We start from the raw sequence: 57,671 nt of genomic DNA on the forward strand, positions 1-57,671 counted from the left end.
CGGCGCCGGCTATGGGCTGGGTAACCGACTGGAGTGCGCAGGCAGCCTGTCGCACTACCGATCCGGATGAACTGTTCGTGCAGGGTGCGGCACAGAACCGCGCCAAGGCCGTATGTACGGGGTGCCCCGTGCGCACCGAGTGTCTGGCCGACGCGCTGGACAACCGAGTTGAGTTCGGTGTCTGGGGCGGGATGACCGAGCGGGAGCGGAGGGCGTTGCTGCGCCGCCGGCCCACGGTCACCTCCTGGCGCCGGCTGCTCGAGACGGCGCGCATGGAGTACGAGCGTGACACGGGCGGAGTTCTGCCCCTGGACCTCGAGGGGGCGAAGGACTACGCCGTCAATGCGGTGAAGGACTACGCGGCGGCGGGGTGAGCCCCGTCTCCCGGTGATCCGGGGCGTGGAGGGCATGACGTGCACTGCCGCTCGGTCGTGAGGCGATTGCGCCGTACGGCAGTTGAGCGGTAGCGACGTCGCGCCATGCCATGCGCGTGCCAAGGGGTCGCCCGCACCTCACGCTTCCCGCGGGCTCGCACCCCCGTTTCGATGTGCCGCGACGCACCGCTCGTACCGCTCGGTCGAGGAAACCGGGCGGGAGGTGCTCGCGCGGCACTCGTGTGTGGCGCGCTGCGCTCGTGCGCGACGACGGCACGGTCCTGCGACGAGGGCGCGGTCCTGCAACGAGAGGACAGGGTCCTGCGGCGAGGGCTGGACAGGTCACGAGGTGCTTCGCCCCGCATGCCCTGCGTCTCGCTGCTGAACGCGAGTGCAGGGCACCGGCATCGGGGCCGGCCGCGCGTGCGGGTCGTGAGCGGTGTGACCGGCGGGACAGAAGTGCACTCCTGCCCCGGGGGCCCCGTGCCGTTGAACGCGTCGCCTCACGTGGACGCATTGCCTCACGACCCGCGCCGCTGTCACGACCGCGTGGCCGGTGTCGGCGAGCGGACCGGGAAGAGAGCGGAGCGCGGGGTCAGGCCGCAGGCGGGCGCCCCGGCGCCTTCCGGTGCTGCGGCCCGTGGGCGAGCAGTTCGCCGATCGTGCGCAGCCCGGCCAAGTCGTGCACGTCGCCGGCCAGCGCCTCCACTTCGGCCACCGGTACTTCGGGATGGAGCGCCGCGAAGCGGTCGCGCGTGCGCCGTTCGCGGCTCAGGAGCCGCATGCGTTCGGCATGCAAACGCAGCAGAGCAGCGGCCAGTTGCTCGGTATGGCCGAAATGCCCGTTCCGCCCCGTCGGCTCGTCTGCGGATTCGGGCCGCAGGGCGGAGTCCGGGTCGGCGTTCTGTCCGGTTTCCCGTTGCTCGTCCGCGACCGTGCCGTCCGACGAGCCGCGCCCGGGGGAGTGGGCGCTGTGTCCCTTTCCCTTCCCGCGCCCTCGATCCACAATGCCGCCCTCTTCAAGATTTTCCGCGAGGGCCAGTGCCCGCTCCGCACCGATCGCCGAGGCGCCGCTGCCGTGCACGCGGTTGAGTACGAGCCCGGCGAGCGGCATCTGCTCCTCCGCGAGCCGTTCCACGAAGTACGCCGCCTCGCGCAGCGCGTCGCTTTCCGGCGCCGCCACCACGAGGAACGCCGTTCCGGGCGCCTGGAGCAGCTTGTACGTGGCGTCCGCGCGCGTACGGAAACCCCCGAACATCGTGTCCATCGCGGCCACGAAGGTCTGCACATCACGCAACAGGCCCGTCCCGAGCAGCTTGTTGAGCGCCCCGGTGAACATCGAGAGCCCGGCCATGCCGAGGTTGACGAACTTCATCCCGGCGCGGCCGCCCGCCTTCGCCGGCGCCATGAGCATCCGGATGAACCGGCCGTCCAGGAACGAGCCCAGCCGTTTCGGCGCGTCCAGGAAGTCCAGCGCGGAGCGGGACGGCGGAGTGTCCACGACGATCAGGTCCCATTCCCCTCGGCCCTCCGCGTCCGGGGAGGCCCCGACGGAGCGCAGCTGGCCCAGCTTCTCCATCGCCATGTACTCCTGCGTCCCCGCAAAGCCCGCCGAGAGCGACTCGTAGAAGGGGTTGGCCATGATGGCGCGTGCGCGCTCGGGCTCCGCGTGGGCCTCGACGATCTCGTCGAAGGTCCGCTTCATGTCCAGCATCATGGCGTGCAGCTCGCCGCCGGCCTCCCCGTCGACGCCCGGAACGGGCCGCGGGGTGTTGTCCAGTTCGGTGAGCCCCATGGACTGCGCGAGCCGCCGCGCGGGGTCGATCGTCAGGACGACGGTCTTCCGTCCCCGCTCCGCCGCCCGGACACCGAGTGCGGCCGCGGTCGTCGTCTTGCCGACGCCGCCGGAGCCGCAGCAGACGATGATCCGCGTCTCCGGGTCGTCGATCAACGGGTCGACGCGCAGAGCCACTTCGGAGGCCAGGGGGCTTCCGGCGCGTGCCGCGTGCTCGGCGCCGCCGGCCTTGTGCGTCCGGGTGTCCGTCCTGCCCTCTGTCATGACCTCTCCTGGCGTGGTGGCAACTGATCGCGCAGATCCGCGGCGAGCTGGTAGAGCCCGGCGAGTTCGACGCCCTCGGACAGCAGCCCCAGTTCGTACAGCGGCATGTCCAGCTTCGCCAGCGCGGAGCGCTGCTCCTGTTCCAGTGCGACGCGTTGCGCGTGTTCGTGTGCCTGCTCGATGAGCGGTCCGACGAGCCGGTCCGCGCGGGAGAGGCCCGCGCGCTGCAGCGCCTCGACCAGGTCACCGTCGGGACCCCGGTCGGCGTTGTGCAGCAGTTCCTCGTCCAGCAGGTGCGGCCGCACCATGTTCACCAGCGCCGCCCCGACGGGCAGCCCCGCCTCGCGGAGCTCCGCGACGCCGTCCACGGTCTCCTGGACAGGCATCTCCTCCAGCAGCGTCACCAAGTGCACCGCCGTCTCGGGCGACTTGAGCACCCGCATCACGGCCTGGGCCTGGTTGTGCACGGGGCCGACCTTGGCCAGTCCGGCGACCTCCTCGTTGACGCCGAGGAAGCGGGTGATGCGGCCGGTGGGCGGCGCGTCCATCACCACCGCGTCGTACACACGCCGTTCGCGGGAGTCCCGGCGGCGTACGGCCTCGCACGCCTTGCCCGTCAGCAGCACGTCCCGCAGGCCCGGCGCGATGGTGGTCGCGAAGTCGATCGCGCCCAGCTTCTTCAGCGCGCGCCCGGCGCTGCCCAGCTTGTAGAACATCTGGAGGTAGTCCAGCAGCGCCCGTTCGGGGTCGATGGCGAGCGCATGGACCTCGCCGCCGTCGTGCGCGACGGCGATCTTGCGTTCCTCGTACGGAAGCGGCTCAGTCTCGAAGAGCTGAGCGATGCCCTGCCGTCCCTCGACTTCTACGAGGAGTGTGCGCCTCCCTCCGGCGGCCAGGGCCAACGCGAGTGCCGCGGCGACCGTCGTCTTGCCGGTGCCGCCCTTGCCTGTGACAACATGCAGCCTGCTCACTCCCGGGAGCCTAACCAGCTTGCGACGGGCTACGCTCGGCCCCATGACGAAGTGGGAATACGCGACAGTGCCGCTGCTCGTGCACGCGACCAAGCAGATCCTCGACACCTGGGGAGAGGACGGCTGGGAACTCGTCCAGGTCGTTCCGGGGCCGACGGGTTCCGACCAACTGGTGGCATACCTCAAGCGGGAAAAGCAGTGAGCGGCGTCGACTCCCGGCTCGCCGAGCTCGGCATCACGCTGCCCGAAGTCGCCACCCCTGCGGGCGCGTACGTGCCGGCCGTGCGCAGCGGACGGTACGTGTACACCGCGGGCCAGGTCCCGCTCGTCGAGGGCAAGCTGCCGGTGACGGGGAAGGTCGGCGCGGAGGTCACGCAGGAGGAGGCAAAGGACCTGGCGCGCACGTGCGCGTTGAACGCCCTGGCCGCCGTCGCCTCCGTGGCGGGCGGACTCGAGCGGGTCGCACGGGTCGTGAAGGTCACCGGATTCGTCGCCTCCGCACCGGACTTCACCGCTCAGCCGGCCGTCATCAACGGTGCGAGCGAACTGCTCGGCGAGGTCTTCGGAGACAAGGGCATCCACGCGCGCAGCGCCGTCGGTGTGGCCGTGCTGCCGATGGACGCACCCGTCGAGGTCGAGGTCCAGGTCGAGCTGGCCGACTGGGCGGAGTGAACGAAGCGTCGCGGTGACGGAGTTCACGAAGCCGTTACCTGTGCCTTCACGGGCCGCTCCGTCACCACCCGGCGACGTGGTGCCGGAGTGACCCGTAGCATCCGACCATGTCCTCATCCACGAACGGTCAGTGGTACCCACGGGAGTGGCCGGAGCGCATCCGCGCCCTGGCGGCGGGTGAGATCACGCCCGTGGCTCCGCGCCCGGCCGCCACGGTCATGCTGCTGCGTGACGGCGGCGGGGCGGCGGAGGGCCCCGAGGTGCACATGCTCCGCAGGCGCACGTCCATGGCCTTCGCCGGGGGCGCGTACGCCTACCCCGGCGGCGGCGTCGACCCGCGCGACGAGCACTGGGGCGGCGACGACCGCAGGCCCGGCCGTGGCTGGGCCGGGCCCTCACGCAAGGAGTGGGCGATGCGGTTCGGTACGGACGAGGCCACCGCGCAGGCCATCGTCTGCGCCGCGGTGCGCGAGACCTTCGAGGAAGCGGGCGTGCTGCTCGCGGGCCCGGACGCCTCCAGCGTCGTCGACGACACGACCGGCGAGGACTGGGAGCGGGACCGCACGGCCCTCGCCGCGCACGAGCTCTCCTTCGCCGACTTCCTGGAACGCCGCGGTCTGGTGCTGCGCAGCGATCTGCTCGGCGCCTGGGCGCGCTGGATCACCCCGGAGTTCGAGAAGCGCCGCTACGACACGTGGTTCTTCGTCGCCGCGCTGCCAGAGGGCCAGCGCACCCGCAACGCCTCGACGGAAGCGGACCGCACCGTGTGGATACGTCCCGGCGAGGCGGCCGCGGGCTACGACGACGGCGAGCTGCTGATGATGCCGCCGACCATCGCCATGCTGCGGCAGCTGGAGCCCTACGGGACGGCGGCCGGTGCACTGGCCGCCAGCGCGCGGCGCGATCTGAACCCGGTGCTGGCGGAGGCACGGCTGGAGGGCGGTCACGTCGTGCTCAGCTGGCCGGGGCACGACGAGTTCACCAAGCGCGTCGAGACGACCGCGGGCGGCAGCGGGGCCACGCCCGACGGCGGTGCCGGGACCGAGGACACCCGCGGAGGCGGAGAGGGCGGCTCCGCATGACCGATGCCGCGTCCCTGCCGGGCCAGCCGCGCGGCGGCGTGCTCAGCGGTCAGGCCACCGCGCGTGCCCACTGCGTCCTCGCGCCGAATCCGTCCGCCATGACGCTGGACGGCACCAACACCTGGATCGTCGCCGAGCCCGGTTCCGGCTCCGCCGTCGTCGTCGACCCCGGGCCGCTGGACGAGGGCCATCTGCGCCATGTGCTCAGCACGGCCGAGCGCCTGGGCAAGCGCGTGGATCTCACGGTTCTCACCCACGGCCACCCCGATCACGCGGAGGGCGCGGCACGCTTCGCTGAGCTGTCCGGCACCTCGGTACGGGCCCTCGACCCCGCGCTGCGCCTGGGCGACGAGGGCCTCGCCGCCGGTGACGTCGTGAGCACGGGGGGTCTGGAGATGCGCGTCGTGCCCACTCCCGGGCACACGGCCGACTCGCTGTGCTTCCACCTGCCGGCCGAGGGGGCGGTGCTGACGGGCGACACGGTGCTGGGCCGCGGCACGACCGTCGTCGCGCACCCCGACGGACGGCTCGGCGACTACCTGGACTCGCTGCGCCGCCTGCGCTCGCTGACCAGGGACGACGGGGTCTCCACGGTGCTGCCGGGGCACGGGCCGGTGCTGGAGGACGCACAGGGCGTCATCGACTTCTACCTGGCGCACCGTGCCGACCGTCTCGCCCAGGTCGAGACCGCGGTCGCAGAGGGGTTCGGCACGGCGTCGGAGGTCGTGGCGCACGTGTACGCGGACGTCGACCGTTCGCTGTGGCCGGCCGCCGAGCTGTCGGTGCGGGCGCAGCTCGCCTACCTGGCGGAACGCGGGGCCGGCGCCGCATAGCGCCCGGGGCCGGTGCTGGGCCCCGGGGCACGGGACACATGCGTGCGGGGCGCCCTCCGGAGAGGACGCCCCGCACGCGTTGCCGTTCCGGCGGCCCGGCGGCTCCGCGGTTCAGCGGCTCCGCTTCGCCAGCCGCTCGATGTCGAGCAGGATCACCGCGCGGGCCTCCAGCCGCAGCCAGCCGCGGCCCGCGAAGTCGGCGAGTGCCTTGTTCACGGTCTCGCGCGAGGCGCCGACGAGCTGCGCCAGTTCCTCCTGCGTGAGGTCGTGCACGACATGGATGCCTTCTTCCGACTGCACGCCGAAGCGGCGCGAAAGATCGAGCAGCTGCTTCGCGACCCGGCCGGGGACGTCGGAGAAGACGAGGTCGGACATCGAGTCGTTGGTGCGGCGCAGCCTTCGGGCGATGGCCCGCAGCAGTGCCGACGCCACCTCGGGACGTACGTTCAGCCAGGGCTGGAGGTCGCCGTGGCCCAGGCCGAGCAGCTTCACCTCGGTCAGGGCCGAGGCCGTCGCGGTACGCGGACCCGGGTCGAACAGGGAGAGCTCGCCGATGAGCTCACCGGGGCCCAGCACGGCCAGCATGTTCTCCCGGCCGTCAGGGGAGGTGCGGTGGAGCTTGACCTTCCCTTCGGTGACTACATAGAGACGGTCGCCCGGGTCGCCCTCGTGAAAGAGGGCCTCACTTCGCGCGAGCGTGGTCTCCGACATGGAGGCGCGCAGCTCAGCGGCTTGCTCCTCATCGAGCGCCGCGAAGAGCGGGGCGCGCCGCAGAACGTCGTCCACGAGTTCTCTCCTTGTCGACCTAGCCCAATGGGGGTCCCAGGGGCCTCACAAGGCTCCCATGGGCCGAGGGGCGGCGTCTCCCCAGGCCCAGGGCAACCTCAGGTCCGTGAGCCCGAGGGATGTGGCCTTCCCTGACCCGAAGGTCCGAGGGCCGGCCGCCCCGGGCCGCCGAGCCCAGGGTTGGGGCCTCCCCAGGCCCCCGGGCCGGGGGACCTCGAACCCCATGATGCCGGACGGTGAAACAGTGCGATCAATCACAAGTTTGACGCACGCTCCCGAGTTCCCGAAGGCAGGGGGCCGATCGGAGCCCGGAATCGTCTTCGTGCGGGGCGGATGTCAGCGGGCCCCTCTACGCTGGCCGGGTGTCAGTGAGCCCGTGATGCCCCGGTGAGCGCACGCAGAGCGGGGCCGTACGGGGGACCGCGATGGGAGATTCCGCTGTGGGCGAACAGGAGCCCCTCGACAGGGCAAGCCGGACAAAGGGGTCCGTTGCTGCCTCCGCCGACGATGTGACGCCGGCAACCGGAAGCACCGGCAAGCCCGCGAAGAAGACCGCGGCCGGGAAGGCGGCGGCCGGGACGGCCGCGCCCGCGAAGGCTGCGTCCGGGAAGGCTGCGTCCGGGAAGGCTGCTCCGAGAAAGAGCCCGGCGAAGGCCGCCCCGGCGAAGAAGGGCGCCCCGGCGAAGAAGGGTGCCCCGAAGAAGGCGCCGGGGAAGCCCGAGTCCCACCTCGCCAAGGTCCGCCGTGCCCGCCGCATCAACCGCGAGCTGGCCGACGTGTACTACTACGCGCACCCCGAGCTCGACTTCGAGAACCCCTACCAGCTGCTGGTCGCCACGGTCCTCTCCGCCCAGACCACCGACCTGCGGGTCAACCAGACGACGCCCGCGCTCTTCGCCGCCTACCCCACTCCCGAGGACATGGCGGCCGCCGACCCGGAGAAGCTGGAGGAGCTGCTGCGCCCCACCGGCTTCTTCCGGGCCAAGGCCAAGTCCGTGCTCGGGCTGTCGGCAGCGATCCGCGACAGGTTCGGCGGTGAAGTGCCGGGCAACATAAAGGACTTGGTGTCGCTGCCGGGCGTCGGGCGCAAGACCGCGTTCGTCGTGCTGGGCAATGCCTTCGGCGTCCCCGGGCTGACGGTCGACACCCACTTCGGCCGCCTCGTGCGCCGGTGGAAGCTCACGGAGCAGACGGACGCGGACAAGGTCGAGGCCGAGATCGCCGAGATCATCCCCAAGAGCGAGTGGACGATGTTCTCGCACCGGACGATCTTCCACGGCCGACGCATCTGCCACTCCCGAAAGCCGGCCTGCGGTGCCTGCCCCATCGCGCAGCTGTGCCCCTCGTACGGCGAGGGCGAGCTCGACCCGGAGAAGGCGAGGAAACTGCTGAAGTACGAGATGGGCGGGCTGCCCGGCCAGCGCCTGAAGCCTCCGGCCGACTACCCGGGCCGCCCGGCGCCGCCGCTCGGCGCAAACGGGAACGGCACCGGCGGAGCCGACGGGAACGGCACCGGCGGAGCCGCCCGGTGACCGGTCCCCCCGCGGGTTCGCGTACGCGTGCCGCCTGCGACGGCTCGTCCGCCGGTCCCCCCGTCCACTTCAGCGACCGCGGTCTGCCGGCCTGGCTCGCGCCCGTCGCCAAGGTGGCGGCCTCGGTCGAGCCGCGTCAGCTGAGCCGGTTCCTGCCGCCCGACGACGGAGCGGGGCGGCCGTCTGCGGTGCTCGTGCTGTTCGGTGAGGGAGCCGACGGGCCCGAACTGCTGCTCATGGAGCGGGCGTCCAGCCTCCGCTCGCACGCCGGCCAGCCGTCCTTCCCCGGCGGCGCGATCGACCCGGAGGACGGTGATCCGGAAGGCGAGGGGCGGCTGCGGGCGGCGCTGCGGGAGGCCGAGGAGGAGACGGGCCTCGACCCGTCAGGCGTGCAGATCTTCGCGACGCTGCCGGCGCTCTACATTCCGGTGAGCGATTTCGTCGTCACGCCCGTCCTCGCGTGGTGGCGGCGCCCCACGCCCGTGGCGCCCGTGGACCCGGCCGAGACGGCGAGGGTCTTCACCGTCCCCGTCTCGGAGCTGACCGACCCGGGAAACCGCGCGATGGCCGTCCACCCCTCCGGCTACACCGGCCCGGCGTTCAACGTGGGGCCGGCCCTGGTGTGGGGTTTCACGGCGGGGGTCATCGACCGGCTGCTGCACTACTCGGGCTGGGAACAGCCCTGGGACCGCGAGCGGCGCGTCCCGATCGACGGCACGTGAGGTAACCGGCACATGATGACGACGCCCGCACATGACGATGCCGGAACATGACGAACCGGCGCCTGACGATGCCCGCACATGACGATGCCGGAACATGACGAAGCCGATGCGCGCGCGCCGGGCCCTTCGGCGCATCACCGGGGCCGCCGCGCGCATCCGATCGGACCGTGGCGGATCGTCTCCTCCGCCCCCATGAGACCCTGCCTCCCGTGAACGCCCTGGACTTTGTGCTCCTGCTTGCCGCCGTCTGGTTCGCCGTCATCGGATACCGGCAGGGCTTTGTCGTCGGAATTCTGTCCGTGGCCGGCTTCCTCGGCGGCGGGCTCGTGGCGATCCTCGTGCTGCCACCGCTGTGGAACGGGCTGACGGACGGCACCCCGCCCGGGGCCTTCGGCGTGATCGCGGCGGTCGTCATCGTCATCGTCTGCGCGTCCGTGGGCCAGGCGTTCACCACCCACCTCGGCAACAAGCTGCGGCAGCACATCACGTGGTCGCCGGCGCGTGCCGTGGACGCCACGGGCGGCGCGCTCGTCAACGTGCTCGCGATGCTGCTCGTGGCCTGGTTCATCGGTTCGGCGCTGGCGGGTTCGGCGCTGCCGACGGTCAGCAAGGAGGTGCGCAACTCCAGCGTGCTGCTGGGGGTTTCGCGGGTGCTGCCGCCGGCGGCCGACAGCTGGTTCAACGAGTTCTCCTCGACGCTCGCGCGGAACGGGCTCCCGCAGGTCTTCTCGCCCTTCTCCAACGAGCCGATCCGGGCGGTGCCCGCGCCCGACCCGAAGCTGGCGAAGAGCCAGGCCGTGTCCGAGGCGAGGCGCAGCATCGCGAAGGTCGTGGGCAGCGCAACGCGTTGCGGAAAGGTTCTGGAGGGCACCGGTTTCGTCTTCGCCCCGCACCGGGTCATGACGAACGCGCACGTGGTGGGCGGCGTCAAGGACCCGACGGTGCAGATGGGCGGGGTGGGCCGCATCCACGACGCGCGGATCGTCCTCTACGACCCGGACCGGGACATCGCCGTGCTGGACGTTCCGACGCTCCAGGCCCCCGCCCTCGAGTTCGAGCGGAAGGATGCCGGCCGGGGTGACGGCGCCATCGTCGCGGGCTTCCCGGAGAACGGCGGCTTCGACGTGCGTTCGGCACGCGTACGGGACCGCGTCGAGGCCGACGGTCCGGACATCTACCACCAGGACAGGGTCCGCCGCGACATCTACTCCCTGTACGCGACGGTCCGCCAGGGCAACTCCGGCGGTCCGCTGCTCACGCCCGAAGGCAAGGTCTACGGCGTCATCTTCGCCAAGTCGCTCGACAACTCCCGTACGGGATACGCGCTCACGGCGGACGAGGTCCGCAGCGACGCGCAGCGCGGCCGGGCCGCCGAACGGCAGGCCGACAGCCAGGGCTGCGCGATGTGAGCGGGTGCCGACGCGCGCAGCACGCACCGCGGGATGCGCGGGCGGGCGCGACGGGGAGCGCGAGTGCGGACGTCCTCAGCCGCGCGAGTGCCGCAGCCGTGCTCCGACCCAGCGTGCTCTTCGGCTGAGCAGACTGGGAATTCCGGGCTCGGCGGCTTCGCCGAGTCTGTCGGATCGTAAGCGCCACATGCGCTGCCCGGGGATCAGCCCCCTCCGCCCGCTGCGGCCACCTGTCTGGTCACGGTAGTCGTGCATCCAGCCCATACTGCGGAATCTGCCCCGAACCGTGGTCCGTAATCGTCTGACGGTCCATCAAGCGCCTATGCATCCGGCACGTGTTGCCCGTGTTGACGACGTCGGCGCGCGATGCACCCGGTCACGCGCGCGGCGGCCGGGCCGGCGGCCGGGCTCGTGGGTCGCGCCCGGCGGCCGGAGCGGTCGAGCCCGGCGAGCGGGCCGGCGGTCGAAGTCGGCCGTCGGCCTCAGCCGTCGGGCTCAGCGGTCGGGCTCCGGGTCCTTGAGCCAGCCGATGAGTTCCGAGGAGAAGGCCGCGGGGTCCTCCTCGTGCGGCCAGTGGCCGACCCCGTCGAACAGCCGCCAGCGGTACGGCGCTTCGACGTACTGTCCCGACCCTGCTGAACTGCGAGTGCGCAGCACGGGGTCCAGCGCTCCTTGCATCTGCATCGTCGGCACCCGCACCGGCCGCTTCATGCGGCGGTTGAACTGGATGCCGTCCGGCCGCGCCATCGACCGCACCAGCCAGCGGTAGGGCTCGACCGAGCAGTGCGCCGTGGACGGCACGCACATGGCCTGCTCGTACCGTGCGACGGCCTGGTGCGCGTCGGGCTGTTCGAGGAACCGGGGCCCGGCCCACCCACGTACCAGTTTGCCGACCAACTCGCCGCCATTGGCGGTCAGTTGACGCTCCGGGACGAACGGCCGCTGAAAACCCCACACGTAGGAGCCCGCCTTGGTCTGCCGCATGTCCTTGAGCATCGCCGCCCGCCAGCGCCGCGGGTGCGGCATCGCGGAGACAGCGAGACGCCGTATGAGCTTGGGCCGCATCACGGCGGCGGTCCAAGCGAGATAGCCGCCCAAGTCGTGCCCCACGAGCGCCGCATCGGGCTCGCCGAGCGAGCGGATGACGCCGGTGACGTCGAGCGCGAGATTGGCCGGGTCGTAACCGCGGGGCGTGCGGTCGCTGCCGCCCACGCCGCGCAGATCCATCGCCACGGCGCGGAATCCCGCCTCGGCCAGGGCCGTCAGCTGGTGCCGCCACGTCCACCAGTACTGCGGGAAGCCGTGCAGCAGCAGCACGAGAGGACCGTCACCCATCTCAGCGATGTGGAAGCGGGCGCCGTTCGCCGCCACGTCCCGGTGTGTCCAGGGGCCTTCGGGACGGATCAGATTCGCTGGGCCTGCTGGATGGGTCATGCGGATGAGCCTGTCACACTTCGGGCGGCTTCCACGCCGCGCTCGTCCGGCGAGGGCGGCGTCCCCGAGGCCGTCCGGTGGGACCTCACACGGCGGGGGTGCGCTCCGGCTGCTTCTGCGGGCCTGGGCCGTTCTGTTCGAGAGCGGTCTGCCCGGCGGCGCTCCTGTGCGTGCGCGGATGGGGCTTGGCGCGCGAGAGCACCGTTGCCGTCTCCTTCGCGGAGGCGATCGACTTCTCCGGGGGCTTGATCCGCTTGAACTTCCGCATCGCCAGCAACAGAAGGATCAGCGCGAGGAAGATGTACGCGCCCCCCACGATCAGGAACGACCAGGCCAGCCCGAGGCCCAGGTTGTGGATGCCGTAGGCCGCGGCGAAGCTCAGCACCGGCAACGAGAAGAGCACCAGCACGCCGGCGACCGTCGCGGCGCCCCCGCCCACGATGCCCCGCTTCACGTCCTGCCTGATCTCGGCCTTGGCCAGCGCGATCTCGTCGTGGACGAGTTCGGACAGCTCGGTGGTGGCCGCGGCGACCAACTGGCCGAGACTGCGGCCGTCGTCGGCAGAACTCATCGTGTCTCCCTCTCCGTCTGTGCGTCGGTCACGGCCGGGACCCGGCCTCGCGGGCCTGTGAACGTCCCCGCCCCGTCCGTCCGATCATGCCGGACCATCGTGCGGCACGTGTGCCCAGGAGGCCACTGCGACAAGCGCCGTCGGTCGTCCCGGTGTTGACGAAGCGTACGGCCGGCGGCGGTCCGGAGCGCGAACCTCGGAGAAGAGACGCCTCCCGGGAGAAGAGTCCCGGTCCCGGGAGAAGACGAGCCTCGCGGGAGCACACCGGTGGAACGCGGGAGGGGCACCCGGCGGTGCCGGATGCCCCTCCTCGACGACCGGACACCTCAGGAGCGTCCTCGCTGCCGCCGTAGGCCGGTCAGTCCTCGCTCTTCGCGTTCGGCAGCTTGTCCTGGATGAGCTCCATGACGGAGGAGTCCGTCAGCGTGCTGACGTCTCCGAGGTCACGGTTCTCCGCGACGTCCCGCAGCAGCCTCCGCATGATCTTGCCGGAGCGGGTCTTGGGCAGCTCCGCGACCGGAAGGATCTTCTTCGGCTTGGCGATCGGGCCGAGTTGCTTGGCCACGTGCGCGCGCAGCTCCTCCACCAGGCCCTCGTCCTCCGCGGCCGAGCCGCGAAGGATGACGAAGGCGCAGATGGCCTGGGTCGTCTGCGGGTCGGTCGCACCGACGACGGCCGCCTCGGCGACCTTCGGGTGCGAGACGAGCGACGACTCGACCTCGGTCGTAGAGATGTTGTGCCCGGAGACGAGCATGACGTCGTCGACGCGGCCGAGCAGCCAGATGTCTCCGTCGTCGTCCTTCTTCGCGCCGTCGCCCGCGAAGTACATGTTCTGGAAGCGCGACCAGTAGGTGTCGAGGAAGCGCTGGTCGTCGCCCCAGATCGTGCGCAGCATCGACGGCCAGGGCTCCGTGAGCACCATGTATCCGCCGCCTCCGTCGGGCACCTCGTTGGCCTCGTCGTCGACGACGGTCGCCGAGATGCCGGGCAGCGGCTGCTGCGCCGAACCCGGCTTGGTCTCGGTGACGCCGGGCAGCGGGCTGACCATGACGCCGCCGGTCTCGGTCTGCCACCAGGTGTCGACGATGGGGGTGCGGTCGCCGCCGATGTGGTGGCGGTACCAGACCCACGCCTCCGGGTTGATCGGTTCGCCGACGGAGCCGAGGATCCGCAGCGAGGACAGGTCGTACTTGGCCGGGATGTCGTCGCCCCACTTCATGCAGGCGCGGATCGCGGTGGGGGCGGTGTAGAGGAGGGAGACGCCGTACTTCTGCACGATCTCCCACCAGCGGCCCTTGTGCGGGGTGTCCGGGGTGCCCTCGTAGAGCACCTCGGTGGCACCGTTCGCGAGCGGCCCGTACACGATGTAGGAGTGGCCGGTGACCCAGCCGACGTCCGCCGTGCACCAGTACACGTCGCTCTCCGGCTTGAGGTCGAAGACGGCGTGGTGGGTGTAGGCGACCTGCGTCAGGTAGCCGCCGGTGGTGTGCAGGATGCCCTTCGGCTTACCGGTGGTGCCGGAGGTGTAGAGGATGAAGAGCGGGTGCTCGGCGTCGAAGTTCTCCGGGGTGTGCTGGTCGCTCTGGCGGTCGACGACGTCGTGCCACCACACGTCGCGCCCGTCGTTCCATTCGATGTCGTCCTGCCCGGTCCGCCTGACGACCAGGACGTTTCGGACCTTCTCGGTGCCCGGCCGGGTGAGCGCCTCGTCGACGGCGGGCTTGAGCGCGCTGGCGCCGCCCTTGCGGTAGCCGCCGTCCGCGGTGATGACGACGCGGGCGTCGGCGTCCTCGATCCGGGTGGCCAGAGCGTCGGCGGAGAAGCCGCCGAAGACCACCGAGTGCGGGGCGCCGATGCGGGCGCACGCCAGCATTGCGACGACGGTCTCCGGGATCATCGGCAGATAGACGGCGACGCGGTCGCCGGCCTGCACGCCCAGTTCCGTCAGCGCGTTCGCGGCCTTGGAGACCTCGCGCTGGAGTTCGGCGTAGGTGACGCTGCGGGAGTCGCCCGGCTCGCCCTCGAAATGCAGGGCGACCCGGTCGCCGTTGCCCGCTTCGACGTGCCGGTCCACGCAGTTGTAGGCGACGTTGAGCTTGCCGTCCTTGAACCACTTGGCGAACGGCGGGTTGGACCAGTCGAGGGTCTCGGTCGGTTCCGTGCCCCAGCTCAGGCGGCGTGCCTGCTCGGCCCAGAAGCCCAGCCGGTCAGCCCTCGCCTGCTCGTACGCCGCGGCGGTGACGTTGGCCTGTGCAGCCAGATCGGCGGGCGGCGGGAACCTCCGCTCTTCCTTGAGCAGATTGGCCAGGCTTTCGTTGCTCACGACATCTCCCTTTCCCAGGGTGTCTGTTGTGTCCCGGTCCAAGATCCCGATGCTGCCCGGACCTTGGACTCCGGGCCTAGCTCATCAGCCGTTGAGCCCTTGTGACAAGGGCTGGTGACAAAATTGGTTTAGACCTGTCATGGACGCGCTCGCCCCCCGCCCGGGCCCGTGCCGGCGGCCGCGGCGGTGCACGTGGAGGGTCGGTGCCGCCGCTCCGGGGAGTGCCACTCACTATGCGCCCGCGGGGTGAAGAAATCACCCCACGGCCCCACCCGACTTGCCCGTTCTGTCAGCAATGCGAGCTTTGAATCACGTACCGGAGTCGATCCGCTACGCAGTGACATCGACAAGGGTGAGGTGATCCGATGACAGCCACGCGACGGTGGCTCGTGGGCATATCGGCGGGCATGGCGCTCACCACGGTGATGAGCGGCTGCGCCGGCGACACCACACGTGGCCCGGAAGGCCAGGGCCACTCGGCGCCCGAGGAGAAGCCCGAGCAGCAGGCCCGCGTCATCGGGGACGGTTCGACCTCCATAACCGGCCGGCAGCCCAACCAGCCGGTCCCCAGGAAGCTCCGCAAGGGCAAGAAGCCGCCGCAGTTCGTGGTCTTCTCCTGGGACGGAGCAGGCGAGGACGGCAAGAAGCTCTTCTCCCGGTTCCGCAAGGCGGGGAAGCGCTACGGCGCCTCCCAGTCGTTCTTCCTCAGCGGCATATACGCCCTGCCGGAGGCCAAGGCCCGCCGCTACTCGCCCCCGGGCCACGATGTCGGCGCCTCCGACATCGGCTACCTGAAGGACGAGAACATACGGGCCACCATTCGCGAGGTGCGCAAGGCGTGGCTCCAGGGCAACGAGATAGGCACCCACTTCAACGGCCACTTCTGCGGCTCCAAGGGTGTCGGCACCTGGTCCGAGGACCAGTGGAAGAGCGAGATACGCCAGGCCAAGTGGTTCGTGAAGAACTGGAAGACGACCACGGGCTTCAAGCGCGAGGATCCCCTTCCCTTCGACTACGACAGGGAACTCATAGGTGGACGCACCCCCTGCCTCCAGGGCCAGGAGAACCTCCTGCGGGCAGCCAAGAAGATGGGGTTCCGCTACGACTCCAGCGGCAACGGAACCCAGGTCTGGCCCGGGAAGAAGAGCGGCCTGTGGGACCTGCCGCTGCAGGAAGTCCCCATGCCGGGGCGCAAGTTCGAGACTCTCTCCATGGACTACAACTTCCTGGCGAACCAGTCTGGAACCGTGCAGGGCCCCTCCGCCAAGCATGCGGCCTACGGCCGTCAGATGCGTGACGGCCTCATGAAGGGCTTCGAACGCGCCTACAAGGGCAACCGCGCGCCGATGATCATCGGCAACCACTTCGAGAACTGGAACGGCGGCGTCTACATGGATGCTGTCGAGGACGTCATGAAGTCGGTCTGCCTCAAGCGCGACGTGCGCTGCGTCTCGTTCAGACAGCTCGTCAACTGGCTCGACAAGCAGGACCCGAAGGTGCTGGCCAAGATGCGCACACTGGGTGTCGGCGAGCGTCCCGAGGACGGCTGGGAGTCCTTCCTCACCAAGCGCACGAAGAGCAAGAGGCTGCTCTCCGACTGACGGGGTGCACGCCTCCGGCGCCCGTCCGGCGGGCACGGCCGTGGGCGGAGGGTCCTCAACCTCCGCCCACGGCCTGTGCGTCGGGGGCGGCTCCCGACCGGGTTCCCTCCGGCCGGACAGGACGCGGCTCAGGCGGTCTGCGGCACCGGCTGCTCGCCGGGCACGAAGCCCGGGTCGACCTGGGCGGCCAGGTCCACGCCCGTCTTCGCATTGCCCCAGCTCTCGGCGTTGCGCAGATGGAAGTGGATCATCTGCCGCATGTAGCGCTCGCTGTCGCGCTTGTCGTATGCGCCGTCCGCCGCCTCCCGCAGCGTTTCCAGGGCCCGGCGGTTGGCCGGCTCCAGCTCCGCGAGCGGAAGCGGCCGGCCCTTCTCCATCGCACGCACCCAGTCCGAGTGCCCGAAGCAGACCAGCAGGTCGTCGCCGGCCTGCTCGCGCAGGAAGTCCAGATCGTCCTGGCCGTGCACCTTGTTGCCCACGACGCACAGCTGGATGCCGAAGTCCTGCGCGTACTCCTTGTACTGGCGGTAGACGGAGACGCCCTTCCGGGTGGGCTCCGCGACGAGGAAGGTCATGTCGAATCGCGTGAACATGCCCGACGCGAAGGAGTCGCTGCCCGCCGTCATGTCGACGACCACGAACTCGTCCCGCCCGTCCACGAGATGGTTGAGGAAGAGCTCGACCGCACCCGTCTTGGAGTGGTAGCAGGCGACACCCAGATCGGCCTCGGTGAACGGCCCGGTGGCCAGCAGCCGCACCTCGTTGCCCTCGAGGGCGACGGTGCGTGCGCACGCCTCGTGGACCGGACTGTCCTCCGTGATCCGCAGCAGACGTGAACCCCGGCCCGGCGGCGTCGTTTTGATCATCGTCTCGGACGATGCGATGCGCGGATTGGAGCCGCGCAGCCAGTCCTTGATGAGGGGGAGCTGCGCGCCCATGGAGGGGAGCGCGGCCGCATCGGACTCGTCCATCCCCAGTGCGGCGCCGAGGTGCTGGTTGATGTCCGCGTCCACAGCGACCACCGGAACGTGCGAGGCGGCCAGCTGACGGATGAACAGTGAGGACAGCGTCGTCTTGCCACTGCCGCCCTTGCCGACGAAAGCGATTTTCATGTACGAGAGCGTAAAGGGGGCGACCCCGAGGCCGCCGGGACGAGCTGAGAGGGATCACTCGTTCGTGCGACGCGAGTTGCGGCGCGGCCTGCGCGTAGGGTCATACGCATGAGTAGCTCCGCTGATCCCCTGGCGCCGCTGGGGGCGCTGCCCGGCGTCCCGGACGCCGTCGAGTCCGTGCGGAAGTCCGTGGACAGGATCTACGGGCACCGCGTGATGCGCCGCCGCAGCGGTGAGGTGAGCGCGGAGGCGGCGCTGCGCGGGGCACGCGCCTCCGCCGCGCTCGAGGGTGCCGACTGGGAACTGGAAGAACTGCGCCGGCGCACCGACTTCGGCGGCGAGGGCGAACCCCGCACCGTCGGCGCCGCCCTCCGCACGACCGCCGAGTCGGGGCAACTCCTCGACGTATGGCGGCAGTCGCCCCTGCGGGTGCTGGCCCGGCTGCATCTCGTCGCCGCGGGAGGCACCGGGGACGACGCCGCGGTCGGCAGGCCGCGGCTCGCGGGCGAGCCGGTGAGCGGCCCCCCGCCCGGGAAGGAACCGCCGGCCGCGGAAGAGGTGGCTGCGCGCCTGGACGCGCTCGCCCGGATCGTGGTGGACGGCAGTGAGGCACCGGCGCTGGTGGTCGCGGCGGTCGTGCACGGGGAACTGGCGACGCTGCGCCCCTTCGTCTCATGCAACGGTCTCGTGGCGCGCGCGGCCGAGCGCATCGTCCTGGTCGGGAGCGGCCTGGACCCCAAGTCGATCTGCCCCGCCGAGGTCGGCCAGGCCGAGCTGGGCCGCGAGGCGTACGAGGGCGCGCTGGCCGGTTACGCCTCCGGGACGCCCGAGGGCATGGCCGAATGGATCGGGCACTGCGGGCAGGCGCTCGAACTCGGCGCGCGCGAGACCACGGCCGTGTGCGAGGCGCTGCAGCGGGGCGCCGCGTAGTCCCGACGGCTGCTCGCCCTGCTGGTCCCGAGGTCGCCGGTCCGCGTGCGCTCCTCTTGCGGGAACCCGCCGGCGGGGCGGTGCGGGGCGGGACCGGACGGGCGGGTGAGGGCGGTGCGTAAGTGCGAACGCGGGGGGCGGAGTTCGTGATCCGCGCCCGGGTGCCGCGAGCGCGGCACCGTGACCGAAGCCGCAGAGTTGCGGCGGCACCGCCGTGGCGGTGCCGCCGCTGGCACGGATACCGGGTTACCAGTGCGTGCTCTCGTAGTGCCGGTCAGGCCGGGTACTTCGCCCGTTTCCTGGCCGGCTAGCCCTGTACGTGGGCTCAGCGTCGCGTGGGTGCCCTGTATTCGTGCAAGGCGGTCCGTGGGGCCTTGTGCGTACCGGCAACTCTCGTCGCCGCTGGTCTCGCGGGCCGTCAATTCCTTTGTACTGCGCGCCACGGCTATGTGGAACCCCTGGCTTTCGAACTTTACCTTTGCCTCAAAGCCGCTCGAACCGGGCGCTCCTGCGCTGGTTCGTGTACCAGACCAGCCCGGCGGTGGCCGCTGCCGCTCCCAGCGCCGCGGCGGCGATGGCCATCGCCGGGCGCGACGGCATGGCAAGGCTCGGGACGCGCTCCTTGAGGCGGACGGGGCGGGAGAAGGTCAGGACCGGCCAGTCCCGTCCGGTCGCTTCCTTGCGCAGGGCCCGGTCGGGGTTGACCGCGTACGGATTGCCGACGGATTCCAGCATGGGGATGTCGGTGATCGAGTCGCTGTACGCGTAGCACCGGCTCAGGTCGTATCCCTCGGACTCCGCGAGCGACGCGATGGCCTCTGCCTTGGCAGGGCCGTAGGCGTAGTACTCGATCTCGCCCGAGTAGCAGCCGTCCTCGACGACCATCCGCGTGGCCACCACGCGGTCCGCGCCGATCAATTCCCCGATGGGCTCGACGACTTCGGCGCCCGAGGTGGAGACGATGACGACGTCCCGGCCCGCGAGGTGATGCTCCTCGATGAGGGAGGCCGCCTCGTCGTAGATGATCGGGTCGATGAGGTCGTGGATCGTCTCGGCGACGATCTCCTTCACCTGCTCGACGTTCCAGCCACGGCACAGCGCGGAGAGATACTCCCGCATCCGCTCCATCTGGTCGTGGTCGGCGCCGCCGAGGAGATATACGAACTGGGCATATGCGGTGCGGAGTACGGCACGGCGATTGATCAGGCCACCCTGGTAGAAGGATCTGCCGAAGGCGAGCGTGCTCGACTTCGCAATGACCGTCTTGTCCAGATCGAAGAACGCGGCTGTGCGGCGCATCGCTAGGTTTTCCACGAAGCCGAGCATAGGCGCCAACCATTCGGCGTAAGGTGGGGCGCGTGGGTTTGCCTGAGAAGGCCCTCGGGTACACCATGGAAGTCACGGATCGTTCGCGACCGTGCTAACCCGGCCCGACTCCTCCCCCCCCGAGTCGGCCCTGGGGACGACCCCCGCTCTCCCCCCCGGCGGGGGTCGTCGCATGTCCAAGGCCCTTTTCGGCTTTCACGGCCCGTTCTCCCCTCTCTCGGCGATCTTTGCCGACCCGAGCGTCGGCCCCGTCGTCTCGTAACTGAGTGTAACCATCGAGGTGCTCTGTGGGAGTCGCCAGGATGGGTGACTGAGTTATTCACAACTACCGGCATCTCCACAGTTTTGGACCATGATCACCAAGCTTTTCGCGTTCGCCGCACAGTGATTCCCGACAGGGCCCGCAGGTGTTTGCGGGAGTGAGGCAGCGAACTGCGAAGGGGGTCCGGAACGTGGCCGAAACCATTCTGATTGTCACTGAGGACGAAGAACTCCTTGACGATCTCCTGAGGCTGTGTGCAGCTGCCGGGGCAGAAGCGGAAGTTGTGCACGGAGCTCCGCACAACCGGCTGGCGTGGGCGGAGTGGGGTGGTGCGAAGGCTTGGGAGCAGGCCCCGCTGGTGCTCGTCGGAGACGACTGCGCGGGCGCTCAGGGGCTCGGAGCGGCACCCGGGGGAGAGCCTTCCGGAATCCTGCGCAGGCCGGGAGTGCTCCTCGTCGGCAAGGACATGGACGACCCGGGCGTGTGGGAGCGCGGAGCCCGCATCGGAGCCGAGGGTGTGGTCATGCTGCCCGACGCCGAGAGCTGGCTGGCGGGCCGTATCGCGGACGCGTCGGAGTGCGTGGGCCGGTCCGCCCTGACCGTCGGGGTCCTGGGCGGCCGTGGAGGAGCCGGCGCATCGACGCTCGCCTGCGCCCTGGCGGTGACGGCCGCGCGGCAGGGAGAGCGCACCATGCTCGTCGACGGCGACGCCCTCGGCGGCGGTCTCGACGTGCTGCTCGGCGGGGAACGGACGGAGGGGCTTCGATGGCCGGCGTTCGCGGAGTCCCGGGGGCGGGTCGGCGGCGGTGCGCTCGAGGAATCGCTGCCGAGGCTGCACGACTTGAGCGTGCTCAGCTGGGACCGGGGGGACTCCGTGCTGATCCCCGCGGACGCGATGAAGTCCGTGCTCTCCGCCGCGCGGCGGCGCGGCGGCGTGGTCGTCGTCGACCTGCCCCGGCGTGTGGACGAGACGGTGGCGGAGGCCCTCGCGCAAACAGATCTCGGACTGCTCCTGGTCCCGGCGGAGTTGCGTGCCGTGGCAGCGGCCCATCGCGTCGCTTCGCGCACGCAGATGGTCCTGCGTGACCTCCGGGCCGTGGTGCGCACGCCCGGCGGCCCCGGCGGTCCGCGCGGCTACGGGCCGGGGCTCGACGAGAGCGAGGTCGCCAGGCTACTGCGCCTCCCGCTCGCGGGTGAACTGCCGTGGGAGCCGGGGCTGTTGGAGGCCGCGGAGCGGGGCGTGCCGCCCGGGGCGCGCACGGGCGGCGTGCTCGCCCGCTTCTGCAGGGAGTTCTGGGCGCAGGCACTGAGCGGCGGAGTCAGCGGCGGGGGAGTCGCCGTATGAGCGCGAGGCGGGGGCCGGCGCGGGCGGGTGCGCGGCGTTCCGGTGCCCCGGCCCGTGAGGGCGGGCCCGGTGCGGGCGCCGCGTCCGGGGCGGTCACGTCCCGGGCCGGGGAACCGGCACTGCTCGACGTGGTGCGCAGGCGGCTTGCCGAGACGGGAGCCGAGCCCACGCCCGCGCGGGTTGCCGCGGCGCTGCGCGCGCACGGACGGCTGCTGGGGGACAGCGCGGTGCTGGGAGTCGTGGAGGCCCTTCGCTCGGAGATGGTGGGAACGGGCCCGCTGGAGCCGTTGCTGACGGAGCCGGACGTCACGGATGTACTCGTCACCCGTCCCGACGAGGTATGGGTCGACAGGGGCAGGGGCCTGGAACGCACCGATGTCCGCTTTCCCGACGCGGCGTCCGTGCGGCGGCTCGCCCAACGGCTCGCCACATCCGCCGGCCGCCGGCTGGACGACGCGAGGCCGTGGGTGGACGCCCGGCTTCCGGACGGCACGCGGCTGCACGCGGTGCTTCCACCGGTGGCCGTGGGGTCGACGTGCCTCTCGCTCAGGGTGGTGCGCCACAAGGCGTTCAGCCTCGATGAGTTGGTGGGCGCGGGCACGGTCCCACCGGGCGGGGAGAGCGTCCTGCGTGCCGTGCTGGAGGCGAGGCTCTCATTTCTGATCAGCGGTGGCACAGGCTCGGGCAAGACCACCCTGCTGAGTTCGCTGCTGGGGCTTGTGGGCCCTGAGGAGCGGATCGTGCTCGCCGAGGACTCGGCGGAGCTCCGCCCCGACCATCCCCACGTCGTACGTCTGGAGGCGCGTCCGGCGAACCAGGAGGGCGCGGGGCGGGTGGCGCTGGACGATCTGGTGCGGCAGGCCCTGCGCATGCGGCCGGACAGGCTGGTGGTCGGTGAGGTGCGCGGAGCCGAAGTGACCGATCTGCTGGCCGCGTTGAACACGGGTCACGAAGGCGGGTGCGGGACGGTGCACGCCAACGCCGCCGGTGATGTGCCGGCCCGGCTGGAGGCGCTGGGCACGACTGCCGGGCTGGACAGGACCGCTTTGCACAGTCAGCTTGCTGCGGCGCTCGACGTACTGGTGCATCTGGTGCGCGACTCGTCGGGCAACCGGCGCATCGCGGAGATCCATGTGCTGTCGCGCGACGCGGAAGGGCTCGTCTCGACGGTCCCGGCCCTGGTGTGGGGCGAGTACGGGTTCCTGGAGGAGCGTGGCGCCGGCCGGTTGCGGGAGATGTGCGAGCGGGGCATGAGACGTCCGGGGGGTGTGCAAGCGGGGAGAGCGCACGGGAGTGGCCTCCCTTCCACGGTCGGTTCCGCGTTTCCGTGCACGGCTCACGAGGAGGCGGCACTGTGACGGGGGTTGTGGTGCAGGCAGCGACGGCCGTCGAGTCGGCCCCGGTGTATGCAGCGATGGTCTGTGCGGGGGCGGCGGCCTGGCTGATGGCCGGGCGGGACGACGGAACACGGCGGGCACGGCTGATGCTGGCGGGAGCGGGCCGCGCGGCGGAGCCCAGCCCGCGTCGGCCTTCGCGCCCGGGCGACCTCGCCGAGTTCTTACGTGCCCGGCTCGGGACTCCGTCCGGTCAGGCGTGGTGGTGCGTGCTGAGCGGGACGCTGCTCGGCCTGCTGGGTGAGTCCTGGCTTCCGGTTGTGGCCGGAGCCGCTGCGGTGCCCGTCGTACGGAGACTGCTCGTCAAGCGGCAGCGCGGCAAGGCGAACGACCACAGGGCCGCAGCCGTGATCGAGCTCTGCGCGGCGGTCTCGGGCGAGTTGCGGGCGGGCCGCCAGCCCGACCGGGCCCTGCTCTCCGTGGGCGGCATCGCGCTGAGGGAGCTGGGGGACGCCGGTGCGGCGGTGCTGGCGGCAGCCCGGTTCGGCGGCGATGTCCCTGGGGCCTTGCGGGAAGCGGCCCGAACTCCCGGTGCGGAAGGGCTACGAGGCGTCGCGGCCTGCTGGCAGGTCGCCGTCGAGGGCGGGGCGGGCCTGGCCACCGGCCTCGACAAGGTCGGCGACGCGCTGCGGGCCGAACGTGAACAGTGCGAGGAGCTGCGGGCCTTGCTGGCGGGACCTCGTTCGACGGCCGTCGTGCTCGCGCTGCTTCCGGTCTTCGGGCTGCTGCTGGGCACAGCCATGGGTGCGGCTCCCGTGCGGGTTCTGCTGCACAGCACGGCCGGGCTGCTCTGTCTCGCCGTCGGCGGGCTTCTGGAGTGGGCGGGCATCGCCTGGGTCGCCCGGCTCGTACGGACCGCGGAGCGGTCGGGCGGGGTGCGGCGCGGAGAGGAGGGGGCATGAACGCGGCGTACCACGGCATCCCCACGGAGGCGCTGATGTGGCTGGTGCTGCTGGTAAGCGGAACGTGCACGGCGGGTTCCGCGCGGGAGATGTGGCGGGACCGCACAGTGCGGCGCCGGACGCGGGAACTGCTGCCGGCAACCGGCGTCGAGCCGACCGGCAGGGGACGGCGCCTGCTTGGCGGGCTCGTTGGCCGGCGGGCCCGTACGGGCAGCCGCCGCGGACTGCGGGAGGCCGGGGTGGCGCTGGGCGTCACCGCCCTTGCCGTGGTCGTGATCGGCGGAGTCACCGGATGGGTCGTCGCGGGAGCTGGGGCGTACGGCGTGAGGTGGTGGATGCGTCGTCAGGAGGCAACGGGAGCGTCGGCGGACGAGACGACAGAAGCAAGCGCCGCAGCCGAACAGCTGCCGCTGGCCGCGGAGTTGATGGCGGCCTGCCTGGCAGCCGGTTCGGGCCCGGCCCAGGCCGCCGACGCGGTCGGTCGCTCGCTGGGCGGGCCCCTGGGCATACGCCTGATCCGTACCGCCACGGAACTGCGGCTCGGAGCGGAACCCGCAGCGGCGTGGGCGCACTTCGCGTCCCTGCCGGGCAGCGAGGGCTTCGTCCGCAGCATGGAACGCGCCGGTACGGCAGGAGCACCCGCCGTGGCCCAGGTGACACGGCTGACGGGGGAGCTCCGTGCCCGTCGGGCACGCCATGCCTCGGCCCGGGCGCGGAGGGCCGCGGTTCTCGTGACCGGCCCGCTGGGGCTGTGCTTCCTCCCCGCCTTTCTCGCGGTCGGAGTCGCACCCGTCGTGATGGGACTCGCGGGGTCGCTGCTGTGAATGCGGTGCCTCGCAGGGGGGCGAGAGCCGCGGCAGACAGGCGATCGAAGGGGATCGGTCGCCTCGGCAAAGGCAGCGCAACGGGAGCGCCGGCGAAACGAGACAGCCGGGAGAACCGGGAGAACACGAACTCTGCAGAACACGAACACCGCGGAACACGAACACCGCGGAACACGCACGCCGAACACCAGTAGCTCAAGAACGACAGCAGGGGGAACCATGTCCGGGAAATTCCGTGACGCCGCATGTGCCGTACGCCTGAGGACCGTACGGCTGGCCGCCACCGTCCGTTGCAGGGTGCGGGAAGCCGGAGGACGACTGACGTCGGACGCGGGCATGAGCACGGCGGAGTACGCGGTGGGGACCATCGCCGCGTGCGGCTTTGCCGCTGTGCTCTACAAGGTCGTGACGAGCGGCTCGGTCAGCGGCGAGCTTCAGCAAGCGGTCGAGAGGGCTCTTGATGCCCGCTTCTGAGGACGGCTATGTGACGGCCGAGACCGCGGTTGTCATTCCCGCCCTCGTGCTTCTCTTCGGGATGCTCCTGTGGGGCGTCATGGCCGCGGCGGCACACATCCAGTGCGTCGACGGCGCGAGAGCGGGAGCGCGGGCGGCCGCTCGGGGAGAGGAGGAGGCTGCGGTGCGGTCGGCGGCGTTGTCCGCAGCACCCCACGGAGCCGTGGTGAAGACGGCGCGAGAGGGGCGGTTGGTGCGTGTCCGCGTACACGCGCGCACCGCCGGCCCGGGCCCGCTGACCCTCGGCCTGGACTCCGAGGCGGTGGCGATGTCCGAGGAGCCGACCGGGCTTGCCGGCGAGGACGGGACGGGGGTGGCCGGTCTTGAAGGGGAGTGACCGGGGCTCTGCCACAGTGTGGGCGGCCCTCAGCGGAGTGGTGCTGTGCGCCGCGGTCTCGGTGGTGCTGGGCCTCGGGCAGGCGGTCTCCGCACGTCACCGTGCGGGAGGCGTCGCCGACCTGTCGGCCCTGGCCGCCGCGGACCGCGCTCTCGAAGGACGGGCGAGGGCCTGTGCCGCTGCCGAGGAGGTCGCCCGCGCTCAGGACGCACGGCTCGTGCGGTGCGCGGTCACCGGTGAAGTCGCGGACGTATCCGCGCGGGTGCGGTTCGGTTTCTACGCCCCGACGGTGCGGGCCCGCGCCGGGCCCGCCGACGCAGCGCCCGGTGCAAGCGCCGTCGTTCGGGACGCCGACGCCGACGCCGACGCCGAAAGCTCCGGCGCTCGCGTGCGACTTCCGCCGGCCTCAGGCCGCGGAGGCCAGCAGCTCCGTCAGCAGGCGGACGGCTCCGCGCTTGTCCAGGGGGTCGTTGCCGTTGCCGCACTTGGGCGACTGGATGCACGAGGGGCATCCTGCCTCGCACTCGCAGGCGGCGATGGCGTCCCGTGTGGCGGTCAGCCACTCGCGCGCCGTGCGGAAGGCCCGTTCGGCGAATCCGGCGCCGCCCGGCTGCCCGTCGTAGACGAACACAGTGGGGAGCAGGGTGTCGGGGTGCAGCGCTATGGACACCCCACCGATGTCCCAGCGGTCGCACGTCGCGAAGAGCGGCAGCAGACCGATGGCGGCGTGCTCGGCCGCGTGCAGTGCGCCCGGCAGCACCGAGGGTTCGATCCCGGCCGTCTCCAACTGGTCCTCGGTGAGGGTCCACCAGACGGCCCGGGTGCGAAGCGTGCGCGGGGGAAGGTCGAGTTTGGTCTCGCCCATGACCTCGCCGGTGATGATGCGGCGGCGCAGATAGGAGACGACCTGATTGGTCACCTCGACGGTGCCGTAGCACAACCGGGCGTCGCCCCACGGGACGTTCTCGTCCGTCTCCAGCACGGCGACGGAAGTGGTGTCTCTGGCCATCGTCGTCCAGGGAGGCGCGGCCTCCTCCACCAGGGCCGCGGAGTTCTCCAGATCCAGCTGCCGGACCACATAGGTGCGCCCCTGATGCAGGTGCACGGCTCCTTCGTGGACGGTGGTGTGGGCCGTGCCCGCGTCGACGGTGCCCAGGAGCCTGCCGGTGCCGTCCTCGACGACCTGCACCGGTGTACCGCCCGAGCCGCGGATGTCGGCGAGGTCGCAGGCACGCTCCTTGAGCGTCCAGTACCAGGAGCCACCGCGGCGGCGAAGGAGCTTGCGCTCCTCGAGCTGGCTCAGAAGCCCGCTGAAGCCGGGGCCGAACAGTACGGAGTCGGCCTCGGTGAGCGGGATCTCGGAGGCCGCGGCGCAGAGGTGGGGAGCCAGGACGTAAGGGTTGTCCGGATCGAGGACGGTCGACTCGACGGGTGTTCTGAACAGCGAATCGGGGTGGTGGACGAGATACGTGTCGAGGGGATCGTCGCGCGCGACCAGGACGGCGAGGGCTCCTTCTCCCGTCCGGCCCGCACGGCCGGCCTGCTGCCACACGGACGCCCGCGTCCCGGGATAACCGGTGATCAGAACCGCGTCCAGGCCTGACACGTCGACGCCGAGTTCCAGGGCGTTCGTGGCGGCGAGGCCGAGCAGTTCGCCGCTGTGCAGGCTGCGTTCGAGGGCGCGGCGCTCCTCGGGGAGGTAGCCGCCCCGGTACGCGGCGACCCGGTCGCTCAGCGAGCGGTCCACGGATGCGAGCCGGTCCTTGGCGATGAGCGAGATGAGTTCCGCTCCGCGCCGTGAGCGCACGAATGCGACGGTACGTACGCCCTGCGCGGCCAGGTCCGTGAGGAGTTCCGCGGACTCGGCCGTCGCGGTGCGCCTGACGGGGGCGCCGCGCTCGCCTTCCATCTCGGTGAGCGGCGGCTCCCACAGGGCGAAGACCAACTCGCCGCGGGGGGAGGTGTCTTGCGTCACCTCGGTCACGGGGACCCCTGTCAGGCGGGTCGCCGCTTCGCCGGGGTCGGCGGCCGTCGCGGAAGCGAGGAGGAAGACCGGGTCGGAGCCGTAGCGCGCGCACACCCGGCGCAACCGCCGCAGGATCTGAGCGATGTGGGAACCGAAGACCCCGCGGTAGGTGTGGCATTCGTCGATGACGACATAGCGCAGCGATCGCAGGAAGGAGGCCCAGCGGGCGTGGGACGGGAGCATGCCGCGGTGCAGCATGTCCGGGTTGGTGAGGACGTAGTTGGCGAAGGCCCGCACCCACTCGCGCTCTTCGACGGGTGTGTCCCCGTCGAAGACGGCGGCGCGCACGGCTGTCCCGAGCGGCGCGGCAAGTTCGCTGACGGCGCGGCGCTGGTCGGCGGCGAGTGCCTTGGTCGGTGCCAGATACAGGGCGGTGCTTCCGCGGCCTCCGGTGCCGTTCCGCCGCCGCCGTTTCCCGGCCTGGGGCTCTGCTTCGCCCCGTGGCCCTGTTACATCCCGCGGCCCTGCTTCGCCCTCGGGCCCCGTCCCGCCTCCGGTACGCGCACCGTTCCGCGAGGTGCTCCCGTGCCCCGCGCCCCCGGTGGAAGGCTCCGTACCGCCGCCGGCACCGCCGCTCCTGCCGACGTCCGCCCCGTCCGAACCGTCCGCCTCGTCCGCTCTGTCCGCCCCGTCCGCACCGCCGAGGAGGGAGCTGAGCACAGGCATGAGATACGAGAGGGACTTGCCGGACGCGGTGCCTGTGGCAATGATCACTGACTCTCCGCGCAGTGCGTGCCGCGCGGCACGCGCCTGGTGCTCCCACAGGCGCTCGATGCCCGACTCCCGTACGGCGTCCACGACTTCGGGCCGGATCTGCTCGGGCCAGGCGGCATGGCGGCCGACCCGTGGGGGCAAGTGCTCCGTATGGGTGACACGCGCAGCCCGGCCGTCCCCGGCGGTGAGTCGTGCGAGCACCGATCGGGGATCGCTTTCGGGGACGTTGCGGGAGGACACAGCAGGTGAGCGTACGCTCGTCCCGGCCGGCTGGGGTCGGCCGGCCGTGGACTGCGACGGTGTCACCTGCGCGACGCACAAAGACAGCAAGGCGTCGTGCACGCAGGCCGGTAAGTGATTGAATGCTTCTGCGGCTGCCGATCCGCCTGCTGTCCCGGCCTTTCCCGGCCGGGATGTCTCAGTTGGTGGACGACTCGATAGCAAGGTGCTGGAGGATCCGTGGACCTGTCCCTGTCGACCCGGACCGTAGGCGATCGAACGATCGTCGAGGTCGGTGGCGAGATTGACGTATACACCGCGCCCAAGCTGCGCGAGCAGCTGGTCGAGCTTGTGAACGACGGGAGCTACCACCTCGTCGTGGACATGGAAGGCGTTGACTTCCTGGACTCCACCGGGCTGGGTGTGCTCGTCGGCGGGCTCAAGCGGGTGCGTGCTCACGAAGGCTCGCTGCGCCTGGTGTGCAACCAGGAGCGCATTCTCAAGATCTTCCGTATCACCGGTCTGACCAAGGTGTTCCCGATCCACGGTTCCGTGGACGAGGCCGTCGCGGCGACCGACTGACGTCCGCCGGACGCGGACCGGATACCGGAACGACGTTGGAGGTGCCGGGCTCTTGGAGCCCGGTGCCCGGGAATGTGTTCAAGGCAAGTTCGAGGGGGATGGCATGGCCATCGTGGAACTCCGATTCAGTGCGCTGCCGGAGCATGTGCGTACGGCGAGGCTGGTGGCCGCCGCGGTCGCGCGGCGTGCGGGAGTCGACGAGGCCGTGCTCGACGAGGTCCGGCTCGCGGTCGGCGAGGCCTGTTCGCGCGCGGTCGGGCTGCACGTGCTCCACGGGGTCGAGGGCCCCGTGCGCGTGGCACTCATCGAGGAGGAGAAGAAGTTCTCCATCGAGGTCGGTGACGAGACCCCCACACCGGCCACCGCACACGGCAATGCCGGTGCCTCCATGCCGCCGTCCACCGGCCCGGCCGACGACGAGGAGGCCGAGAGCGAGATGGGCCTCGCGGTGATCAGCGGTCTCGTCGACGACGTCGAGGTGACCGCGGACGGGAACGGCGGGCTGATCCGCATGAGTTGGCCGGTGACGCCGGAGCCGGTGCTGCCCTGACCGGGCCGGCCTTCGGCTGTCGCCCCGCTGCTCGCGGGTGCCGGTCGCACAGCGGCCCGACACCTGGCACGACGCGCTGGAGTCCGGACGGGGGACCGCACGGTTCCACCGTCGGCGGCGGCCCCACGCCGGTCCGGTGTCCCGGGGAGTTGCGCAGCAGGACCGCGACGCCGGCCGGCGGGCGACCCCCTGGCGGTAGTCAGCGGAAACGTCCGTGATCTTGTCACCGTTCGGCCCGTATGCCGTCCCAACGCTTTGACCAGGTATTTCGACCCTTGCCGGGAGTCCACTGCCGAAGCGGTAGCAAGATGTTGCGGGATCTTCATCAAGCGCTCCTGGATCGCCTCACAGGCCGCATGCGTCACATCTGTCCCAGCGCTGTGCGGCGTCCCCCGAGGTCCTCGACCCGGGGGAAATGGACATCCCCTGAACTGATTTGATGTGAAAAATGGGGCCTGCGGGACTGCCGCCGCGATCATTTTTTACATCGTCAACGTTTTTGTAAAGCTCACTCGTGCGAGCGAATTCGCCACACGAACTCCATTTGATCTCCGCTGTTGGTGGCGGATCGCGGAAAACGTGCACTGTCTTGTTCTGGAGCTGATCCCTACAATCCGTCCACATCTTTGCAAGCAGGAGCCGGCCACCGAACCGCGCGCCCCTGCGCCAAGCGTCAAGGAGGACGAATGGCGGGGCACCTCAGCCCATCCCAGAACCACCAGCACCTCGCTGATGCCATGCTGACCAGTGGCAATCGCGGTCTCGTCATCGTGATCGCTCTGGTCGCCCTGGCAGCTCTCGGCGTCGCCGTCGTGCTGGTCCGTCAAGTACTCGCCGCGAGCGAGGGCACCGACAGCATGAAGAAGATCGCTGCTGCCGTGCAGGAAGGCGCAAACGCCTATCTGGCCCGGCAGTTGCGCACGCTCGGCATTTTCGCCGTAGTCGTCTTCTTCTTGTTGTTCCTGTTGCCTGCCGATGACATGAGCCAGCGCGTAGGGCGCTCGTTGTTCTTCCTGGTGGGAGCGGCATTCTCCGCGGCCACCGGCTATATCGGCATGTGGCTTGCGGTGCGCAGCAACGTACGTGTGGCCGCGGCCGCCCGTGAGGCCACCCCCGGAGAGGGGGAGCCTCCCGCGGACCTGACCAAGGTCTCGCACAAGGCCATGAAGATCGCCTTCCGCACGGGTGGCGTCGTCGGCATGTTCACGGTGGGTCTCGGTCTGCTGGGCGCGGCCTGTGTCGTGCTCGTCTATGCCGCGGACGCCCCCAAGGTGCTGGAGGGCTTCGGCCTCGGCGCTGCGCTCATCGCGATGTTCATGCGTGTCGGCGGCGGCATCTTCACCAAGGCCGCTGACGTCGGCGCCGACCTCGTCGGCAAGGTCGAGCAGGGCATCCCCGAGGACGACCCGCGCAACGCGGCAACCATCGCGGACAACGTCGGCGACAACGTCGGTGACTGCGCGGGCATGGCGGCCGACCTCTTCGAGTCGTACGCCGTGACGCTGGTGGCGGCGCTCATCCTGGGCACTGCCGTCTTCGGCAACGACGGTCTCGCGTTCCCGCTGATGGTTCCGGCGATCGGCGTGATCACGGCCATGATCGGGGTCTTCGCGGTGGCACCGCGCACCAAGGACCGCAGTGGCATGACCGCCATCAACCGCGGCTTCTTCATCTCCGCGGTGATCTCCCTGGTCCTGGTCGCCATCGCGGCCTTCACGTATCTCCCCTCCAGCTACGCCGACCTGAAGGGCGTCGGGGGCGACGCGCAGGAGATCCTGGGCCACAGCGGCGACCCGCGGGTCCTGGCGATCGTGGCCGTGGCCATCGGCATCGTGCTCGCCGCGGTGATCCAGCAGCTGACGGGCTACTTCACCGAGACCAACCGCAAGCCCGTTCGGGACATCGGCCGTACGTCGCTGACAGGGCCGGCCACCGTCATCCTTTCGGGCATGTCCATCGGCCTCGAGTCGGCGGTCTACACGGCTCTGCTGATCGGTCTGAGCGTCTACGGCGCCTTCCTCCTCGGAGGCGGCACCGTGATGCTGGCGCTCTTCGCCGTCGCCCTCGCCGGCACCGGTCTGCTGACCACGGTCGGCGTCATCGTCGCCATGGACACCTTCGGTCCGGTCTCCGACAACGCGCAGGGCATCGCCGAGATGTCCGGCGACGTCGAGGGGGCGGGTGCCCAGGTGCTCACCGACCTCGACGCGGTGGGCAACACCACCAAGGCGATCACCAAGGGAATCGCCATCGCCACGGCCGTGCTGGCCGCGGCTGCGCTGTTCGGTTCGTACCGCACGGAGCTCGTCGGTGCGCTGAGCGAGGCGGGCGAGAGCAGCAGCAAGATGCTGCAGCTCCTCGACATCGCACAGCCCAGCACGCTCGTCGGGCTGATGCTCGGCGCGGCGGTCGTCTTCCTCTTCTCGGGGCTGGCGATCAACGCGGTCTCGCGTTCCGCGGGTGCGGTGGTCTACGAGGTCCGGCGGCAGTTCCGCGAGAAGCCCGGAATCATGGACTACACGGAGAAGCCGGAGTACGGGCGTGTGGTCGACATCTGCACCAAGGACGCTCTTCGGGAGCTGACGACGCCCGGTCTGCTGGCTGTGCTGTCGCCGATCCTGGTGGGCTTCACCTTCGGAGCGGGTGCCCTGGCGGCGTTCCTGGCCGGTGCGATCGGCGCGGGCACGCTGATGGCGGTCTTCCTGGCCAACTCCGGCGGTGCCTGGGACAACGCCAAGAAGCTCGTCGAGGACGGGAACCACGGCGGCAAGGGGAGCGAGGCCCACGAGGCCACCATCATCGGCGACACGGTCGGCGACCCGTTCAAGGACACCGCGGGCCCGGCCATCAACCCGCTGCTGAAGGTGATGAACCTCGTGGCGCTGCTGATCGCGCCCGCCGTGATCCAGTACTCCCACGGGAGCGAGGCGAGCGTGGGTGTGCGCACCCTGGTCGCGCTCGTCTCCGCGGGAATCATCATCGGTGCCGTCTACGTCTCCAAGCGCCGCGGCATCGCCATGAGCGACGGTGACACGGGAAACGGGAGCGATGACGCCGGTGACGAGACGGAACGCACGGCGAAGCCGAGTGACCCGGTAGCGGCCTCCTGAGGTCCTGACAGGTCACATTCCTTCAACAGAGGGGCGGGCAGAGCGCGTTGTCGCTCTGCCCGCCCCACTGTTGTGTTGTGGGGTACTACACACCGGTCGGCAGGGTGGTGCAAATGGCTTCAATGCCGTACATATTTCTCCCCCGGCTCGCCGCCGCCGGTTCAAGGGCGTGTATGTTCCGGGCCGAACAGCCACGGAAGGGACCGATCCGGTGAACAAGAAACTTGCGGCCGCACTCTCCGGGGGCGCGGCGCTCGCACTCGCGCTGACCGGTTGCAGCGACGACAGCGCGCAGGCCGACGAGTGGGCCAAGAAGGTCTGCGACGGCGTGCAGCCTCAGGTCAAGAAGATCCAGGAGGCCAACGACTCCATCAACGAGGCATCCCAGGAGAAGAACTCCTCCGCCGATGTGAAGAAGGCCGACGCCGCCGCCTTCGAGAAGATCTCCGGTGCGTACAAGTCCCTCGCCTCCGCGGTGGACAACGCCGGCCCGCCGCCCGTCGAGGACGGCGAGAAGCTGCACGCCGACGCGGTGGACGAACTGCGCAACATCTCGGCCAAGTACGGCCAGCTGCAGAAGACGGTCGACGGCCTGGACACCAAGGACCAGTCGAAGTTCGCCGAGGGCCTGCAGGATGTCGCCAGCCAGCTCGACACGCTCGGCAAGAGCGGCGACAAGGCGCTGAGCAAGCTCCAGGCCGGCGAGGTCGGCAAGGCGATGGCCAACCAGAAGGGGTGCAAGCGCACCGGGAACGCACCGGGCGTGTGATCCCGCGGGCCGTTCCGCACCCCGAGGCCACCCGTTCCGGGCCCTGTTCCGGGCCCCCGGGACCACCCGTTCCGGGCGCTGTTCCGGGATCAGCCGTTCCGGGGGCCTTCCGGGTAACCCGTTCCGGCCGTACGGGGCGGCGCACCCGTCCGGGCCGGCGCGTCACAATGGGGTGCGTGAGTACGAGCGAGCGCCTACCCGTGGCAGACCCCGATCGCACCGGCAGGCTGAGGGAGGCGTTGCGCGCCGCGAACTTCACCGCCGACGGCCTGCTGGACCTGCTCGGTGGTCCCGCGTACGCCGCCCTCGCACGGAGCGAGACGGTGCCGGCGCTGCGGGCCACCCGAGGAACGAGCCCTCTGGAGACGCTCGTCAGGCTGTTCCTGCTCCGGCAGGGCGTTCCGCGCGAGCGTGCGCGGAACGCCCTGCCGCTGGACGACGCCCTTGAGGACGGCTGGCTGGTGCCGGCGCCCGACGCCGGGGACGGCGAGGCGGTGCGTGCGACGGTCGACGTGCGGCCCTACGGCGGGCCCGAGGGGCAGGACTGGTGGATCGTCGCCGACCTCGGGTGTGCCGTGGGCGGTGCCTCCGGCGTCGGGACGCCGGAGGGCACGCACGGCAGGGACGTCGTCCTCGGAGTCGGTGGTGCGTCGACGACCCTGGCGGGCATCACGGTTCGCAGGCCGGTGGGCAGGGCGCTCGACATCGGGACCGGTTCCGGGCTCCAGGCCCTGCACGCGGCGCAGCACGCCGGACGCGTCACCGCGACCGACCTCAACCCGCGTGCCGTCGCCGTCGCGGGGCTCACCCTCGCGCTCTCCGGAGCATCCGGCGTGGACGTGCGTGAGGGGACGCTGTTCGAACCGGTCGCAGGTGACGAGCCGTACGACCTCATCGTCTCCAACCCGCCGTTCGTGATCTCCCCGGGAGCCCGGCTGACCTACCGGGACGGCGGCATGTCGGGCGACGACCTGTGCCGGACCCTCGTCGAGAACGCGGCGGACCACATGGCGGAGGGCGGCTACTGCCAGCTTCTCGCCAACTGGGAGCATCCGCGGGGACAGGACTGGCGCGAGCGACTGCGCTCCTGGGTGCCCGCGGGCTGCGATGCGTGGATCGTGCAGCGAGAGGTGCAGGACGTCACGCAGTACGCGGAGCTGTGGCTGCGGGACGCCGGCGACCACCGCGCCGGAGCGGCCGAGTACGAGGCCCGCTACGGCGAATGGCTGGACGAGTTCGAGCGCAGGGGCACCACGGCGGTCGGGTTCGGCTGGATCACGCTGAGGAAGAGCGGCGCGCGGGAGCCCGCGGTCGTCGTGGAGGAGTGGCCGCACCCCGTCGAACAGCCGCTGGGCGGCGAGGTGGTTCAGCATTTCGAGCGTCAGGACTTCCTGCGCGCGACCGATGACGCGGCACTGCTGGACTGCCACTTTCGGCTGGCCGACGGCGTCGTCCAGGAGCAGGTCGGCATGCCCGGCGCCGAGGACCCGGAACACGTGGTGCTGCGCCAGCAGCGCGGAATGCGGCGGGCCACCAAGGTGGACACCGTCGGCGCGGGCTTCGCGGGGGTGTGCGACGGGTCGCTGCCGGCCTGGCGGATCCTGGACGCCATCGCGCAGCTGGTCGGGGAGGACCCGGTGATGCTCCGCGACCGCACGCCGAGTGCGATCCGCCTGCTCGTCGAGCAGGGCTTCCTGCTGCCGGCGGAGGCGGACGCGCCGGCCGGCTGAGCGACCGGGCAGGCTGAGCCACCGGGACCGGCTGCCCCGCGGCGGGACGGTCGGCTGAGCCGTCAGGACCGGCCCCGCGGCGGGACGGGAGGGACCCCACGGCGGCGGGCGAGCCGGCCCCGTGGCCGCGACCGAACGGACGACGGCGACGGCCTTGAGCGGGCCCCGCACGGCATACACCGCACAGTCGGCAGTGATCGTACTTTCGGCCTGATTTCGCTCATCACGGGTGGTCCGGCGGCCCCCTCGGCATGAGGACCGGGCGGTATCGGGCGGCGGGACCCACGGATGTCGGGTTACCGTTCGAGTTGCGTTGCGGAGTTTTCCCGTTTGACACACAGCCGGGATGTACCGTCACACTCCGCAGCGACAGCGATGCCGTACGCCGACCGGAGAGAAGAGCGAGAAGTTGTCCCCGACCCGCGAGCCCGCAAACGGCGGGCGCCGACTCGTGATCGTCGAGTCGCCCGCCAAGGCCAAAACGATCAAGGGGTACCTCGGCCCTGGCTACGTGGTCGAGGCCAGCGTGGGGCATGTCCGCGACCTTCCCAACGGCGCCGCGGAGGTGCCCGCGAAGTACAAGGGTGAGTCCTGGGCGCGGCTCGGTGTGAACGTCAATCACGACTTCGAGCCGCTGTACGTCGTGAACACGGACAAGAAGGAACAGGTCAAGAAGCTCAAGCAGCTTCTCGCCGAATCCGACGAACTCCTGCTCGCCACCGATGAGGACCGCGAGGGCGAGGCCATCGCATGGCATCTGCGCGAGGTCCTCAAGCCCAAGGTCCCGGTGCGGCGGATGGTCTTCCACGAGATCACCCAGGACGCCATCCAGGACGCGGTCCGCAACCCGCGCGATCTCAACCAGCGGCTCGTGGACGCCCAGGAGACGCGCCGCATCCTCGACCGGCTCTACGGCTACGAAGTCTCGCCCGTCCTGTGGAAGAAGGTCATGCCGCGGCTGTCGGCGGGCCGCGTGCAGTCGGTGGCGACCCGGCTGGTCGTCGAGCGTGAGCGCGAGCGCATGGCGTTCCGCTCCGCCGAGTACTGGGATCTGACGGCCACCTTCGCGACGGGGCAGGGCGAGGCCCGTCCCGGTGCCGGGGAGCCGGGCACGTTCGGCGCGAGACTCAACTCCGTCGACGGACGCCGGGTGGCTCAGGGCCGTGACTTCGGCGCCGACGGCGAACTGAAGAACCCGGACCAGGTGCTGCACCTGGACGAGGAGAACGCCCGTGCGCTCGCCTCCGCCCTCGCGGAGACGCGTTTCTCGGTGCGGTCGGTCGAGTCCAAGCCGTACCGGCGTTCGCCGTACGCGCCCTTCCGTACGACCACGCTTCAGCAGGAGGCCAGCCGCAAGCTCGGCTTCGGCGCGAAGCTGACGATGCAGGTGGCGCAGAAGCTGTACGAGAACGGCTTCATCACCTACATGCGTACCGATTCCACGACGCTCTCCGAGACCGCGGTGCGCGCGGCACGCTCCCAGGTGACCCAGCTCTACGGCTCCGAGTACCTGCCGGAGAAGCCGCGCGTCTACACGGGCAAGGTCAAGAACGCGCAGGAGGCGCACGAGGCGATCCGCCCCTCCGGCGACCGCTTCCGCACCCCGGCCGAAACGGGCCTCACGGGCGAGCAGTTCAGGCTCTACGAGCTGATCTGGAAGCGCACCGTCGCTTCGCAGATGAAGGACGCCACGGGCCAGTCGGTGACCGTGCGGGTCGGCGGCCGGGCCAGTGACGGGCGGGACGCCGAGTTCACCGCGACCGGCAAGATCATCACCTTCCACGGCTTCCTCAAGGCGTACGTCGAGGGCTCCGACGACCCCAACGCCGAGCTGGACGACCGCGAACGCCGGCTGCCGCACGTCACCGAGGGCGACCCGCTCACCGCGGAGGAGCTGTCCGTCGACGGCCACGCGACGAAGCCGCCGGCGCGCTACACCGAGGCCACGCTCGTGAAGGAGCTGGAGGAGCGGGAGATCGGCCGGCCCTCCACGTACGCCTCGATCATCAGCACCATCCTCGACCGGCGGTACGTCTTCAAGAAGGGGACGGCCCTGGTGCCCTCCTTCCTGAGCTTCGCCGTGGTGGGGCTGCTGGAGAAGCACTTCGGCCGTCTCGTCGACTACGACTTCACGGCCAAGATGGAGGACGACCTGGACCGCATCGCCGCGGGCAGCGCCGCCTCCGTCCCGTGGCTGCGCCGCTTCTACTTCGGCGAGGAGGCCGGCCCGGACGCTTCCCCGGGCGCCGCCGCAGACTCGGGCAACGGCGACGGCGACCACCTGGGCGGACTGAAGGAGCTCGTCTCCGACCTGGGCGCGATCGACGCCAAGGGCGTCTCTTCGTTCCCCGTCGGTGAGGGCATCACGCTGCGCGTCGGGCGCTACGGCCCGTACGTCGAGGGCCCGCCGCCCTCACCGGACGAGCCGGGCCAGCGCGCCGACGTCCCCGACGACCTGCCGCCGGACGAGCTGACCGTCGAGCTGGCCAAGGAGCTGCTGGCCAAGCCCAGCGGCGACTTCGAGCTGGGCACCGACCCGGAGACGGGCCGTCCGCTCGTGGCGAGGGACGGGCGGTACGGCCCGTACGTGACGGAGGTGCTGCCCGAGGGCACGCCGAAGACCGGCAAGAACGCCGTCAAGCCGCGTACCGCCTCGCTGTTCAAGTCGATGTCGCTGGACACGATCACGCTGGACGACGCGCTCAAGCTGCTGTCGCTGCCCCGTGTGGTCGGCACCGACCCGGAGACGGGCGAGGACATCACCGCGCAGAACGGCAGATACGGCCCGTACATGAAGCGCGGCACCGACTCGCGCTCGCTGGAGACCGAGGAGCAGATCTTCACGATCACCCTCGACGAGGCGCGGGCGATCTACGCCCAGCCCAAGCAGCGCGGCCGTGCCGCCGCCAAGCCGCCCCTCAAGGAACTGGGCACGGACCCGAACAGCGAGCGTCCCGTCGTCGTCAAGGACGGCCGTTTCGGCCCGTACGTGACGGACGGGGAGACGAACGCGACGCTGCGACGGGACGACGACCCGGAGACCATCACGGCGGAGCGGGGGTTCGAACTCCTCGCGGACAAGCGCGCGAAGGGCCCTGCGAAGAAGGCGACGAAGAAGGCGACGAAGAAGAAGGCCACGGCCAAGAAGTCCGCGGAGAAGACGACGACGGCCAAGAGCACCTCCGCCAGGACGACCGCGAAGAAGACCGCGGCGAAGAAGACCGCGGCGAAGAAGACGGCAACGAAGACGGCCGCCACGAAGCGGGCCGCGGACTCCGGCGGGTCCGGCCCGTCCGGAGAGTAGGGCCGGGCAAAGCCCTGGTCCCGCCCGTTTGTTCGGGCTGGGACACACGGCTCCGACGGCTCCCTATACCCTGACCGCCATGACGCGAGCAGATCAGCCAATGGGCGTACCCCCCACCCCAGACGCCCCCGACGACGCACTCGCCGCGGAGTCCCGCGAGCGCGCCGTGGGCGCGCTGCTGCGGTTCGGTCCTCTCCGGCGCCTGTGGAGCGCCCACCTCACCAGCGGCATCGGCGACGCGCTCGCCCTGCTGGTGCTGCTGCTGCTCGCCCTGCAGGCGGCGGCAGTACGGGCGGAGGGCGCCGAGGCCGTCTTCGGCGGCGGCTACCGGGGCCTGGCCCTCGTCATCACGGCCGTCTTCGGGGCCCGGCTGCTGGCCACGCTGCTCTTCGGAGCCGTGCTGCTCGGGCCGCTCTCGGCGCTGCTGGCCCCCGGCAAGGGGGTGCTGGACCGGCGCTGGACCATGTTCACCGCCGACGCGCTGCGCGCACTGGCGCTCATCGTCGCGCCCATGTGGATCGACTGGATGCCGGGGAAGGCGTTCGCGCTCGTCCTGATCACCGTGTTCGTGCTCGGCGTCGCCGAGCGCTTCTGGACGGTCGCCAAGGACAGCGCCGCCCCGGCGCTGCTCCCCGCGCCGCCGCCCGAGGGCGCCGCCGTGCGGCCGCTCCCCGACAGGCAGGACGCGCTGCGGAGGCTGTGGCTGCGCAGCACCTTCATGGCCCTTCCCGTCGCGGCCATCGGCCTCGTCGTCATCACGCTGATCAGCAACGGACTCAGCTCGCTCTTCGGCTGGTTCCACACCCACCAGGCCGCCCTCGGCTCCTACGCCGCTGCCGGGCTCTTCGCCGCCGCGCTCTCCGTCGTGTACTTCCTGGAGCTCCCCGACGGCGGGAACCCGCGCCCCCGCTCCCCGCTCGAGGGCCTGCGCCGCCCCCGCGGCGGTTCGGGCCCCGGCGACGGCAAGGGCCGCACCGGCGCCGTCCCGCTGCTGGTGCTCGCGGGCTCCGCCACGGCCTGGGCCGTCGCGTCCGCCGTGTCGCTCGCCGCGCTCCACGCCATCGACCTCGGCGGCGGCCCCATCAGCTTCGGTCTGCAGGTCTTCGCGCTCGCCGGGGGCACGGCCGCGGGCATCCGCCTGGCACCCCGCATGCTTCCCCAGCTCTCCCGCCGGAGGCTGCTGGCCCTCGCCATAGGTCTCGCCGGGCTAGCGCTGCTCGTCGCGGGTCTGGTGACGGACGCGACGACCGGCCTCGTGCTGATGGCCGTCGCGGGCCTGTCGTCGGGCGTGGCCGCGCAGGCGGGCCACGTCCTGCTGGACCAGGAGACCGAGTACGCGCACCGCGCCCGTATGACGGAACATCTCCAGGCCGTCGTCCGCATCGCCATCGGGATCGGGGCCCTGGCCGCTCCCGTCGCGGCGGGGTTCATCGGCCCGCACCGCGTGGTCACCGGCGACTTCGTCTTCGACCACGGCGGAGCCGCCTTCACGCTCATGCTGGTCGGTGCGCTGCTGCTGCCCGTGGCCGCACTCGTACTCGGACGTACGGACGACCGCCAGGGCATCACGCTGCGCCGGGACCTGCTCGACGCCCTCGGCGGCGGCCACCCCAAGGAGGCACCGGCCGGCAGCGGTTTCTTCATCGCCCTGGAGGGCGGCGACGGTTCCGGGAAGACCACGCAGGTCGAGACGCTCGCCGAGTGGATCAGGGCGAAGGGCCACGAGGTCGTCGTCACCAAGGAGCCGGGGGCGACGCCCGTCGGCAAGAGGCTGCGTTCGATACTGCTCGACGTCTCCTCGGCCGGACTCTCGCACCGGGCGGAGGCCCTGCTGTACGCGGCAGACCGCGCCGAGCACGTCGACACGGTCATCCGTCCCGCACTCGAACGCGGTGCCATCGTCATCTCCGACCGCTACATCGACTCCTCCGTCGCGTACCAGGGCGCAGGCCGCGACCTGTCGCCCACGGAGATCGCCCGCATCTCGCGCTGGGCGACGGCCGGGCTCGTGCCGCATCTGACGGTGCTGCTCGACATCCAGCCCCAGACCGCTCGCGAACGCTTCACCGAGGCACCGGACCGGCTGGAGTCGGAGCCGGCCGAGTTCCACGACAAGGTCCGTGCCGGATTCCTGACGCTGGCCGCCGCCGACCCGGCCCGGTACCTCGTCGTCGACGCCGCTCAGGAACCGGAGGCGGTCACGACGGCCGTACGCCACCGCCTCGACCAAGTGCTGCCGCTCTCCGACGCCGAGATCCAGGCACGCGAGGACGCCCGCAAGGCCGCGGAGGAAGAGGCACGCCGCAAGGCCGAGGAGGAAGCCGCGCGCAAGGCGGAGGAGGAGCGCCGGGAGCGCGAGCGGCAGGAGCAGATGGCCCGGCTGCGGGCCGAGGAGGAAGAGCGCAAGAAGCGCGCCGCGGAGCTGCAGAAGCAGCAGGAGGAGGCCCGTCGCGCGGAGGAGGCCCGGCGAAGGGCCGAGGAGGCGCGTCGCATCGCCGAGGAGGAGCGTCAGCGCCGCGACGCCGAGGAGCGCACCCGCGAGGAGGAGATCGCGCGACAGCGCCGTCTCGCCGAGGAGGAGGCACGGCTGCGCGCACAGGCCGAGGAGCGCCGCCAGGAGAAGCAGCGTCTGGCCGAGGAGGCGCTTCAGCGGGCCGAGCAGGCGCGCAACCGGGAGCGGGGCACCAACCCGGACGGTTCCGACGGCGACACCGCCACGCTGCCCCAGCCCGACGAGGAGCACGGCGATTCCGACGCCGAGCGCACCCACGTCATGCCGCAGGCGCGGCAGTCGGGGGGCCCGGGGCAGGCGCAGCACGACGATGAGACGGCGATGCTCCCGCGGGTGCGTCCGGAGGAGCAGCAGCGGGAGCGCACGCGCGAGATCCCGCAGGTCGACCCGGAGACGGGCCGCGCCTCGCGTCCCCGGCCGGACTGGGCGGAGGAGACGCCGCTCGACGACGTGCCGTCCCTCGCGGACGAGTTGCTGGGTTCGGGTGAGGACGAGGACGACCCGGACAGCAGGCGGCGCCGCGGCAAGTGAGCCGCCGGGCGGGGCGCGGCGGGGCAGCGGCAAGCGGGCCGGCCCCGCCCGCAGGTCTGACGGGGCCCGGGGGCAAGTGCGTACCCGAAGCGCCTGTGCCGGCTGTCGGTGCCGTGGCCCACAATGGTCGTCGGACGTGGGACGTGGGACGTGGGACGCGTGACGCGTGACGCGTGACCGGCAAGCGGTGTGTGCGTGCCTCGCGCGACGGGAGCCGGTACCGGCGGGCCGTGAGAGCGGTGAGGAAGGGGACGGGCAGCGATGGCGGTGTGGGACGACGTCGTCGGCCAGGAGAAGGTGACGGACCAGCTGAGCGCCGCAGCCCGGGACGCCGACGCCTACGTCACCGCCGAGGCCGAGGGCAAGGGGACCGCGGCCCTGTCCGGCTCCGCCATGACCCACGCGTGGCTCTTCACCGGGCCGCCCGGCTCCGGGCGCTCCACCGCGGCGCGCGCCTTCGCCGCGGCGCTCCAGTGCGTCAGCCCGGACCGCGCGCTGGGCGGCGCACCCGGCTGCGGGTTCTGCGACGGCTGCCACACGGCGATGGTCGGCACACACGCCGACGTCGAGGTGATCCGGACGGACCTGCTGACGATCGGCGTCAAGGAGACCCGTGAACAGGTGCGCAGGGCGCAGATGTCACCCGCCGGCGGCCGCTGGCAGGTGATCGTCATGGAGGACGCCGACCGGCTCACCGAGGGCGCGGGCAACGTGCTCCTGAAGGCCGTGGAGGAACCCGCGCCGCGCACCGTCTGGCTGCTCTGCGCGCCCTCCACCGAGGACGTGCTGCCCACGATCCGCTCCCGCTGCCGCCATCTCGCCCTGCGAACGCCGCCGGTGGACGCCGTCGCGGACCTGCTGATGCGGCGCGACGGCATCGAACCGGACATGGCGGCGTACGCGGCCCGCGTCACGCAGGGGCACATCGGCCGGGCCCGGCGCCTGGCCACCGACGAGCGTGCGCGCAGGCGCAGAGCGGCGGTCCTGACCATGCCGCAGCGGGTCTCGGACGTCGGTGGCGCGCTGCGCGCCGCGCAGGAACTGATCGACGCCGCGGCCGAGGACGCCAAGGAAGTCGCGGAGGAACACGACGAACGGGAGACCGAGGAACTCCGGACCGCGCTCGGCGCCTCCGAAGGCAGCCGCCTCCCGCGCGGTACCGCCGGGGCGATGAAGGAACTCCAGGACAAGCAGAAGCGGCGCGCCACCCGCACCCAGCGCGATTCCCTGGACCTTGCGCTGAGCGACCTGACGGGGTTCTACCGGGACGTACTGGCACGGCAGTTGGGCTCGGGCGTCGCACTCGCCAACGAGGAGGCGGCGGAAGCGGTGCAGCAGCTCGCCGCCTCCTCGGGGCCCGAGCAGACCCTGCGCCGTATCGAGGCCGTACTGGACTGCCGTGAGGCGCTCGACCGCAACGTCGCGCCCTTGCTGGCCGTCGAGGCGATGGCGATGACACTCCGGGCGGGCTGACGGCCGCACCGGTCTCCGGCGTCCGGCGTCCGTACCGTCTCCGGCGTCCGGCGTCCGTACCGTCTCCGGCGTCCGTACGGGTCTCCGGCGTCCGGCGTCCGTACCGTCTCCGGCGTCCGTACGGGTCTCCGGCCCGTCCGGCCCGACGGTCCCGGCCGTGGGCCGACTGCCGTGCGCCCTCACCCGTATGAGGAGCGGCACTTGGCGAGGGAACGTCTGTGGTATTCGGTGTGGATACGCTCCACCTCAATCGCCATCTGAACCGCCACCTGAACCGCCACCTCAACCGCCGCGCCCGCCGGCCGACCGGGCCGACGCGAACCCAACCCAGGGGATGGTCCATGCACACCAGGCGTCTGCCCAGCACCGCTCTCGCCCTGCTCGCGACCTCCGTACTGCTGACGATGTCCGGCTGCTCGTCCGGGTCCGGCGGATCGGGTGAACCAGAGGGCGCCCCCTCCTCAGCCAGCAGCGACCGCGCTGCCGGACGCACCGACGCCCCCTCCCTCAAGCCGCTGCCCGCAGCGGTCCCCGGCAACCTGAAGCGCTACTACGAACAGAAGCTCTCCTGGCGCGACTGCGGAGACGACGCCTTCCAGTGCGCCAGGATGAAGGCTCCGCTGGACTACCGGAACCCGGACCCCGACGAGGACGTGGAACTCGCCGTCGCCCGTAAGAAAGCCTCCGGCAAGGGGAAGCCGATCGGCTCCCTGCTCGTCAACCCGGGCGGCCCCGGCGGCTCCGCCGTCGACTACGTGCAGCAGGCCGCCGCCGTCGGGTACCCGCCGCAGGTGCGCCGGAGCTACGACCTCGTCGGCCTCGACCCGCGCGGCGTCGCCCGCAGCGAACCGGTGCGGTGCCTGACCGACAAGCAGATGGACGCGTTCACGCAGACCGACCAGACACCTGACGACCAGTCCGAGACCGCCGAACTCATCAGCGAGTACAAGAAGTTCGCCGCCGGCTGCGAGAAGCGCTCGGGCGAACTTCTCGGCCACCTCTCCACTGTGGACGCCGCGCGCGACATGGACGTGCTGCGCGCCCTGCTGGGCGACAAGAAGCTCAACTACGTGGGTGCCTCGTACGGCACCTACCTGGGCGCCTACTACGCCGGGCTCTACCCGCAGCGGTCCGGCCGGCTCGTCCTCGACGGCGCCATGGACCCGTCCTTGACGATGCTCAGGCTCAACCGTGACCAGACGGGCGGTTTCGAGACGGCCTTCAACGAGTTCGCGAAGGACTGCGTCGGCAGGTCCGACTGCCCGCTCGGCACGAAGAGCACCGAGGACGCGGGCCGCCGGCTCAGCGCCTTCTTCAAGAAGACCGACTCCAAGCCGCTGCCCACCGGCGAGAAGCGCAAGCTCACCGAGTCCCTGGCCACCACGGGCGTCATCCGCGCCATGTACGACGAGAGCGCCTGGCCGCAGCTGCGCGCCGCCCTGACGACGGCGATGGAGGACGGCGACGGCGCCGACCTGCTCGCCCTCGCCGACGACTACTACGAGCGCGGCCCCGATGGCCGCTACGGCAACATCATGTTCGCCAACGCGGCCGTGAACTGCCTCGACCTCCCGCCCGCCTTCTCCTCCCCTGCCGAGGTGAAGAAGGCGCTGCCCTCCTTCGAGAAGACCTCGCCCGTCTTCGGCCGCGGCTTCGCATGGGCGGCCCTCAACTGCGGCTACTGGTCCGAGAAACCGACCGGCCGGCCCCACAACATCGACGCCAGGGGCGCCGACCCGATCCTGGTCATCGGCACCACCCGCGACCCGGCCACCCCCTACGCCTGGGCCCAGGCCCTCGCCGGGCAGCTCGACTCCGCCCGGCTGCTGACGTACGAGGGCGACGGCCACACCGCATACCTGCGCGGCGGGGCGTGCATCAACGACACGGTCGACCGGTACCTGCTCAAGGGCGAGGCGCCGAAGGAGGACAAGACGTGTAAGTAGACCCCGACCTGCAAGCCGGAACTCACCGTGCCGGCGCGGGACCCCTCCCGCCGCGGGGACTCCTCCGGGGCGCGTGGCCCCTCCCGGCGCCGGGGCTCCGCTCCTCCGGGGCCGGTTCGGAGGCCGCGGGCCCGGCCGTTTACCCCGTACGGAGCACCGCCGCAGACTGTGTAGACTTGTCCGCGCTGCGCCGGCAGGACAGGCGCGGGCATCTGCCGCCTTAGCTCAGTTGGCCAGAGCGACGCACTCGTAATGCGTAGGTCGGGGGTTCGACTCCCCCAGGCGGCTCGCAGGTCGAAGGCCCCTTCCGGAGACGGGAGGGGCCTTTTTGATTTCGGGTGCACATTTCTGTCGCCGTTGGTTCGCTGTGCTGCCGACCCTCGACGTGATCCGCAGAACACGGACACATCCCTCCGGTTCTCCCGCTCTCCGGCCGTCCGAACCGGTGCTGCCCTCGGCCGGTCCCTTTTCCCGACAACTCGAAGTACCTTCCGCTCCTTGGCTGTTGTCGGCATCTTGTTGCGGGCATGAGGGGGCAGGGAAGCTCGCTTTCCCCGGCAGCGTTCACAACCACCCGCAGACGGCCGGGGATCGATCCCGGTGGGCAGTGGCCCGGCCCGGAGGGAGCCTCAGTGTCGCGCTCATCGGGCCCGGCGGGATGCCGGATTCTGCAAGACTGCTGCAATGATCACGAATACCACTGGGGAATGGGAGCAGCGATGCGCTGCGCTTTGGGACAGGTTCGACGAGTTCGAGCCGGCCGAATTCCGGTCGAAGATGCAGGAGTTGTCCGACGAGCTCCCTGAGGGGCATCCGGCTGCCTGCTTCGAGCGGGCCTCCGCCTGTGACGCCACGGACCTGGGCGAGCATGCCGTCCCGCTGTACCGGAAGGCCCTTGCGGGGGGACTGGAGGGTGAGCGTCGTCGCCAGGCCGTCATCCAGTTGGCCAGCACTCTGCGCGCCCTCGGTGATCCGGAGGCCAGCGTCGAACTGCTGGCTGAGGAAAGGGAGAACGGCTCCGACTGTCTCGATGACGCCGTGGAAGCGTTTCTCTCCCTTGCGCTCATCGATGTCGGCCGGGAGCGGGATGCCGCGGTGGTCGCGCTGAGGGCGCTATCCCGGCATCTGCCGCGCTATCGGCGGTCAGTCGCCGCGTACGTCGAAGCCGCGGCTCAACAGCCCTTCAGGGGCTGAAGGTTCACGGTTGGAGCCGCGTCAGCTTTATGGGGTCACCTCTCGATTGTCGAGGGCGTGACCCAGGGCATGCTCTCCCCGGAACTACAATTTCCGGCCGATCGTATGTTTTGGGGCCGGACGGCGATACCGGAGTGGGTTCAGCGCGGTGGCGCGAGGAGCCCGTCGATGATGCGGCGGACCTTGCTCACCGCGTCGGATTCCCCGGCCTGTACGCCGATGTTGGCGGCACACAGCAGAGCATCGAGCTGGAAGACGGTCAGGTCGACGTCGACTTCTGCGATCTCGCCCGCGGCTACGGCGTTGCGGATCTCGGCCTCCAGGGTCCGGCGCCACTCACGCTGGTCACGGAGGAGGGCGTCGCGCACCGGACCGGTCCGGCTGTCGAAGTCGGCCAGGTTGGCCACCCGGAAGCAGCCGCCGGCGAACAGCGGTGTGGTGGCGTAGTCCGCCCAGTGGTCGAGTAGCGCGCGCAGTCGCGCCAGGCCCTCGGGGGCGGATGCCGCGGGGCGGATCACCGCGTCGATGAACATCTCGCGGGCCAGTTCGACGGCCGCGAGCTGGAGGGCTTCCTTGCTCTTGAAGAGCGTCTGGATGCCTGCCTTGCTGAGGCCGGTGTCCGTTGCGAGCCGACCGAAAGTGACGTTGTCGAGGCCCTCCAGCGAGGCGATGTCGATGGCTCGCTTCAACACGGTTCCGCGAGTGCGGGCACCGCGCAGCAGGCGTTTGTCGGTGACGCCCGGCTTCGTCCTGTCCGGCAGCGGAAGCATGGGCGACTCGGAGTCATCGGCGGCCCGAGCCGCTGCCGGTTCCGTGGTACTACCCATACGAACGATCGTACCTTGATCGCCCGTTGATGTGCCCATGCCTGCCGTTGACGTCCGAGGCCTGACGGAACGGATTCCGCTTGAGCGTGCCCGCTGCTGCCGTGAGGGCGGCGGCGTGTCCTCGCCGATGACGGCGCGGGGCCCCGGCTTCAGGCGCCTTCCCGGCGGGTGAGCTTTTGAGCCAGGCCCTTGACCACCTCGGTTGCCATGACCGCCTGCCCGGAGGTGGAGAAGTGGATGCGGTCCTCGCTCAGCAAGTCGTCCCGGTCGTTGACGGGGTGGTCCCACATGTCGACGACGATGGCCTGATACTCGGCGGCCAGTGTGCGGGTGATGTCGTTGACTCTCGAGACCCGCTGTGTCCAGTCCGGAAACGCCGGCACGACGTAGGCGCGGCCAAGGGTGAAGGTGGTCAGTTGTGCTCCGGTCCTGGACGCCAGCTCGTACAGGCGGCGCAGATTCCGCTCGATCCCGGCGAAGTCCGGCCGGCGCCGTACGAGATCGTTCGCGCCGCACGGCAGATGCAGCAGGTCCGGGCCGAACTCCAGCATCCGGTCCACCTGCTGGTTGAGCGTCTGTTCCGTGGTGGCGCCGATTTCGGCCGTGTTCAGGTACGCCAGGTCCGGCTGCACCTGGCGCAGGATCCTGGCGAGTCTGTCGGGCCAGCCCGAGTCGGCGTAGCCGGGGCTGGCGTCGCCCGTGCCGGCCGAGAGGCTGTCGCCGATCACGCCCAGCCTGCGCCAGGGTACGTCGTACAGGAGCGCAGCCGCATCCAGGGCCTGCAGGCAGAACGGGTCGGACTCTTCTGTGCGCTGAGTTACATGCATAAAGAAATAATACGTACGACCGTATGTGCTGCCAAGGCCCTCGGGAGCCGCCCCCGCGCTGCCGACCCACCCCGGTACGGGTTCCGGCGGCCCTGCGCACGGTTCCGGTCCGGGGCCGCGATGCAGCGGCACGAGCCTGCGGACGGATCCCAGGGGCCGGGGCCTGGTCAGCGGGCGCGCAGTCCGGATGAGGCGGTCGTGCTCGCAACGTTCACGCCGTCCGCACCGGAGTGAGCAGCAGGGAGCAGCAGGGAGTCCAGGGAGCAGCGGGGAGCCGCCCTCAACCGAGCCGCAGCCAGGCGCGTTTCAACCGGCGGGCCTCCTCCAGTCGTCGCTCGTACGTGGCGCCCGTCGCGACCAGCAGCAGGCCCGCGAGGGCGGGTATCAGCCAGCGCGGCAGCAGCCCGGCGACCTGGGCGACGTACGGGGCGAGTTCGTGGGCGCCGACCGAGGCGAGGGTGACACCGCCGAGGAGCAGCGGCGCCTGGACCCGCCACCGGGCGCCCGCGAGGGTGGTGGCCAGCGCACCGGCACCCAGCAGCAGCGGTCGCAGCCAGTGCGGGTCGCTCCACACCATCACCAGGCTCGGCACGAAGGTGAAGGCGAGTCCGCCGCCGTACGCCCACCAGGACGACACCCGGGGCCGCTCCGCCGCCGTACCGCCGCTCGGCCGGCGCCTGCGCAGCCACCCGACGAGCAGCAGTGCGGCGGAGACCGGCAGCGTGTACGCCTCGGGCGTGGAGATGTCGGACGCCGACAGCCGTACCCACGTGGCGAGTACGAGCAGTACCGCCGAGGCGTGGCCCGCTCCCGGACGCCGGTCGGCGCGGAGCGCGACACCCGCGGCGCCGACGGCGCACACGGCGAGAGCGAGCCAGAGCGTGCCGGGGTACGGGGCGCAGAGCGCGAGCGCCGCCAACGCCGTCGCGTAACCGGCGCATTCGACGGCGAGTGACATCGCCTTCCGCGGGGCGGGCGCCTTCGCGGCCGCTCCGCCGCGGAGCCGGGCCGCCGTCGGCAGTGTGCCGACTGCGACCGCGAGCACCGCGAACGACGCCTGGTGCGCCGGACGGTCCAGCGCCGCGGCGATCGCTCCGGCCAGCCCGGCCGCGTACGCCACCGCCGACGCCGACAGGGCGGCCCGGCGTCCCCGACCGGCCTTCGGTGACCAGGCCGCGCTCGCAGCGGACGCCACGCACAGCAGGCCCAACACCGAAAGGGTGGCGGTTTGTTGAGCGAGGGACCAGCCGATCGCAGTCGCGGCCAGGGTGAGGCCCGAGGCCAGCGCGGTGACGCCGGTCGCGGTGTCCGCCACGGCGGCCGCGGCGGCGAGCAGGGCGATCGCCGCAGCCGCGACGACCGCCACGGTCGGCCCGTACGGCAGACCGAGTGCCGGCGGAGCCGTCGCAACGGCCGTGGCGCACAGCACCGGCAGGGCGGGAAGCGCGGGCAGGGACGAGCGGGCAGCCGCCAGGCGTCTCAACGCGTCGTCGCCGGAGGGCTGTTGCCCCTTCCGTACGGTCTTCGGGCCGAGGCCGCCGGTGAGCAGCGGGACGGACAGCGCCGGCAGCAGGACGATGAGCAGCGTGGCGGCGGAGCCGGTCCATGCGTGCTGAGCGTCGACGGCCTGCCGGACCGGGCCTTGCGGCGGGCCCTCCCATGCCCGTGCAGCGAAGAACCACGGCCCGAACACCGCCTGCGCCACCGGTACCAGCGTCGACACCAGTGCACCGCTCTGCACCACAACGGCCGCCACGACGAGTCCGGCGGACTGCCCTGCGAGCCGTTCCCGCACCCCGCGCAGGAGGAGCACAGCGCCCAACAGGCCCGTCGCGCACAGCAGATACACCAGCACCTGCCAGTCCCGGTCCGCTGTGCCGCCGGATCCCGCCACGGCCCATACGACGCCCTTCAGTGCCGTGATCAGCATCAGTCCGGCCGCGGCGCCCACCGGAACCGCCATCCGGCGGGCCCGGTGCCGCTGCCCGGCATACAGCAGCACCGCCGCTGCCGCCGCCTGCACGGCACTCCAACGGGTCGCCGAGGCAACGGTGCCGGACTGCTGTGACAGTGCCAGGCCCAGCATGAGCGCTCCTGCCGGCACCGCTGCCACGGCGGCCGTCAGCCGTACCGGCCGGGCGGTGGCCCGGGAGGCAGTGCCGTCCCGCTGCCGTGACACCGCCAGCGTGACGTCGGCAGCGAAGGTGAGGAGCAGAGCCACGGCGAGCGCGTAGGCCGTCCGGTCCGCGTTTCCGTCCAGGGCCAGCGACCAGAGAGGCAGCGGCAGTTGGGCGACGACGACGGCGAAGGGCAGCGGCAGCCGCAGCCCCGGTGCCGGAAGCGTCAGCCCGTAACCGGCCCACAGCGCGGCGATCAGCGCCGCGCTGGTCGCGGAATAGGCGAGGCCGTCCGCGTGAGGAAAGCCGACCTCGTGCAGGGCGTACGCGTCCAGCGCCAGCAGAGCCAGCCCGAAACCGGCGACGGACTCGGCGGTGGCCGTCAGTTTCCGGCGCAACAGCACCGGCGGAACCGCGAGGGTGCCGAGGGTCAGTCCGCCCAGTACCGCCGCGCGGCCGCCGACGCCCATGCTGCCCCAGTTCAGCAGGGTGAAGGCGAACGCGGCGACGGTGAGCAGCACACCGCCGAGTACGAGCAGGACGTTGCGGGCCGTGTACGACGAGGTCTCCGCGCGCTCCGCAGGCCACTGCCGGGGCACTGGCCCGTGCCCCGGGACCGGCCCGTAGGCACCGCCCGGAGCCCAGGGCGGGGCCGCCGCGCCCTGCGTACCACCCGGTGCAGCAGCCTGCGCCGAGGCCCGCAGCCCGGCCAGCAGGGTCTGACGCCGCCCGTGGAGCTCGGCGCGCCGCTGTTCCAGACCGGCCAGCTCCGCGTCGATCCGGCGGACTTCGCCGTGCTCCTCGCCGGTCAACGGAAGCGCGCAGTACGGGCAACGGGCCGGCCCGCCCCCTTCCCCCTCTCTGTGCTCCGCCGCCTGCCCGAGCGGTCCACGGCAGTCAGGGCAGTGTGCGGGTGGCTGGTTGTACTCCATGCCGGGCAGCCTGACGCCGGGCCGGCGCCGCCGACATCCGTCGGAATACTCAGATCCGCCCTGCGCCGCCTGCTGCTCTGCACCGCCTGCTGCAACGACGGGCCCGTACTGGGAGGGTTCCGACGCCCAGGGTTCCGACGCCCCAGGGTTCCGACGCCCAGGGTTACGCGGACGAGCTCGGAAAGAACCGCGAGCGGGCGAAGCAGGCGCTGAGGTGATCACGCGGCCCGTGGGCCGCGGTGTCGTCACCGTGTGACCAGGGTGACCTCGGTGGCCTTGACGCTGGCCCACACGGCCGTGCCGTCGCCGAGCCCCAGATCGGTCGCCGCCTGCGGGGTGATCTCGGCGACGAGGTCGGGGACCTGGCCGGAGGCGATGACGACCCGGAGGCGGCTTCCGAGTGCGGTGATCTCCCGGACGGTTCCCGGCCAGTTGTTGCGGGGGCTGCCGGTGGGCCGTTCGCGGTGCAGCGAGACGGCCTCGGGAGCGATGACCGCCAGCGCGTGCGTGCCCTCGGCCATGGGGTCGGCGGCGACGAGGGTGCCTCCGCCGGGCAGGGACAGCGTCCCGTGCGAAGTCGCCGTGCAGGGCCAGGCGTTGCGGCCGAGCATCCGGGCCACCCATGGGGAGCGCGGGTGCCGCGAGACCTCGGCGGGCGTGTCGTACTGAAGGGTCCGCCCGTCGTCGAGGACGAGCACGCGGTCGCCGAGGGAGACGGCTTCGACGGGGTCGTGGGTGACGATCAGGCAGACTCCGCCGAAGCTTTCGAGATGTGTGCGCAGCGTGTGGCGCACCCGGGCGCGCGTGGTCTGGTCGAGCGCGGCGAGGGGCTCGTCGAGGAGGAGCAGCCGCGGGCGGGCGGCCAACGCCCGTGCCAGCGCGACGCGTTGGCTCTGCCCCCCGGAGAGCTGGGCCGGCTTGCGCCGGGCGAGGTGTCCCACGCCGAGCCGGTCGAGCCAGTCCTGCGCCGTGCGGCGGGCCTCTGACCGGCCCACGCCCGCAGTCCGCAGTCCGTAGGCGGTGTTGGCGACCGCGGTGAGGTGCGGGAAGAGGGCGCCGTCCTGGGGAACCCAGGCCACGCCGCGGCGGTGCGGGGGCAGCGCGGTGACGTCGGTCCCGCCGAGGCGGAGCCGGGCGTGGGCGCGCGGGGTGAGTCCGAGGAGGCTGCGCAGAAGGGTCGTCTTGCCCGCCCCGTTGGGTCCGACGACGGCGACGGTGGTGCCGCCAGGCGCGTCGAGGGTGACGTCGTTGAAGCCGGTGACCTCCGCGCGCAGTGCCCACTGCTGCCCCCGAGCGGAGGGCCGCGCGGCGTCGTGCGGTGTGCCGCCGCTCCCTTCCGGCGTCTCGTCCTCCTCCCGTGGCTCTCCGTCCCGGCGAGCGGTGCCGGTTCCTGCGGTGCGGGTTCCTGCGGTGCGGGTTCCTGCGGTGCCGGCCCAGCGTCCGCGCAGGGCGACGAGGACCGCCATGGCGACCGCGAGCAGCAGCAGCGACACGGACGTTGCGGCCTCCGGCCGGTCCTGCAACAGGAGATAGACCTGGAGCGGAAGCGTCTGCGTCGTCCCGGGCAGGTTCCCCGCGAAGGTGATCGTGGCGCCGAACTCGCCGAGCGCCCTGGCCCAGGTGAGGGCGGCGCCGGCGGCGAGCCCCGGGGCGACGAGGGGAAGCGTCACGGTGAAGAACACCCGCACCGGCGAGGCGCCGAGCGAGGCCGCGGTCTCCTCGTAGCCCGGACGGAGCCCCGCGAGGGTGCCTTCGAGGCTGATGACCAGGAACGGCATGGCGACGAAGGTCGCGGCGACGACGGCGCCCGAGGTGTGGAACGGCAGGACGATGCCCAACTCGCCCTCCAGCCACGGCCCGAGGAGGCCGCGACGTCCGAACCCCAGCAGCAGCGCCACACCGCCGACGGTCGGCGGCAGCACCATCGGCAGCAGCACCAGCGAGCGCACCAGCGTCCTGCCCGGGAAGCGGACGCGGGCCAGCAGCCAGGCCAGCGGTACGCCCAGGACCAGGGAGAGCCCCAGCGCGCAGAAGGACACCAGCAGGGACAGGCTCAGCGCCTCGGTGACTTCGGGGCTCGTCAGGTGGGCGCCGAGTTCGCTCCACTCGGTACGCGCCAGGATGCCGGCCAGCGGCAGCAGCAGGAAGGCGACCGCGACGAGTGCGGGCACCGCGAGAGCGGCGGGGGTGCTGCTGCCGGCGGTGCGGATGCGGCTCATCGGCGGTTCCAGGGTTCGCAGTTGAGGGAGCGGGGAGCGGGGAGCGGGTCAGGGTTGCTGGAAGCCGGCGTCGCGCAGCAGCTTCTGCGCCTTCGGCGTCTTCAGCCACTTCACGAAGGCGGCGGCGGCCTTCGGGTTCTCCGACGACTTCAGGGTGGCGGCGGGGTAGGAGGCGACGGCGTTCTCGTCGTCGGGGATCTCGACCGCGTCGACCTTGCCGGGAACGGTGGCGGCGTCCGTCCTGTAGACGATTCCTGCGTCCGCCTCCCCGAGTTCGACCTTGCTCAGCACGGCACGGACGCTGGGTTCCCGGGAGACCGGCTCGACGTCGGTCCGCTGCTCGTCCAGAACCTGCCGGCTGTAGCGGCCGACGGGCACCTCGGGTGCCGCGAGTACGACCTTCAGTTCCGGGTCGGCGAGGTCATCGAGGTTCCCCACCTTCTCCGGGTTGCCCTTGCGGGTGGCGATGACCAGCCGGTTCTTCGCGACGACGGTGGGGGCGCCGGCGTCGGCCGCCAGCCCGTCCATGGTCTTGGTGTCGGCGGTGACCAGCGCGTCGGCGGGCGCGCCCTGCTCGACCTGGGCGGCGAGCTCCTGGGAGCCGGCGAAGGAGAACTTCAGCCTCGTCCCCGGGTGTTCCTTCTCGTAGGTCTTCGCCGCGGCCTTGAAGACATCGGTGAGCGAAGAGGCGGCCAGGACTGTCAGCTCGGTCTTCTCGGCGCCGCCCCGGCCGTCTTCGGTGCCGGGGCCCCTGGCGTCGTTGCCGCAGGCGGTCAGCGGTATCAGGAGGGAGGCGGTGACGAGGGCGGCGGTGGTGCACCGCCAAGGGAGCGTCGACGACATGAAGTTGGGGCTCCTTGACGGTGAGGGCGGTGAGCGTGAGGGCTGTGAGAGCGGACGGGCGCGGGGAAGGAGCGGGGAACGGAGGGCGGCCGTGGCGCGGCGGGAGGGCCCCGGGACTCCGTCCGCTCAGGTGCGGTCGATGTGCACGCTGGTCGACTTCACCCTGGCCGTGGCCTGCATGCCGACCTCCAGGCCGAGTTCGTCGACCGCCTCCCTCGTCAACAGGGACACCAGCCGGTGCGGACCCGCCTGGATCTCCACCTGTGCCGCGACATCGCCCGTCTTGACGGCGGTCACGATGCCGGGGAAGGCGTTGCGGGCCGAGGTGTAGGAGACCTCGTCCTCGTCGAGGCCGCCCTGGCCCACCTCGACGGAGAAGGCGGCCAGGTCCTTGCCGTCGATGAGGCGGCGGCCCCCCTCGTCGCGGTGCGTCGTAACTCTGCCGGCGTCGGCCCAGCGACGTGCCGTGTCGGGGCTCACCCCGAGCAGGCGAGCCGCCTGGCCGATCGTGTAGCTCTGCATGTGGGAAAGCTATGCATCAGGAGGCGCACCTGCAAGACCTCATGCAGTTTCATATGGCAGATGCTGGCTGATAACAGAGATCGCCTAGCATTTGCCGAGGCATCGAGGAGTTCCGTCCGTCGCTGGTCCGGCGTGCGGCTCCGCCCGGGACGGTGCCCCCTCCCGCCGCCGCTCCGGGCCCGGAGCGGCGGAGAAGCACCGGCATGGCGTACCGCCCTGAGAGTCCTCGCTCCGGGCTCGGGCGGCCGATGCGCCCGTACCTCCGCGGCGGCCCCGCGGCCGGGCCGGGGGGCGGTCAGGGGCGGGCGGTTCCGGTCCCGGGGTGACCACCGAGAGCCCCCGGTGAAGAACCCGGAGTTGTCCCGGGGCTCATCTTCCGTCAGTTGAAGACGTTCCCGGCTGCTGTCAGCCTGCGAATCAGGCGATGACCCACGGCGCCGGGAGCGGTGGACATGGAGAGTGCGCACTGGATCTACGTCCTGCTGGTGCTCGCCACCATGCCGCCCATGGTGCCGAACTCGGCCCTGGTGGCCGGCGCCGGTGCCATGGCCGCAACTGGCGGGCTGAGCCTGCGCGTTCTCGTCCTCGTCCTGATGGCCAGCACCGTCGTCGGTGATCTCGGCGTGTTCTGGGCGGGCCGGAAGGCCGGCGGACGGGTCGTCACCTGGCTGAGGCGCAGACCCCGCCGCAGGGCGATGCTGGAGCGGACGGCGGCCGGGCTCGAACGGTACGGGGTGCCTTCGGTGATCGCGGTGCGCTTCGTCCCCGGCGGGCGGGGAGTGGGCGGGCTGACCGCGGGGGTCGTCGGCTACCCGGTGCGCAGCTACCTCCTCGGTGCGGTCCTCGCCGAGGCCGTGTTCGTCTCGTACACGGTCGGGCTCGGGTACCTCGGCGGCCGGTACGCCCTCGACGGTGTGGCCCGGTGGCTCATCGGCCCGCTGGTGTCGCTCCTCGTCGCAGGTGCCGTGTGGGTCCTGCGCCGTGTCGCGCGCGGAGGCCCCGCAGGCACCGCCGAGGCGGGACGCTGCGCAGGCATCGCGCAGACCGGGGGCCCCGCAGGCACCGCGCAGACCGGGGACACCGCGGCCACCGCGCAGACCGGAGGCATCGCAGGCACCGCGCGGACCGGGGGCCCCGCTGCGCCCGCGGAGCCCCCGGGCCAGGATCCCGTGCAGCGGTAGCGCGGCCCGGCCGGAGGAGCGGAGCGTGCCGTCACCCGAACGGCACCGGCCGCCTGTGCCCGCGCATCACTCCGGTGCACCTTTTGTCCTATGCGGCACCGTAAGCCCAAGCGCAGGCGACCCAGCAGGCTCGTGTACGCGGCACTCCTGCCGCTCGCGTTCGCCATGAGCTGGGAGGAGCCGGTGAGGGATGCCCTGTCGCCCACCGCCCACCGCCCCCGGCACCGCGAACCGGCCGAGGGGCAGGCGCCGCCCGGCGCCCCCCGCCCCGGCATAGTCCCGCGCAACGCCTGGCATGCCGACGAGAGCCTCGTGCGGGAGCCGGCGTCGTCCACGGAGAACGTGCAGGTCGTCTTCGTCCACCACACGAGCCAGCCCAACGGCTACGACTGCCGCGCGGTGCCCCGCATGCTCCGGCAGCTCGAGGAGGAACACGTCGAGCGCGGATGGGACGATCTCGGCTACAACTTCGTCGTCGACCGCTGCGGGAAGATCTACGAGGGCCGCTCCGGTGCCCTCGGCCGCTCCGTCGAAGGGGCGCACACCAAAGGCTTCAACGCCCGCAGCCTCGGCATAGCCGCGATGGGCACCTTCGACGAGGGCGTCGAGGTGCCGCCGGCGATGCTCGACTCGATCGCCGCGGTCGCCGCGTGGAAACTGCGGCGCGGCGTCGACCCGCGTGGCACGGCGCAGCTCGTCTCCTCCAGCGGCGAGAGCCGCTTCGACAAGGGCGACCGCGCCCGCTTCCAGGTGATATCCGGGCACCGCGACGCCTACGAGACCTCCTGTCCGGGCGGAGCCCTGTACGGCAAGCTCGGGCAGATACGCGAGGCGACGGCGCGCCTGCGCGAGCGGGCCGACGCCGGGAGGCAGGGACGCCCGTCGACGAAGCCGGAGGGGCGCTGACACGGCAGCAACGCTCGCCGGCAGCCACCCGCAGCGGCCCTCTTGCCCTCGATCATCTGCCCGTGGCCGCCTCCCCTTGATCGCCTCCTTCTGATCGCCTCCTCCTGATCGGCGACCTCAGGTCGCGACCCGCCGGCCCGCCATGGGCAGTCCGCTTCGCACCCCCGGGCCGGGTCCGGCGCTCAGGCGGAGTTGAGGAACGACAGCAGGTCGTTGTTGAACATGTCGTGGTGCGAGCCGTACAGCCCGTGGGGCCAGCCCGGGTAGATCTTCAGGGCCGGGTCCTTGACGAGTTCGGCCGTCTTCGGCGAGGCGGCCTCGATGGGGACGATCTGGTCGTCGTCGCCCTGGGCTATGAAGACCGGGACGTCGATCCGGGTCAGGTCGTCCGTGAAGTCGGTCTCGGAGAAGGCCTTCACGCAGTCGTACGAGGCGTTGAGCGCCACCGACATCGCCATCAGCCAGAACGCGTCACGCGTGCCCTCGGAGACGTCCGAGCCGGCGCGGTTGGCGCCGTAGAAGGGCGCCGTGAGGTCCTGGTAGTACTGCGAACGGTCTTTCCGCACGCCTTCGCGTATCTCGTCGAAGACGTCCATCGGCAGTCCCTCGGGATTCGCGTCCGTCTTCAGCATCAGCGGCGGTACGGCGCTCAGCAGTACGGCCTGTGCGGCGCGGGCCGTTCCGTGCTTGCCGAGGTAGCGCGTCACCTCGCCGCCTCCCGTCGAGTGGCCGACGAGTGTGGCGTTGCTGAGGTTGAGGTGGTCCATCAGCTGCGAGAGGTCGTCGGCGTAGGTGTCCATGTCGTGACCGGTCCCCGGCTGTCCGGAACGGCCGTGGCCGCGGCGGTCGTGCGCGACGACGCGGTAGCCCTGGGAGGCGATGAAGAAGAGCTGCGGATCCCAGACGTCCGCGGTCAGCGGCCAGCCGTGACTGAAGACGACCGGACGCCCCGATCCCCAGTCCTTGTAGAAGATCTCGGTCCCGTCCGGGGTGGTGATGGTGCCCATGGCCGGACTCCTTCCGTCCTGCGGTCTTCCGGTTCTGCCGGTTGTCCCCGGCTGTGCCGGTTCTTCCGGCTCTCCCGGGCCGGGCCCTTGCCGCCCCGGAAGCCCCGGAAGCCCCGGAAGCCCCGGAAGAGGGGACACACTCCCCACCGTCGCGCGCGTCCGCCGGTCTCGCGAACGCGGACCGCATCGCCGCCGGTGGAGCGCCTGCCGGCAACAGAGCGTGAATGCCGGTGACTTGGTGTGCCGGTCCCGTGCCCCTTTCCTGGAGGAGCACAGGTTTCCTGAAGGCGCACAGGAAAGCCCCGCCCGCGTACGA

General features: G+C 71.4%; 44 protein-coding genes, 1 tRNA gene and 1 pseudogene. 30 read left to right on the forward strand and 16 right to left on the reverse strand.

The features are described from left to right. The first annotated feature begins 11 nt into the window (after positions 1-11). Positions 12-374 carry a WhiB family transcriptional regulator gene (locus H180DRAFT_RS21030; RefSeq protein WP_055487664.1) on the forward strand — a complete coding sequence of 121 codons (363 nt, stop codon included), beginning with the start codon at positions 12-14 and terminating at the stop codon, positions 372-374. A gap of 595 nt (positions 375-969) precedes the next feature. Here H180DRAFT_RS21030 and H180DRAFT_RS21035 read toward each other — a convergent pair. Further along, a complete protein-coding gene (locus H180DRAFT_RS21035) occupies positions 970-2,433 on the reverse strand; it encodes an ATPase BagB (RefSeq protein ID WP_079100280.1) in 1,464 nt (487 codons plus the stop codon). Then, on the reverse strand, positions 2,430-3,404 hold the full coding sequence (locus tag H180DRAFT_RS21040) for an ATPase BagA (RefSeq protein WP_055487665.1): 975 nt from the start codon (positions 3,402-3,404) through the stop codon (positions 2,430-2,432). Before H180DRAFT_RS21040 ends, H180DRAFT_RS21035 begins: the two co-directional genes overlap by 4 nt. Before the next feature lie 43 nt (positions 3,405-3,447). On the opposite strand from H180DRAFT_RS21040, the gene H180DRAFT_RS29255 reads away from it, so the two are divergent. The 4 genes from H180DRAFT_RS29255 to H180DRAFT_RS21055 all read left to right on the forward strand — a co-directional run bounded on the left by H180DRAFT_RS29255 (position 3,448) and on the right by H180DRAFT_RS21055 (position 5,991). Further along, positions 3,448-3,606 (forward strand): Sp36 family protein, encoded by a 159-nt coding sequence (locus H180DRAFT_RS29255; protein WP_107097717.1) that lies wholly within the window; start codon positions 3,448-3,450, stop codon positions 3,604-3,606. Next, positions 3,603-4,076, forward strand: coding sequence for a RidA family protein (locus H180DRAFT_RS21045; protein WP_055487666.1), 474 nt, complete (start codon positions 3,603-3,605; stop codon positions 4,074-4,076). Before H180DRAFT_RS29255 ends, H180DRAFT_RS21045 begins: the two co-directional genes overlap by 4 nt. A 107-nt stretch (positions 4,077-4,183) precedes the next feature. Next, on the forward strand, positions 4,184-5,158 hold the full coding sequence (locus H180DRAFT_RS21050) for an NUDIX hydrolase (protein WP_055487667.1): 975 nt from the start codon (positions 4,184-4,186) through the stop codon (positions 5,156-5,158). Further along, positions 5,155-5,991: an MBL fold metallo-hydrolase gene (locus H180DRAFT_RS21055; RefSeq protein WP_055487668.1), complete on the forward strand. Its 837-nt coding sequence runs from the start codon at positions 5,155-5,157 to the stop codon at positions 5,989-5,991. The genes H180DRAFT_RS21050 and H180DRAFT_RS21055 overlap by 4 nt, the downstream gene beginning before the upstream one ends. Before the next feature lie 111 nt (positions 5,992-6,102). On the opposite strand, the gene H180DRAFT_RS21060 is transcribed toward H180DRAFT_RS21055, so the two are convergent. After that, complete coding sequence (locus H180DRAFT_RS21060) at positions 6,103-6,777, reverse strand: Crp/Fnr family transcriptional regulator (protein ID WP_028438501.1); 675 nt, start codon at positions 6,775-6,777, stop codon at positions 6,103-6,105. A 425-nt stretch (positions 6,778-7,202) separates the two neighbouring features. Between H180DRAFT_RS21060 and nth the strand changes: the two genes are divergently transcribed. The 3 genes from nth to H180DRAFT_RS21075 all read left to right on the forward strand — a co-directional run bounded on the left by nth (position 7,203) and on the right by H180DRAFT_RS21075 (position 10,440). Then, complete coding sequence (gene nth, locus H180DRAFT_RS21065) at positions 7,203-8,309, forward strand: endonuclease III (protein WP_107097718.1); 1,107 nt, start codon at positions 7,203-7,205, stop codon at positions 8,307-8,309. 83 nt (positions 8,310-8,392) lie between these two features. Then, on the forward strand, positions 8,393-9,031 hold the full coding sequence (locus tag H180DRAFT_RS21070; RefSeq protein WP_254666121.1) for an NUDIX hydrolase: 639 nt from the start codon (positions 8,393-8,395) through the stop codon (positions 9,029-9,031). A gap of 209 nt (positions 9,032-9,240) precedes the next feature. After that, positions 9,241-10,440, forward strand: coding sequence for a MarP family serine protease (locus H180DRAFT_RS21075; RefSeq protein WP_055487671.1), 1,200 nt, complete (start codon positions 9,241-9,243; stop codon positions 10,438-10,440). Between the two features lie 495 nt (positions 10,441-10,935). Here H180DRAFT_RS21075 and H180DRAFT_RS21085 read toward each other — a convergent pair whose 3' ends face one another. The 3 genes from H180DRAFT_RS21085 to acs all read right to left on the reverse strand — a co-directional run bounded on the left by H180DRAFT_RS21085 (position 10,936) and on the right by acs (position 14,768). Beyond that, positions 10,936-11,874, reverse strand: coding sequence for an alpha/beta fold hydrolase (locus H180DRAFT_RS21085; protein ID WP_055487672.1), 939 nt, complete (start codon positions 11,872-11,874; stop codon positions 10,936-10,938). Between the two features lie 85 nt (positions 11,875-11,959). After that, entirely contained in the window at positions 11,960-12,445 is a 486-nt protein-coding gene (locus H180DRAFT_RS21090; RefSeq protein WP_055487673.1) for a phage holin family protein, read from the reverse strand. A 358-nt stretch (positions 12,446-12,803) separates the two neighbouring features. Further along, positions 12,804-14,768: an acetate--CoA ligase gene (gene acs, locus H180DRAFT_RS21095; RefSeq protein ID WP_055487674.1), complete on the reverse strand. Its 1,965-nt coding sequence runs from the start codon at positions 14,766-14,768 to the stop codon at positions 12,804-12,806. 365 nt (positions 14,769-15,133) lie between these two features. Here acs and H180DRAFT_RS21100 point away from each other — a divergent pair, with 365 nt between their 5' ends. Then, positions 15,134-16,369, forward strand: coding sequence for a polysaccharide deacetylase family protein (locus H180DRAFT_RS21100; RefSeq protein WP_254666117.1), 1,236 nt, complete (start codon positions 15,134-15,136; stop codon positions 16,367-16,369). A 128-nt stretch (positions 16,370-16,497) separates the two neighbouring features. Here H180DRAFT_RS21100 and H180DRAFT_RS21105 read toward each other — a convergent pair whose 3' ends face one another. Continuing rightward, the gene (locus H180DRAFT_RS21105) at positions 16,498-17,481 is read right to left on the reverse strand and encodes an ATP-binding protein (protein ID WP_055487675.1); all 984 of its coding nucleotides are present in this window, start codon (positions 17,479-17,481) and stop codon (positions 16,498-16,500) included. 108 nt (positions 17,482-17,589) lie between these two features. Between H180DRAFT_RS21105 and H180DRAFT_RS21110 the strand changes: the two genes are divergently transcribed. Next, a complete protein-coding gene (locus tag H180DRAFT_RS21110) occupies positions 17,590-18,411 on the forward strand; it encodes a Fic family protein (protein WP_055487676.1) in 822 nt (273 codons plus the stop codon). 483 nt (positions 18,412-18,894) lie between these two features. Here the strand turns inward: H180DRAFT_RS21110 and H180DRAFT_RS21115 are convergent, their stop codons facing one another. After that, entirely contained in the window at positions 18,895-19,737 is an 843-nt protein-coding gene (locus tag H180DRAFT_RS21115; RefSeq protein ID WP_055487677.1) for an HAD family hydrolase, read from the reverse strand. A 452-nt stretch (positions 19,738-20,189) separates the two neighbouring features. On the opposite strand from H180DRAFT_RS21115, the gene ssd reads away from it, so the two are divergent. The 7 genes and pseudogenes from ssd to H180DRAFT_RS30565 form a co-directional block, all read left to right on the forward strand. Beyond that, the gene (ssd, locus tag H180DRAFT_RS21120) at positions 20,190-21,344 is read left to right on the forward strand and encodes a septum site-determining protein Ssd (RefSeq protein WP_079100281.1); all 1,155 of its coding nucleotides are present in this window, start codon (positions 20,190-20,192) and stop codon (positions 21,342-21,344) included. Further along, the gene (locus H180DRAFT_RS21125; RefSeq protein WP_074466909.1) at positions 21,341-22,702 is read left to right on the forward strand and encodes a TadA family conjugal transfer-associated ATPase; all 1,362 of its coding nucleotides are present in this window, start codon (positions 21,341-21,343) and stop codon (positions 22,700-22,702) included. Before ssd ends, H180DRAFT_RS21125 begins: the two co-directional genes overlap by 4 nt. A gap of 56 nt (positions 22,703-22,758) precedes the next feature. Beyond that, positions 22,759-23,640, forward strand: a complete 882-nt coding sequence (locus H180DRAFT_RS21130; protein ID WP_055487720.1) for a type II secretion system F family protein — start codon at positions 22,759-22,761, stop codon at positions 23,638-23,640. Continuing rightward, complete coding sequence (locus H180DRAFT_RS30560; protein WP_074466910.1) at positions 23,637-24,464, forward strand: type II secretion system F family protein; 828 nt, start codon at positions 23,637-23,639, stop codon at positions 24,462-24,464. The genes H180DRAFT_RS21130 and H180DRAFT_RS30560 overlap by 4 nt, the downstream gene beginning before the upstream one ends. A 219-nt stretch (positions 24,465-24,683) precedes the next feature. Next, a complete protein-coding gene (locus H180DRAFT_RS21140; protein WP_079100282.1) occupies positions 24,684-24,938 on the forward strand; it encodes a DUF4244 domain-containing protein in 255 nt (84 codons plus the stop codon). Continuing rightward, complete coding sequence (locus H180DRAFT_RS21145; RefSeq protein ID WP_055487679.1) at positions 24,925-25,314, forward strand: TadE family type IV pilus minor pilin; 390 nt, start codon at positions 24,925-24,927, stop codon at positions 25,312-25,314. Before H180DRAFT_RS21140 ends, H180DRAFT_RS21145 begins: the two co-directional genes overlap by 14 nt. Further along, a pseudogene (locus tag H180DRAFT_RS30565) lies at positions 25,301-25,612 on the forward strand (Rv3654c family TadE-like protein); the annotation flags it as partial. The gene H180DRAFT_RS21145 and the pseudogene H180DRAFT_RS30565, both read left to right, overlap by 14 nt. Before the next feature lie 108 nt (positions 25,613-25,720). Here the strand turns inward: H180DRAFT_RS30565 and H180DRAFT_RS21155 are convergent. Beyond that, on the reverse strand, positions 25,721-28,294 hold the full coding sequence (locus tag H180DRAFT_RS21155) for a DEAD/DEAH box helicase (RefSeq protein ID WP_139151420.1): 2,574 nt from the start codon (positions 28,292-28,294) through the stop codon (positions 25,721-25,723). A 219-nt stretch (positions 28,295-28,513) separates the two neighbouring features. On the opposite strand from H180DRAFT_RS21155, the gene bldG reads away from it, so the two are divergent. From bldG to H180DRAFT_RS21210, 11 genes are all read left to right on the forward strand, one after another. Continuing rightward, the gene (gene bldG, locus H180DRAFT_RS21160; protein WP_019547857.1) at positions 28,514-28,855 is read left to right on the forward strand and encodes an anti-sigma factor antagonist BldG; all 342 of its coding nucleotides are present in this window, start codon (positions 28,514-28,516) and stop codon (positions 28,853-28,855) included. A gap of 103 nt (positions 28,856-28,958) precedes the next feature. Further along, complete coding sequence (locus H180DRAFT_RS21165) at positions 28,959-29,405, forward strand: ATP-binding protein (RefSeq protein WP_055487680.1); 447 nt, start codon at positions 28,959-28,961, stop codon at positions 29,403-29,405. A 686-nt stretch (positions 29,406-30,091) separates the two neighbouring features. Further along, positions 30,092-32,515, forward strand: a complete 2,424-nt coding sequence (locus H180DRAFT_RS21170) for a sodium-translocating pyrophosphatase (RefSeq protein ID WP_055487681.1) — start codon at positions 30,092-30,094, stop codon at positions 32,513-32,515. Between the two features lie 211 nt (positions 32,516-32,726). Next, complete coding sequence (locus tag H180DRAFT_RS21175) at positions 32,727-33,284, forward strand: hypothetical protein (RefSeq protein WP_055487682.1); 558 nt, start codon at positions 32,727-32,729, stop codon at positions 33,282-33,284. Between the two features lie 167 nt (positions 33,285-33,451). Continuing rightward, on the forward strand, positions 33,452-35,014 hold the full coding sequence (locus tag H180DRAFT_RS21180) for a DUF7059 domain-containing protein (protein WP_055487683.1): 1,563 nt from the start codon (positions 33,452-33,454) through the stop codon (positions 35,012-35,014). Positions 35,015-35,423: 409 nt separating this feature from the next. Next, positions 35,424-38,318 carry a type I DNA topoisomerase gene (gene topA, locus H180DRAFT_RS21185; protein WP_055487684.1) on the forward strand — a complete coding sequence of 965 codons (2,895 nt, stop codon included), beginning with the start codon at positions 35,424-35,426 and terminating at the stop codon, positions 38,316-38,318. Positions 38,319-38,397: 79 nt separating this feature from the next. Continuing rightward, entirely contained in the window at positions 38,398-41,361 is a 2,964-nt protein-coding gene (gene tmk / locus H180DRAFT_RS21190) for a dTMP kinase (protein WP_055487685.1), read from the forward strand. A gap of 261 nt (positions 41,362-41,622) precedes the next feature. Continuing rightward, positions 41,623-42,834: a DNA polymerase III subunit delta' gene (locus H180DRAFT_RS21195; RefSeq protein WP_055487686.1), complete on the forward strand. Its 1,212-nt coding sequence runs from the start codon at positions 41,623-41,625 to the stop codon at positions 42,832-42,834. A gap of 341 nt (positions 42,835-43,175) precedes the next feature. Then, on the forward strand, positions 43,176-44,780 hold the full coding sequence (locus tag H180DRAFT_RS21200) for an alpha/beta hydrolase (RefSeq protein ID WP_055487687.1): 1,605 nt from the start codon (positions 43,176-43,178) through the stop codon (positions 44,778-44,780). A 214-nt stretch (positions 44,781-44,994) separates the two neighbouring features. Then, positions 44,995-45,068 (forward strand) — tRNA-Thr (locus H180DRAFT_RS21205). A 396-nt stretch (positions 45,069-45,464) separates the two neighbouring features. Then, on the forward strand, positions 45,465-45,974 hold the full coding sequence (locus H180DRAFT_RS21210) for a tetratricopeptide repeat protein (RefSeq protein ID WP_175437806.1): 510 nt from the start codon (positions 45,465-45,467) through the stop codon (positions 45,972-45,974). Positions 45,975-46,114: 140 nt separating this feature from the next. Here the strand turns inward: H180DRAFT_RS21210 and H180DRAFT_RS21215 are convergent, their stop codons facing one another. The 6 genes from H180DRAFT_RS21215 to H180DRAFT_RS21240 all read right to left on the reverse strand — a co-directional run bounded on the left by H180DRAFT_RS21215 (position 46,115) and on the right by H180DRAFT_RS21240 (position 54,261). Next, a complete protein-coding gene (locus tag H180DRAFT_RS21215) occupies positions 46,115-46,801 on the reverse strand; it encodes a TetR/AcrR family transcriptional regulator (protein ID WP_055487688.1) in 687 nt (228 codons plus the stop codon). 149 nt (positions 46,802-46,950) lie between these two features. Beyond that, a complete protein-coding gene (locus H180DRAFT_RS21220; RefSeq protein WP_055487689.1) occupies positions 46,951-47,628 on the reverse strand; it encodes an SGNH/GDSL hydrolase family protein in 678 nt (225 codons plus the stop codon). Between the two features lie 280 nt (positions 47,629-47,908). Further along, positions 47,909-50,557: an SCO7613 C-terminal domain-containing membrane protein gene (locus H180DRAFT_RS21225; RefSeq protein WP_055487690.1), complete on the reverse strand. Its 2,649-nt coding sequence runs from the start codon at positions 50,555-50,557 to the stop codon at positions 47,909-47,911. Between the two features lie 365 nt (positions 50,558-50,922). Then, positions 50,923-52,896 (reverse strand): ABC transporter permease, encoded by a 1,974-nt coding sequence (locus tag H180DRAFT_RS21230; RefSeq protein WP_055487691.1) that lies wholly within the window; start codon positions 52,894-52,896, stop codon positions 50,923-50,925. Positions 52,897-52,944: 48 nt separating this feature from the next. Further along, complete coding sequence (gene modA / locus H180DRAFT_RS21235; RefSeq protein WP_055487692.1) at positions 52,945-53,739, reverse strand: molybdate ABC transporter substrate-binding protein; 795 nt, start codon at positions 53,737-53,739, stop codon at positions 52,945-52,947. 126 nt (positions 53,740-53,865) lie between these two features. Further along, on the reverse strand, positions 53,866-54,261 hold the full coding sequence (locus H180DRAFT_RS21240; RefSeq protein ID WP_055487693.1) for a TOBE domain-containing protein: 396 nt from the start codon (positions 54,259-54,261) through the stop codon (positions 53,866-53,868). Between the two features lie 452 nt (positions 54,262-54,713). On the opposite strand from H180DRAFT_RS21240, the gene H180DRAFT_RS21245 reads away from it, so the two are divergent. After that, positions 54,714-55,442, forward strand: coding sequence for a DedA family protein (locus H180DRAFT_RS21245; RefSeq protein WP_055487694.1), 729 nt, complete (start codon positions 54,714-54,716; stop codon positions 55,440-55,442). A gap of 90 nt (positions 55,443-55,532) precedes the next feature. Further along, positions 55,533-56,348, forward strand: a complete 816-nt coding sequence (locus tag H180DRAFT_RS21250; RefSeq protein ID WP_055487695.1) for a peptidoglycan recognition protein family protein — start codon at positions 55,533-55,535, stop codon at positions 56,346-56,348. 182 nt (positions 56,349-56,530) lie between these two features. Here the strand turns inward: H180DRAFT_RS21250 and H180DRAFT_RS21255 are convergent, their stop codons facing one another. Further along, complete coding sequence (locus H180DRAFT_RS21255) at positions 56,531-57,355, reverse strand: alpha/beta fold hydrolase (RefSeq protein WP_055487696.1); 825 nt, start codon at positions 57,353-57,355, stop codon at positions 56,531-56,533. Positions 57,356-57,671: the final 316 nt, after the last annotated feature.

Origin of the sequence: Streptomyces sp. WMMB 322 (genome assembly GCF_900090145.1) — a bacterium.
Taxonomy (GTDB): Bacteria; Actinomycetota; Actinomycetes; order Streptomycetales; family Streptomycetaceae; genus Streptomyces.

Coding starts and splice junctions, on each gene's coding strand:
- H180DRAFT_RS21030 (WP_055487664.1), top strand. CDS start 12: ATGGGCTGGGTAACCGACTGGAGTGCGCAGGCAGCCTGTCGCACTACC.
- H180DRAFT_RS21035 (WP_079100280.1), bottom strand. CDS start 2,433: ATGACAGAGGGCAGGACGGACACCCGGACGCACAAGGCCGGCGGCGCC.
- H180DRAFT_RS29255 (WP_107097717.1), top strand. CDS start 3,448: ATGACGAAGTGGGAATACGCGACAGTGCCGCTGCTCGTGCACGCGACC.
- H180DRAFT_RS21050 (WP_055487667.1), top strand. CDS start 4,184: ATGTCCTCATCCACGAACGGTCAGTGGTACCCACGGGAGTGGCCGGAG.
- H180DRAFT_RS21055 (WP_055487668.1), top strand. CDS start 5,155: ATGACCGATGCCGCGTCCCTGCCGGGCCAGCCGCGCGGCGGCGTGCTC.
- nth (WP_107097718.1), top strand. CDS start 7,203: ATGGGAGATTCCGCTGTGGGCGAACAGGAGCCCCTCGACAGGGCAAGC.
- H180DRAFT_RS21085 (WP_055487672.1), bottom strand. CDS start 11,874: ATGACCCATCCAGCAGGCCCAGCGAATCTGATCCGTCCCGAAGGCCCC.
- H180DRAFT_RS21090 (WP_055487673.1), bottom strand. CDS start 12,445: ATGAGTTCTGCCGACGACGGCCGCAGTCTCGGCCAGTTGGTCGCCGCG.
- H180DRAFT_RS21100 (WP_254666117.1), top strand. CDS start 15,134: ATGACAGCCACGCGACGGTGGCTCGTGGGCATATCGGCGGGCATGGCG.
- H180DRAFT_RS21105 (WP_055487675.1), bottom strand. CDS start 17,481: ATGAAAATCGCTTTCGTCGGCAAGGGCGGCAGTGGCAAGACGACGCTG.
- H180DRAFT_RS21110 (WP_055487676.1), top strand. CDS start 17,590: ATGAGTAGCTCCGCTGATCCCCTGGCGCCGCTGGGGGCGCTGCCCGGC.
- H180DRAFT_RS21115 (WP_055487677.1), bottom strand. CDS start 19,737: ATGCTCGGCTTCGTGGAAAACCTAGCGATGCGCCGCACAGCCGCGTTC.
- H180DRAFT_RS21125 (WP_074466909.1), top strand. CDS start 21,341: ATGAGCGCGAGGCGGGGGCCGGCGCGGGCGGGTGCGCGGCGTTCCGGT.
- H180DRAFT_RS21130 (WP_055487720.1), top strand. CDS start 22,759: ATGGTCTGTGCGGGGGCGGCGGCCTGGCTGATGGCCGGGCGGGACGAC.
- H180DRAFT_RS30560 (WP_074466910.1), top strand. CDS start 23,637: ATGAACGCGGCGTACCACGGCATCCCCACGGAGGCGCTGATGTGGCTG.
- H180DRAFT_RS21140 (WP_079100282.1), top strand. CDS start 24,684: ATGTCCGGGAAATTCCGTGACGCCGCATGTGCCGTACGCCTGAGGACC.
- H180DRAFT_RS21145 (WP_055487679.1), top strand. CDS start 24,925: ATGCCCGCTTCTGAGGACGGCTATGTGACGGCCGAGACCGCGGTTGTC.
- H180DRAFT_RS21165 (WP_055487680.1), top strand. CDS start 28,959: ATGGCCATCGTGGAACTCCGATTCAGTGCGCTGCCGGAGCATGTGCGT.
- H180DRAFT_RS21170 (WP_055487681.1), top strand. CDS start 30,092: ATGGCGGGGCACCTCAGCCCATCCCAGAACCACCAGCACCTCGCTGAT.
- H180DRAFT_RS21180 (WP_055487683.1), top strand. CDS start 33,452: ATGGGGTGCGTGAGTACGAGCGAGCGCCTACCCGTGGCAGACCCCGAT.
- tmk (WP_055487685.1), top strand. CDS start 38,398: ATGACGCGAGCAGATCAGCCAATGGGCGTACCCCCCACCCCAGACGCC.
- H180DRAFT_RS21195 (WP_055487686.1), top strand. CDS start 41,623: ATGGCGGTGTGGGACGACGTCGTCGGCCAGGAGAAGGTGACGGACCAG.
- H180DRAFT_RS21200 (WP_055487687.1), top strand. CDS start 43,176: ATGCACACCAGGCGTCTGCCCAGCACCGCTCTCGCCCTGCTCGCGACC.
- H180DRAFT_RS21210 (WP_175437806.1), top strand. CDS start 45,465: ATGATCACGAATACCACTGGGGAATGGGAGCAGCGATGCGCTGCGCTT.
- H180DRAFT_RS21215 (WP_055487688.1), bottom strand. CDS start 46,801: ATGGGTAGTACCACGGAACCGGCAGCGGCTCGGGCCGCCGATGACTCC.
- H180DRAFT_RS21220 (WP_055487689.1), bottom strand. CDS start 47,628: ATGCATGTAACTCAGCGCACAGAAGAGTCCGACCCGTTCTGCCTGCAG.
- H180DRAFT_RS21230 (WP_055487691.1), bottom strand. CDS start 52,896: ATGAGCCGCATCCGCACCGCCGGCAGCAGCACCCCCGCCGCTCTCGCG.
- modA (WP_055487692.1), bottom strand. CDS start 53,739: ATGTCGTCGACGCTCCCTTGGCGGTGCACCACCGCCGCCCTCGTCACC.
- H180DRAFT_RS21240 (WP_055487693.1), bottom strand. CDS start 54,261: ATGCAGAGCTACACGATCGGCCAGGCGGCTCGCCTGCTCGGGGTGAGC.
- H180DRAFT_RS21245 (WP_055487694.1), top strand. CDS start 54,714: ATGGAGAGTGCGCACTGGATCTACGTCCTGCTGGTGCTCGCCACCATG.
- H180DRAFT_RS21250 (WP_055487695.1), top strand. CDS start 55,533: ATGCGGCACCGTAAGCCCAAGCGCAGGCGACCCAGCAGGCTCGTGTAC.
- H180DRAFT_RS21255 (WP_055487696.1), bottom strand. CDS start 57,355: ATGGGCACCATCACCACCCCGGACGGGACCGAGATCTTCTACAAGGAC.